Annotated in this window: 56 protein-coding genes, 1 tRNA gene and 1 pseudogene (2 of these 58 running past the window's edge); 43 read left to right on the top strand and 15 right to left on the bottom strand. The window is 37.0% G+C overall.

What is annotated here, in order from left to right; genetic code table 11:
• The 4 genes from AR328_RS03600 to AR328_RS03595 all read left to right on the top strand — a co-directional run.
• Positions 1-1435: the 3' portion of a flotillin family protein gene (locus AR328_RS03600; protein WP_066289887.1), read on the top strand. 101 nt of this gene lie to the left of the window's left edge; only the last 1435 of its 1536 coding nucleotides appear in the window; its start codon lies off the left edge, out of view; its stop codon occupies positions 1433-1435.
• 213 nt (positions 1436-1648) lie between these two features.
• The gene (locus tag AR328_RS22075; RefSeq protein WP_082677108.1) at positions 1649-1759 is read left to right on the top strand and encodes a YjcZ family sporulation protein; all 111 of its coding nucleotides are present in this window, start codon (positions 1649-1651) and stop codon (positions 1757-1759) included.
• A 41-nt stretch (positions 1760-1800) separates the two neighbouring features.
• Complete coding sequence (locus AR328_RS22070; RefSeq protein WP_082677107.1) at positions 1801-1929, top strand: YjcZ family sporulation protein; 129 nt, start codon at positions 1801-1803, stop codon at positions 1927-1929.
• A gap of 257 nt (positions 1930-2186) precedes the next feature.
• Positions 2187-2789 carry a cell wall hydrolase gene (locus AR328_RS03595; protein WP_066289885.1) on the top strand — a complete coding sequence of 201 codons (603 nt, stop codon included), beginning with the start codon at positions 2187-2189 and terminating at the stop codon, positions 2787-2789.
• 37 nt (positions 2790-2826) lie between these two features.
• Here the strand turns inward: AR328_RS03595 and AR328_RS03590 are convergent, their stop codons facing one another.
• A complete protein-coding gene (locus AR328_RS03590) occupies positions 2827-3702 on the bottom strand; it encodes a metal-dependent hydrolase (RefSeq protein ID WP_066290183.1) in 876 nt (291 codons plus the stop codon).
• Between the two features lie 190 nt (positions 3703-3892).
• On the opposite strand from AR328_RS03590, the gene AR328_RS03585 reads away from it, so the two are divergent.
• The 5 genes from AR328_RS03585 (at position 3893) to AR328_RS03565 (ending at position 9639) form a co-directional block, all read left to right on the top strand.
• Positions 3893-5473: a peptide chain release factor 3 gene (locus AR328_RS03585; RefSeq protein WP_066289880.1), complete on the top strand. Its 1581-nt coding sequence runs from the start codon at positions 3893-3895 to the stop codon at positions 5471-5473.
• 204 nt (positions 5474-5677) lie between these two features.
• Positions 5678-6151, top strand: coding sequence for a hypothetical protein (locus tag AR328_RS03580; RefSeq protein ID WP_066289877.1), 474 nt, complete (start codon positions 5678-5680; stop codon positions 6149-6151).
• 159 nt (positions 6152-6310) lie between these two features.
• Positions 6311-7585: a DUF5667 domain-containing protein gene (locus AR328_RS03575; protein WP_066289872.1), complete on the top strand. Its 1275-nt coding sequence runs from the start codon at positions 6311-6313 to the stop codon at positions 7583-7585.
• A gap of 156 nt (positions 7586-7741) precedes the next feature.
• The gene (sigI, locus tag AR328_RS03570; RefSeq protein ID WP_442854422.1) at positions 7742-8470 is read left to right on the top strand and encodes an RNA polymerase sigma factor SigI; all 729 of its coding nucleotides are present in this window, start codon (positions 7742-7744) and stop codon (positions 8468-8470) included.
• Positions 8467-9639: an anti-sigma factor domain-containing protein gene (locus tag AR328_RS03565; protein WP_066289862.1), complete on the top strand. Its 1173-nt coding sequence runs from the start codon at positions 8467-8469 to the stop codon at positions 9637-9639. Before sigI ends, AR328_RS03565 begins: the two co-directional genes overlap by 4 nt.
• A gap of 81 nt (positions 9640-9720) precedes the next feature.
• Here the strand turns inward: AR328_RS03565 and AR328_RS03560 are convergent, their stop codons facing one another.
• A complete protein-coding gene (locus AR328_RS03560) occupies positions 9721-9918 on the bottom strand; it encodes an alpha/beta-type small acid-soluble spore protein (RefSeq protein WP_066289859.1) in 198 nt (65 codons plus the stop codon).
• A 193-nt stretch (positions 9919-10111) separates the two neighbouring features.
• On the opposite strand from AR328_RS03560, the gene AR328_RS03555 reads away from it, so the two are divergent.
• Positions 10112-11476 carry a TrkH family potassium uptake protein gene (locus AR328_RS03555; protein ID WP_066289854.1) on the top strand — a complete coding sequence of 455 codons (1365 nt, stop codon included), beginning with the start codon at positions 10112-10114 and terminating at the stop codon, positions 11474-11476.
• A gap of 45 nt (positions 11477-11521) precedes the next feature.
• Here the strand turns inward: AR328_RS03555 and AR328_RS03550 are convergent, their stop codons facing one another.
• Positions 11522-11872 carry a DUF3905 domain-containing protein gene (locus AR328_RS03550; RefSeq protein ID WP_066289848.1) on the bottom strand — a complete coding sequence of 117 codons (351 nt, stop codon included), beginning with the start codon at positions 11870-11872 and terminating at the stop codon, positions 11522-11524.
• A gap of 173 nt (positions 11873-12045) precedes the next feature.
• Between AR328_RS03550 and AR328_RS22755 the strand changes: the two genes are divergently transcribed.
• Together AR328_RS22755 and AR328_RS22750 are read left to right on the top strand one after the other, a co-directional pair.
• Positions 12046-12207 carry a transcriptional regulator gene (locus tag AR328_RS22755; RefSeq protein ID WP_066289845.1) on the top strand — a complete coding sequence of 54 codons (162 nt, stop codon included), beginning with the start codon at positions 12046-12048 and terminating at the stop codon, positions 12205-12207.
• Positions 12207-12350 carry a hypothetical protein gene (locus tag AR328_RS22750; protein WP_197414398.1) on the top strand — a complete coding sequence of 48 codons (144 nt, stop codon included), beginning with the start codon at positions 12207-12209 and terminating at the stop codon, positions 12348-12350. Before AR328_RS22755 ends, AR328_RS22750 begins: the two co-directional genes overlap by 1 nt.
• Before the next feature lie 42 nt (positions 12351-12392).
• On the opposite strand, the gene AR328_RS03540 is transcribed toward AR328_RS22750, so the two are convergent.
• Positions 12393-14150 (bottom strand): B12-binding domain-containing radical SAM protein, encoded by a 1758-nt coding sequence (locus tag AR328_RS03540; protein ID WP_066289843.1) that lies wholly within the window; start codon positions 14148-14150, stop codon positions 12393-12395.
• Positions 14151-14381: 231 nt separating this feature from the next.
• Here AR328_RS03540 and AR328_RS03535 point away from each other — a divergent pair, with 231 nt between their 5' ends.
• From AR328_RS03535 to AR328_RS23245, 7 genes are all read left to right on the top strand, one after another.
• Positions 14382-15014 carry a helix-turn-helix transcriptional regulator gene (locus AR328_RS03535; RefSeq protein ID WP_156422634.1) on the top strand — a complete coding sequence of 211 codons (633 nt, stop codon included), beginning with the start codon at positions 14382-14384 and terminating at the stop codon, positions 15012-15014.
• A gap of 21 nt (positions 15015-15035) precedes the next feature.
• Positions 15036-15848: a pyruvate, water dikinase regulatory protein gene (locus AR328_RS03530; RefSeq protein WP_066289835.1), complete on the top strand. Its 813-nt coding sequence runs from the start codon at positions 15036-15038 to the stop codon at positions 15846-15848.
• A gap of 5 nt (positions 15849-15853) precedes the next feature.
• The gene (gene ppdK, locus AR328_RS03525; RefSeq protein ID WP_066289833.1) at positions 15854-18523 is read left to right on the top strand and encodes a pyruvate, phosphate dikinase; all 2670 of its coding nucleotides are present in this window, start codon (positions 15854-15856) and stop codon (positions 18521-18523) included.
• 148 nt (positions 18524-18671) lie between these two features.
• Complete coding sequence (locus AR328_RS03520; RefSeq protein ID WP_066289830.1) at positions 18672-19388, top strand: (Fe-S)-binding protein; 717 nt, start codon at positions 18672-18674, stop codon at positions 19386-19388.
• Between the two features lie 13 nt (positions 19389-19401).
• Positions 19402-20829 carry a LutB/LldF family L-lactate oxidation iron-sulfur protein gene (locus AR328_RS03515; RefSeq protein ID WP_066289827.1) on the top strand — a complete coding sequence of 476 codons (1428 nt, stop codon included), beginning with the start codon at positions 19402-19404 and terminating at the stop codon, positions 20827-20829.
• The gene (locus AR328_RS03510) at positions 20829-21548 is read left to right on the top strand and encodes a LutC/YkgG family protein (RefSeq protein WP_066289820.1); all 720 of its coding nucleotides are present in this window, start codon (positions 20829-20831) and stop codon (positions 21546-21548) included. The genes AR328_RS03515 and AR328_RS03510 overlap by 1 nt, the downstream gene beginning before the upstream one ends.
• A 131-nt stretch (positions 21549-21679) precedes the next feature.
• Entirely contained in the window at positions 21680-22507 is an 828-nt protein-coding gene (locus AR328_RS23245) for an N-acetylmuramoyl-L-alanine amidase family protein (RefSeq protein WP_066289818.1), read from the top strand.
• A 52-nt stretch (positions 22508-22559) separates the two neighbouring features.
• Here the strand turns inward: AR328_RS23245 and AR328_RS03500 are convergent.
• A tRNA-Arg gene (locus AR328_RS03500) sits at positions 22560-22633 on the bottom strand.
• 82 nt (positions 22634-22715) lie between these two features.
• Positions 22716-23756, bottom strand: coding sequence for an acyltransferase family protein (locus AR328_RS03495; protein WP_066289816.1), 1041 nt, complete (start codon positions 23754-23756; stop codon positions 22716-22718).
• Between the two features lie 352 nt (positions 23757-24108).
• On the opposite strand from AR328_RS03495, the gene AR328_RS03490 reads away from it, so the two are divergent.
• The 6 genes and pseudogenes from AR328_RS03490 to AR328_RS03470 all read left to right on the top strand — a co-directional run bounded on the left by AR328_RS03490 (position 24109) and on the right by AR328_RS03470 (position 31594).
• Positions 24109-25122: a 2-oxoacid:acceptor oxidoreductase family protein gene (locus AR328_RS03490; protein WP_066289813.1), complete on the top strand. Its 1014-nt coding sequence runs from the start codon at positions 24109-24111 to the stop codon at positions 25120-25122.
• Entirely contained in the window at positions 25123-27417 is a 2295-nt protein-coding gene (locus AR328_RS03485) for a thiamine pyrophosphate-dependent enzyme (protein WP_066289811.1), read from the top strand.
• A gap of 265 nt (positions 27418-27682) precedes the next feature.
• Positions 27683-28549, top strand: a pseudogene (locus AR328_RS23435) (HAMP domain-containing protein); the annotation flags it as partial.
• Positions 28541-29488, top strand: a complete 948-nt coding sequence (locus AR328_RS23430) for a methyl-accepting chemotaxis protein (RefSeq protein ID WP_442854427.1) — start codon at positions 28541-28543, stop codon at positions 29486-29488. The pseudogene AR328_RS23435 and the gene AR328_RS23430, both read left to right, overlap by 9 nt.
• A gap of 167 nt (positions 29489-29655) precedes the next feature.
• The gene (locus AR328_RS03475) at positions 29656-31155 is read left to right on the top strand and encodes a PAS domain-containing sensor histidine kinase (RefSeq protein WP_231734740.1); all 1500 of its coding nucleotides are present in this window, start codon (positions 29656-29658) and stop codon (positions 31153-31155) included.
• 181 nt (positions 31156-31336) lie between these two features.
• Positions 31337-31594: an aspartyl-phosphate phosphatase Spo0E family protein gene (locus AR328_RS03470; RefSeq protein ID WP_231734739.1), complete on the top strand. Its 258-nt coding sequence runs from the start codon at positions 31337-31339 to the stop codon at positions 31592-31594.
• Positions 31595-31634: 40 nt separating this feature from the next.
• Here AR328_RS03470 and AR328_RS03465 read toward each other — a convergent pair whose 3' ends face one another.
• Positions 31635-32369, bottom strand: a complete 735-nt coding sequence (locus AR328_RS03465; RefSeq protein WP_066289801.1) for a ZIP family metal transporter — start codon at positions 32367-32369, stop codon at positions 31635-31637.
• Between the two features lie 349 nt (positions 32370-32718).
• Here AR328_RS03465 and AR328_RS03460 point away from each other — a divergent pair, with 349 nt between their 5' ends.
• From AR328_RS03460 to AR328_RS03445, 4 genes are all read left to right on the top strand, one after another.
• Positions 32719-33534: an electron transfer flavoprotein subunit beta/FixA family protein gene (locus AR328_RS03460; RefSeq protein ID WP_066289791.1), complete on the top strand. Its 816-nt coding sequence runs from the start codon at positions 32719-32721 to the stop codon at positions 33532-33534.
• A 105-nt stretch (positions 33535-33639) separates the two neighbouring features.
• On the top strand, positions 33640-34668 hold the full coding sequence (locus tag AR328_RS03455; RefSeq protein WP_066289781.1) for an electron transfer flavoprotein subunit alpha/FixB family protein: 1029 nt from the start codon (positions 33640-33642) through the stop codon (positions 34666-34668).
• The gene (locus AR328_RS03450; RefSeq protein WP_066289778.1) at positions 34661-35956 is read left to right on the top strand and encodes an FAD-dependent oxidoreductase; all 1296 of its coding nucleotides are present in this window, start codon (positions 34661-34663) and stop codon (positions 35954-35956) included. The genes AR328_RS03455 and AR328_RS03450 overlap by 8 nt, the downstream gene beginning before the upstream one ends.
• Positions 35956-36240, top strand: a complete 285-nt coding sequence (locus AR328_RS03445) for a ferredoxin family protein (RefSeq protein ID WP_066289775.1) — start codon at positions 35956-35958, stop codon at positions 36238-36240. Before AR328_RS03450 ends, AR328_RS03445 begins: the two co-directional genes overlap by 1 nt.
• Before the next feature lie 139 nt (positions 36241-36379).
• On the opposite strand, the gene AR328_RS03440 is transcribed toward AR328_RS03445, so the two are convergent.
• On the bottom strand, positions 36380-37612 hold the full coding sequence (locus AR328_RS03440) for an MFS transporter (protein ID WP_066289772.1): 1233 nt from the start codon (positions 37610-37612) through the stop codon (positions 36380-36382).
• A gap of 193 nt (positions 37613-37805) precedes the next feature.
• Here AR328_RS03440 and AR328_RS03435 point away from each other — a divergent pair, with 193 nt between their 5' ends.
• Positions 37806-38810: a phosphotransferase enzyme family protein gene (locus AR328_RS03435; protein ID WP_066289769.1), complete on the top strand. Its 1005-nt coding sequence runs from the start codon at positions 37806-37808 to the stop codon at positions 38808-38810.
• A gap of 32 nt (positions 38811-38842) precedes the next feature.
• On the opposite strand, the gene AR328_RS03430 is transcribed toward AR328_RS03435, so the two are convergent.
• A complete protein-coding gene (locus tag AR328_RS03430; RefSeq protein WP_066289764.1) occupies positions 38843-40357 on the bottom strand; it encodes an ATP-binding protein in 1515 nt (504 codons plus the stop codon).
• A 205-nt stretch (positions 40358-40562) separates the two neighbouring features.
• On the opposite strand from AR328_RS03430, the gene AR328_RS03425 reads away from it, so the two are divergent.
• Complete coding sequence (locus AR328_RS03425; RefSeq protein WP_066289761.1) at positions 40563-41003, top strand: MarR family winged helix-turn-helix transcriptional regulator; 441 nt, start codon at positions 40563-40565, stop codon at positions 41001-41003.
• Positions 41004-41112: 109 nt separating this feature from the next.
• Positions 41113-42807, top strand: a complete 1695-nt coding sequence (locus tag AR328_RS03420) for a M3 family oligoendopeptidase (RefSeq protein WP_066289756.1) — start codon at positions 41113-41115, stop codon at positions 42805-42807.
• 52 nt (positions 42808-42859) lie between these two features.
• Here the strand turns inward: AR328_RS03420 and AR328_RS03415 are convergent, their stop codons facing one another.
• Positions 42860-45007, bottom strand: coding sequence for an ATP-dependent Clp protease ATP-binding subunit (locus AR328_RS03415; protein ID WP_066289750.1), 2148 nt, complete (start codon positions 45005-45007; stop codon positions 42860-42862).
• Between the two features lie 197 nt (positions 45008-45204).
• On the opposite strand from AR328_RS03415, the gene AR328_RS03410 reads away from it, so the two are divergent.
• The gene (locus tag AR328_RS03410; RefSeq protein ID WP_066289745.1) at positions 45205-46248 is read left to right on the top strand and encodes a YkvI family membrane protein; all 1044 of its coding nucleotides are present in this window, start codon (positions 45205-45207) and stop codon (positions 46246-46248) included.
• Between the two features lie 44 nt (positions 46249-46292).
• On the opposite strand, the gene AR328_RS03405 is transcribed toward AR328_RS03410, so the two are convergent.
• Together AR328_RS03405 and AR328_RS03400 are read right to left on the bottom strand one after the other, a co-directional pair.
• Complete coding sequence (locus AR328_RS03405) at positions 46293-46982, bottom strand: hypothetical protein (protein ID WP_066289742.1); 690 nt, start codon at positions 46980-46982, stop codon at positions 46293-46295.
• Positions 46983-47128: 146 nt separating this feature from the next.
• On the bottom strand, positions 47129-47740 hold the full coding sequence (locus AR328_RS03400; protein WP_066289739.1) for a CPBP family intramembrane glutamic endopeptidase: 612 nt from the start codon (positions 47738-47740) through the stop codon (positions 47129-47131).
• A 139-nt stretch (positions 47741-47879) separates the two neighbouring features.
• On the opposite strand from AR328_RS03400, the gene AR328_RS22955 reads away from it, so the two are divergent.
• Positions 47880-47990 carry a DUF6254 family protein gene (locus AR328_RS22955; protein ID WP_231734738.1) on the top strand — a complete coding sequence of 37 codons (111 nt, stop codon included), beginning with the start codon at positions 47880-47882 and terminating at the stop codon, positions 47988-47990.
• An 83-nt stretch (positions 47991-48073) separates the two neighbouring features.
• On the opposite strand, the gene AR328_RS03395 is transcribed toward AR328_RS22955, so the two are convergent.
• The gene (locus AR328_RS03395) at positions 48074-48262 is read right to left on the bottom strand and encodes a YkvS family protein (protein ID WP_066289736.1); all 189 of its coding nucleotides are present in this window, start codon (positions 48260-48262) and stop codon (positions 48074-48076) included.
• Positions 48263-48517: 255 nt separating this feature from the next.
• Here AR328_RS03395 and AR328_RS03390 point away from each other — a divergent pair, with 255 nt between their 5' ends.
• The 6 genes from AR328_RS03390 (at position 48518) to AR328_RS03370 (ending at position 52498) form a co-directional block, all read left to right on the top strand.
• Complete coding sequence (locus AR328_RS03390; RefSeq protein WP_066289733.1) at positions 48518-48712, top strand: hypothetical protein; 195 nt, start codon at positions 48518-48520, stop codon at positions 48710-48712.
• A 166-nt stretch (positions 48713-48878) separates the two neighbouring features.
• On the top strand, positions 48879-49253 hold the full coding sequence (locus AR328_RS03385; RefSeq protein WP_066289732.1) for a cbb3-type cytochrome c oxidase subunit I: 375 nt from the start codon (positions 48879-48881) through the stop codon (positions 49251-49253).
• A gap of 141 nt (positions 49254-49394) precedes the next feature.
• A complete protein-coding gene (locus AR328_RS03380) occupies positions 49395-49859 on the top strand; it encodes a hypothetical protein (RefSeq protein ID WP_066289729.1) in 465 nt (154 codons plus the stop codon).
• Positions 49860-50128: 269 nt separating this feature from the next.
• Entirely contained in the window at positions 50129-51007 is an 879-nt protein-coding gene (locus AR328_RS03375; protein ID WP_066289724.1) for an NAD(P)-dependent oxidoreductase, read from the top strand.
• 62 nt (positions 51008-51069) lie between these two features.
• Positions 51070-51246 (top strand): hypothetical protein, encoded by a 177-nt coding sequence (locus AR328_RS22745; protein ID WP_197414396.1) that lies wholly within the window; start codon positions 51070-51072, stop codon positions 51244-51246.
• Positions 51247-51592: 346 nt separating this feature from the next.
• Positions 51593-52498 carry a chemotaxis protein gene (locus AR328_RS03370; protein WP_066289719.1) on the top strand — a complete coding sequence of 302 codons (906 nt, stop codon included), beginning with the start codon at positions 51593-51595 and terminating at the stop codon, positions 52496-52498.
• Positions 52499-52546: 48 nt separating this feature from the next.
• Here the strand turns inward: AR328_RS03370 and AR328_RS03365 are convergent, their stop codons facing one another.
• Complete coding sequence (locus tag AR328_RS03365) at positions 52547-53017, bottom strand: YkyB family protein (protein ID WP_066289718.1); 471 nt, start codon at positions 53015-53017, stop codon at positions 52547-52549.
• A 346-nt stretch (positions 53018-53363) separates the two neighbouring features.
• Between AR328_RS03365 and AR328_RS03360 the strand changes: the two genes are divergently transcribed.
• A complete protein-coding gene (locus AR328_RS03360) occupies positions 53364-55472 on the top strand; it encodes an EAL domain-containing protein (protein ID WP_066289716.1) in 2109 nt (702 codons plus the stop codon).
• A gap of 30 nt (positions 55473-55502) precedes the next feature.
• Here the strand turns inward: AR328_RS03360 and AR328_RS03355 are convergent, their stop codons facing one another.
• Positions 55503-56369 (bottom strand): metallophosphoesterase, encoded by an 867-nt coding sequence (locus AR328_RS03355; protein WP_066290176.1) that lies wholly within the window; start codon positions 56367-56369, stop codon positions 55503-55505.
• A 216-nt stretch (positions 56370-56585) separates the two neighbouring features.
• Between AR328_RS03355 and fadH the strand changes: the two genes are divergently transcribed.
• Together fadH and aspA are read left to right on the top strand one after the other, a co-directional pair.
• Positions 56586-57350, top strand: a complete 765-nt coding sequence (gene fadH, locus AR328_RS03350) for a 2,4-dienoyl-CoA reductase (protein WP_066289713.1) — start codon at positions 56586-56588, stop codon at positions 57348-57350.
• A gap of 185 nt (positions 57351-57535) precedes the next feature.
• Positions 57536-57671: the 5' portion of an aspartate ammonia-lyase gene (gene aspA / locus AR328_RS03345; protein ID WP_442854421.1), read on the top strand. The gene runs 1280 nt beyond the window's last position; only the first 136 of its 1416 coding nucleotides appear in the window; it begins with the start codon at positions 57536-57538; the stop codon falls past the right edge of the window.

The raw sequence follows: 57671 nt of genomic DNA, 5'->3' as shown, positions 1-57671 counted from the left end.
TTTGATTGTAACAGGGAGCTATCTCGGCAGCAAAAATGTACATGTTGATGAATCAGGAAATAAAATAAAAATTATTCGAGGCGGCGGTACATTTGTGCTCCCGGTGTTCCAGCAGGCTCAGCCGTTAAGCTTACTATCAAGCAAACTGGAGGTATCGACTCCTGAAGTTTATACAGAACAGGGAGTACCTGTTATGGCAGATGGGACAGCAATCATTAAAATTGGCGGCTCCATTGGCGAAATTGCAACGGCCGCAGAACAATTTCTTGGAAAATCAAAGGAAGATCGGGAAAATGAAGCGAAAGAGGTTCTTGAAGGCCATTTGAGATCGATTCTTGGTTCGATGACTGTTGAAGAAATTTATAAAAATCGGGATAAGTTTTCTCAAGAGGTTCAAAGAGTCGCATCACAGGATCTTGCAAAAATGGGATTAATCATCGTTTCCTTTACAATTAAGGATGTCCGCGATAAGAACGGTTATTTAGACTCTTTAGGAAAGCCTAGAATTGCGCAGGTGAAGCGGGATGCAGATATTGCAACAGCAGAGGCTGAGAAGGAAACGAGGATAAAACGTGCAGAAGCTGATAAGGACGCACAAAAGGCTGAGCTTGAAAGAGCAACAGAAATAGCCGAAGCAGAGAAAGAAAACCAAATGAAAATGGCTGATTACCGCAGAGAGCAGGATGTAGCAAAAGCTCGAGCAGACCAAGCCTATGATTTAGAGACAGCTCGCGCAAAGCAAGAAGTTACAGAGCAGGAAATGCAAATTAAGATTATTGAACGCCAGAAACAAATTGAATTAGAAGAAAAAGAAATACTGAGAAGAGAACGTCAATATGATTCCGAAGTAAAGAAGAAGGCAGATGCAGACCGGTATGCTGTAGAGCAAGCTGCAGAAGCAAATAAGAAGAAGCAAATCGCAGAAGCGGATGCAAACAAATACTTAATTGAAGCCCAGGCACGTGCAGAAGCAGAAAGGGTTCGTGTAGATGGATTGGCAAAAGCTGAATCTCAACGTGCACAAGGGGAAGCAGAAGCAGAAATTATTCGCCTGAAAGGACTTGCAGAAGCAGAAGCAAAACGAAAAATCGCCGAAGCATTTGAGCAATATGGCCAGGCAGCTATTATGGATATGGTATTGGAAATGCTTCCGGAGTATGCGAAGCAAGTGGCGACTCCGCTTTCCAATATTGATAAGATTACAGTTGTTGATACTGGCAGTGATGGGAAAAATGGCGGTGCGAATAAAATAACAGGATATGCAACGAATTTAATGTCCACGATGCAAGAAAGTTTGAAAGCATCATCTGGTATTGATGTAAAAGAGCTGATTGAAAACTTTTCCGGAAAGGGAAATATTCGTCAAAGCATAAATGAGCTATCTAGTGAGTTGGCAGCAAGTAAGAAGGATAGTGAAGCAAAAGCTGAAGAGTAATTAGATTATTATCATTGTGTAAAATTTATATTTTTTAGGAAAGGGAGGTGATCTGTTTAGATTTCCTCCCTTTTTTATTTTTATAAATTAGGCATAAATACAGGATTTATAGTTTGTCCTAATGAAATAACCCAAAAATTGTGCATTCGTCTATCGCACACATTAGCTCATTTGAATAGGATATATAGAATCAAATAAAGGAGGTATATGAAAATGTCAGATGGAATTGCATGTGGTGGAGGCTTCGCTCTCCTTGTTGTATTGTTTATCTTGTTAATCATTATTGGGGCTTCTTGGGGCTTCGGAGGGTATGGGGTTTATTAATTAGAAATGATTTTGTAAATAAATAAGGAGGAGATTAGTTTATGTTTTACGGCGGCGGCTATGGATATGGCGGCTATGGATGTGGTGGATTTGGAGGCGGTTTTGCTTTAATCGTTGTCCTGTTTATTCTGCTTATCATCGTAGGCGCATCATGTTTTAGATTTTGTTAATTAAGGAAGCAAGAGAGCAAACACTCTCTTGCTTTTTTGATTGTTTTTGGGAATTTGGTCCATTAAATCATACATAAACTGGTTATACAGATGGGGAATGTTCCCATTAATAATTTCCTGCTTATTCCTTTCATCCCATGGAAAATATTAAGGTTTGGTGACTAATGCTAAAGTATGTTACGGTAATAGATGTTGGCACGTAACTTGCAAAGGAAATTAATCATACAAATAAGGTTTTTCTAATAGGAGGAGATATAATGAAGAAGCTTGTGGCAGCTATACTAGCGGGATTCATGATGCTCTCATTCCAATTTATTCAATCAATGGATACACATGTAAATGCTGAAACATTAGATCATGTAGGTATATATACTGTTCAAAAAGGCGATTCCCTTTTTAAAATTGGAGTGAAATACGGAGTATCTGAGCTGGAGTTAAAGGAAATAAATTACTTAAAGTCGAATAAGATTCATCCTGGTCAAAAGCTCATTTTACCTAAAACAATTTCAAAGGCTGACAAAGACCTTCTTGCAAGGCTTGTACATGCAGAGGCAAAAGGAGAACCACACGAGGGAAAGGTTGCTGTCGCATTAGTTGTATTGAATCGGGTAGAAGATGACCGATTCCCTGATAAGATTAAAGATGTAATCTATCAAAAAAGACAATTCCAGCCCGTTGATAATGGATCGATTAATGAGCCTTCTGGTGAAGATTCAAAAAAAGCTGTGATGGAAGCTTTAGCTCTTCAAGGACAAGGAAATGAGTCAGTATTTTTCTTTAATCCTGATAAAACAAACAGTAAATGGTTAAGAACAAAAACAGTCACAACCGTTATTGGCAATCACAGATTTGCGAAATAATGGAATGAGTGAAAACAAAGATGAGGGTTTCAAGTCCTCATCTTATTTCGTTTTTCTCAATGTATTCAAATAAAAATGATTGTCCATTACGATAAAATCGTGGGTCATATAAGCCGAGACGCTCCTTATCGTTTACTAGCACAACGAATGGGGACCACTCATAAAGGGTTTTTGCTTCCGGGCGCTCATCAAATAATTTGTCTAAGTCGGCTTCGGGTGCAGATTCAAGAACATATTGAACCTTTTTGTCCTGAAAAAGATTGTCTTGAAAAATAGTCACCTGATTATCATTCATCGTAATAACAGAAAAAGTCCATGGAATAAAACCGGCAGAAAGAGCCACTTGCTCATATTGATCATCATATTGCTTGTAGATAATATACCCTTGAGTCGTTTGAACGATTAAATGTAAGGCAATGAATGCCCAAGCAAGCTTAAAATAATAAGAAGGCTTTTTCTTCCCTTTTCTTGAAAAAATAAAAGCAAGCCCCAAAATTCCCCAAAACACTAAATCAACGATTGGGATCGTCCCAAATGTAATCCTTTTAGAGGAAAACGGCTCTAAATACCCAGTTCCCCAAGCATTAAAAAGATCGCTCGTATTATGTATGAAAACAGCAAGCCATCCAAGCAGGAATAATTTCATATCTTTGATTTTAAAAATGGCCAAACAAATGAGTGAAAATAACAGGGCCCAAATGGGTGTTAAGAAAACAGAGTGAGTAATTCCTCGGTGCCACATTTGGTACAGGCCCTCTGTATCCCAAATCCTTGATATGACATCAATGTCAGGAATTAGACTTGCACCGACCGCAGTTACAAGATAAGCTCTTTTATGATTTTTATCCAAATCCTTTTTATCGACAGTTCCATAAAGGGCAAGCCCGAATAAAGTATGTGTAATCGAATCCAGCAGAATCAACTCCAGATTGAATATTTAAAGTCTAATAGATAATTTAATTATAGTCACTATTTGCCTTCAAAGCTATTTTTATAACCGTTTGCAAAATGTCATGTGTTATGGAATACAGTATTGCAATATGTTTTTTAAAAATGATAAAATTAAAGGTACGATTAAATTTGAAAGTCAGTGAGGAAAATATATGGGCAATAAATTAAAAGAGGAAGTATTATCACGCAGAACCTTTGCAATCATCTCTCACCCGGACGCAGGGAAAACAACCTTAACGGAGAAGCTCCTTTTATTTGGGGGCGCAATCAGGGATGCTGGGACTGTAAAGGGAAAGAAGACGGGAAAATATGCAACAAGTGACTGGATGGAAATTGAGAAGCAGCGGGGAATATCCGTTACGTCCAGTGTGATGCAATTTGACTATAACGGCGCACGTGTAAATATCCTGGATACACCTGGGCATCAGGATTTCAGTGAAGATACGTACCGGACTTTAACTGCTGTTGACAGTGCAGTGATGATAATTGACTCAGCAAAAGGGATAGAAGAGCAGACATTAAAGCTTTTTAAAGTATGCCGAATGAGGGGCATACCTATATTCACATTTATTAATAAACTCGACCGGCAAGGAAGATCTCCATTAGAGCTTCTAGCTGAGCTTGAAGAAGTAATGGGTATCCAATCATATCCGATGAATTGGCCGATTGGAATGGGGAAAGAATTCCTTGGAATTTATGATCGTTTTAATAATCGAATTGAACAATTCCGTGTTGAAGAAAGTGATCGCTTCCTTCCCTTGAATGAAGATGGAGAAATTGATGGTGATCATACAATTAAGAAATCAGGTCTTTATGAGCAAACACTCGAAGAGATTATGCTTTTAAATGAAGCTGGGAACGAGTTTTCTGTAGAAAAAGTAAAAGAGGGAGAACTTACTCCCGTTTTCTTTGGCAGTGCTTTAACGAACTTTGGGGTACAAACATTTCTAGAGTCCTATCTCCAGTTTGCACCGCCGCCGCAAGCGAGGAACTCTACTGCTGGTGAGATTGATCCATTATCTGAAAGCTTTTCAGGTTTTATCTTTAAAATCCAAGCTAATATGAATCCTGCACATCGTGACCGTATTGCTTTCCTTAGAATATGTTCTGGCCGTTTTGAGCGAGGGATGTCTGTGAATATCCCAAGACTAGGTAAACAAATTAAGCTAGCACAGTCAACGCAATTTATGGCAGATGATAGAAGCACTGTTGATGTAGCTGTCAGCGGTGATATTATCGGGATCTATGATACTGGAACATATCAAATTGGTGATACTTTAACATCAGGGAAAGATAATTTCCAATTTGAACGGCTGCCGCAATTTACGCCTGAGCTTTTTGTTCGGGTTTATGCGAAAAACGTGATGAAACAAAAACATTTCCATAAAGGGATTCAGCAGCTAGTTCAAGAAGGTGCAATTCAGCTTTATAAAACAGTTAAAACTGAGGATTTACTTTTGGGAGCGGTTGGACAGCTCCAGTTTGAAGTGTTTGAGCATCGAATGAAAAATGAATATAACACAGAAGTCATTATGGAGAGAATTGGTTCAAAAATTGTTCGCTGGGTTGATGGAGATCATGTGAATGAAAATCTTTCGAGCGCAAGAAGCCTTCTTGTCCATGACCGATTTGATCATAATGTATTCTTATTCGAGAATGATTTCGCTCTTCGCTGGTTCCAGGAAAAGAATCCAGAAATTAAATTGTATAATCCGATGGATGCAGAGCATTAATATATTTTCTAATTTTGTATGGTAAATATAGTCTTTATTATGGAGAAAAAGTGAAAGGACTGCTTATTTTAAGCTGTTCTTTCACTTTTTTTTGCTTATTTGTCGAATGTTGTAGGAATTCAATTGGAAATTATTTGGGATATGGAAAATATTTAACACTGTTCCAGAGCAAAATAATACTATCGAAACTTGGCTGGTGATGAGATGAAAACGTTTACAAAAGTGGAAGCTATATTATGGAGTATTGCTCTGCCTGGATTTAGTCAGTTATTATCGGGACAATTATGGAAGGGCATATTTTTAGTTGTGCTCGAATTTATGATTAATGTGTACAGCAATTTCAATATGGCCATCATGTATAGCTTTATGGGGGAAATTGATAATGCGATCAAAGTGACTGATTTCCAATGGTTAATGTTTTATCCATGTTTATATATGTTTGCGATGTGGGATGCCTATCGCAGTGCCATGACAAAAACCGAAGAGTTTTCCTACCTTCCGTTTGTCTTTAGTGCCTATTTTATTACAGTAGGGCTAATGTATTCAACAAAGCTTACCCTTTTTGGGGTGTTATTTGGGCCAGTGTTTCTGCCTATGCTTTTTTTGATTCCAGGATTAGTCATTGGGTTTCTAGTCAAGTGGTTAATATTAACGGTCAGGAAACAAAGTGTCTTATAAGTTTTTTTAGCTTTAACAACAAATTTTGTTAAGGCTTTTTTTGTGTTTATTAATTTTTTTATCTAATAACCCCCAAAAACCATCTAATCATCTCCGTACAGTTGTAGTGAAAATAGCGGCCGCTAAGAAAGTCAGAAAAAAACTATGAGGTGAAATAAATTGAAATTTTTATCAACTAAGGAATTAAACAAAATAGCAAAAGGAACTTTAGCATTAGTCTTAGCAGGAACATTTACATTTTCTGCCTTACTAACGTCGGCAGCCGAAAATACAGAAAGCCAAGAAGAATATCAAACGGTAGTTTTGGACAATCAAACAAATGAAAATGAAGTCCAAACTGAAAATAAAGAATTAGATGCAGAAACGAATCATAAAGAAGGCACAGAAGATGCGGTGAGTGCTGAAAAGCCATCTCTAGTCCCTGGGAACTTTTTCTACTTTGCAAAAATTGCCTTAGAAAAAATCAAATTAGCCCTTACTTTTGACGATGAAAAGGAAGCTAAATTACTAGCCACATTTGCAGCAGAGCGACTAGCAGAAGCTGAAGCTCTTTTTGCAAAAGAAAAAGAAGAAGAGGCAATGAAAGTAATTGAAGAAGCGTTAAAAAATTTATCAAAAGTAGAAAATAAAGAGCAAGAGGTTACAACGAGCGAAGAGCCAGCAGAGAAGGATACTGAAAAAGCAGAACAGACCGATACAGAAAAGACTAAGGCTGAAGAAGTGTCTGCAAATGATGAAGTGAAGGTAGATGTAGAGAAAGCAGAAAAGCCAGCCGATGAATTGCAAGAATTAATGTCACAGAACATTATTGCTTTAAAAGCAGCAATGGAAAAGGTGAAAAATCCAGTTGCAAAGGCTGCACTGCAAAAAAATATTGATAAAAGCTATGCGAAATTAGCGAAAAAGATTGAGAAACTAAATGAAAAATATGGAATAGATGTTGCATCAGAGGATATCTCCCAAAAAACAAATGTAGAAGTAAGCAAGGATGAGAATACAGCTGCAGAAGCTGATAAAACAGATCAAGAAGTTGTAAACAAGGATCATGATGAAGCTGTAATCCAAGAGAAAACTCCTCAAGCTGAAGGGGAAAATAAGAAGCAAAAGGAAAAAGCAGAGAAAGCTAAGGAGCGTGCTGAGGCGAAAAAAGCACATGAATTAAAGAAACAACAGGAAAAACAAGCCCGTGAATTAGCTAAGGCAGAAGAGAAAAAAGCCCGTGAATTAGTGAAACAAGAAGAAAAACAAAAGCGTGAAGCTGCTAAACAAGAAGCAAAGCAAGCCCGTGAAGAAGCAAAGCAAGCTCGTGAAGAAGTAAAAGAACAACGTAAAGAGGTAAAAATAGCCGAAAAGCAGGCTCAAGCAGCAAAGCATGATCAAAAACATTCACATAAAAAGGACCATGAAAATAAAGGCAATGGAAAAAACGACTAATAATTTGTAAAGATATATAAACATATAAGAAAAAGAGGACTTTTATTAGTTCTCTTTTCCTTATCATGCAGCCCCACCCTTAAAAAACGTCCCTCGCCATCGTATGATATAATGTGTTTTGGATAAGAGGTGAGGCTATTGCTAGGTTTGTTGTTCATGGCAAAAAAGCGAAAAAAAACAATGGAAGAAACAGTTTATTTAATTCAGCAAGGCGATACAATTCTACAAAATGAACTAATACATTCATATAAACCATTTATTGCTAAGACCGTGTCATCCGTTTGTAAAAGATATATACATGACTCGGATGATGAATTCAGTATAGGTCTAATTGCTTTTAATGAAGCGATCCAAAAATATTCTCCTGAAAAAGGGAGTTCATTAATAAGTTTTTCTGAAGTCTTAATTAAAAGAAGGGTTATTGATTACATTCGGACTCAATCAAAGCACCAAGTTTTGAAGCTTGATTACTCGGCAAATGAAAGAGAAGAAGATCAGACTGGAAATACGATTGAAAATGAGCTTTCATTAAATGATTACAAAAGGAAAACAGATGAAGAATTAAGAAGGGAAGAAATCCTTCAATTTAATGAAGTTCTTAATCAATTCGAGCTTTCATTCAATGATTTACTTCAGCAATCACCAAAGCATGCGGATGCAAGAAAAAATGCAATGATGGTAGCACAATTGATTGCGGAACATAGCGAGCTGAAACAAATGTTGCTTGAAAAGAAAAGATTGCCCATTAAACAGCTCGAAAACTATGTTTCTATTAGTAGAAAGACAATTGAAAGAAATAGAAAATACATAATTGCTATGTCACTCATATTAATTGGTGATTATGTGTATTTAAGGGATTATATTAAAGGGGTGTTGGAAACGTGAAAACAGGAATAATAATGGAAATAAATGAACGTTTTTTAACACTATTAACCCCAGAAGGTGAATTTCTGCGTGCTGCAAAACTTAATAGACAATACGAAATTGGTCAGGAAATCGAATTTTACCCATTAAGTACCGATTCGACCAATCATCGGTCACTATTTTCCATTTTTTCAAGCTTTAAAGCTAAAGCAGTCATAGCAGCAGCTTTAATGATTATGCTTGTATCCTCGACTGTTTTTACTTTCAATGGAAATAATGAGGTTTATGCCTATATGTCTATTGATATTAATCCTAGTATTGAATTGGCGATTAATGAAAAGTTTCAAGTAATTGACATTCTGCCTTACAATGAAGAAGGGGAACAAATAGTTAAACACATTCATGATTGGAAGAAAAAAAATATTCAAGTGATCACGGGTCAGATTATAGAGGAAATAAAAAATCAAGGATATGCTAGAGAGAATTATGAGATTGTTATTGCCACTGTAAATACAAAGAAAGAAAATAAAGAGCTTGAAGCGAAGTGGGACGAAGAAATTACTGAAATTAAAGAGAATATTCAAAAGGAAAAGCTTGATGTAAAGGTTATGGATGCATCCACTAATGATAGGAAAGAAGCGAAGGAAAAAGGATTATCCATTGGGTCATATAAAGAAACGCAATTGAAAAAGAAAACAGAAAACAATTTAGAGTCTAATAAACAGAAAGAACAAGAAAATAAGAAGCCGGATCAAACTCAACAGACTAACAATATAGAAAACAAAAATATTAAGAATGATAAACCTTCTGCAATCCCGCCAGGTCAGCTTAAAAAAGAACAAAATTCTAAACCAAGTCATACATCTGACCACTCAAACAAAGGTCAATTTGAAAAATCAATCCCTCCTGGTCAAGAAAAAAAGGAGGAACGTAACAAGAATAACAACGGCAACAAACAGGAAAATGTAAAAAAAAATAATAATGAAAAAAATAAGCAGAATAATAAAGAAGGAAATCCTTCCAATCAAAGAGGAAATGGAAAAGAATCTCAATCAAAATCGAATGGCCAAGAGCATAATAAAGGAAAATCTAATTCCAATCACGGCAACGGAAAAAACAATGGCAAGAGTGATCATGACAAGGATTGGAAGCATCAAAACGAGAATAAGAAGGATAAAGATAGGGATTAAAGTAAATCGAAATGAAAAGTCCGGTGCATTTACCCGGACTTTTTTTGAATCCATCATGTATTCAGTTAAATTCACTTCTGGCTAAATATTATTTCCAGACATCTGAGCCTGTGCTTGCTTCACTAATCTCTTCGTAATCTCCCCGCCTACTGAACCATTTGCGCGAGATACGGTATCTGAACCTAGGTGTACGCCAAATTCTTGTGCGATTTCATATTTAACTTGATCTAAATATTGTTCAATTCCGGGAACTAATAATTTATTGCTACTATTTGCCATTTCTTCACAACTCCTATTTAATGGTATGACAGAGGATGATATTTTCCCTGTAATTGTAGTATGATTAAAAACAGTCTTATCATAAGTGGTAATATTTTTCGATAAGGAAAAAACCAAGCAGGAATTACTTTCATAATATAGAGTTATTCTTTATGATAGAGGGTATGAGAAGAATTGAAGGGAAATGTGATTTATGTGGAGAAAGGTACGAATCTGGCTGGAAAAGCTATCACCTGCCAAGGTTATTTCAGGCTATTATTTATTGGCAATAACTGTATCAATTCTATTATTTAGTATCCCGGCAGTTCACAAACCTGGGGTCGAAGTAGCTTTTATTGATACAGTCTTCACAGCTGTCAGTGTGGTAAGTGACACAGGTTTGACTGTTTTTAATGTTTCAGAAACATATAGTGTTTTTGGGTATTTTATCATTATGATCGTCTTGCAATTCGGGGGTATTGGCATAATGGCCATCAGCACATTTTTCTGGATGATTTTGGGCCGAAAAATTGGATTGCGCGAACGCCAACTAATAATGGTTGATAATAATCAATTTTCATTATCAGGGCTTGTAATATTAATTAGAGAAATAATCAAGATTATTCTCTTTATTGAGCTTTTAGGAGCACTTATTTTTGGATTTCATTTTTTGAAATATTATCCTACTTGGCAGGAAGCATTTATACATGGTTTGTTTGCATCGGTAAGTGCGACAACAAACGCGGGGATGGATATTACAGGAGAATCCCTTGCACCTTACGCGGGCGATTATTTTGTGCAACTAATAACGATTATACAAATTATTCTTGGAGCCATTGGGTTCCCTGTATTAATTGAAGTAAAGGATTATTTATTTAGGAAAAAAATGGAGTCCGAACATCCTTTCCGTTTTTCATTATTTACAAGATTGACGACAGTAACATATGGAATTCTTCTCGTAATTGGGACAATCCTAATTTTGTTATTTGAATTTCAACATTTTTTTAAAGATATGACATGGCATAAAAGCTTTTTCTATTCCTTTTTCCAGGCAGCCACGACGAGAAGCGCCGGAGTTACAACAATGGATATTAACGAATTCACGACGCCAACGCTGTTGCTTATGAGTCTGCTTATGTTTATTGGAGGATCCCCTAATTCTGTTGGCGGGGGAATTCGGACGACAACATTTGCTTTAAATATGTTATTCATTTATCACTTTGCAAAAGGGAATCGTGACATCAAGATCTTTAATCGTGAACTTCATGAAGATGATATTATGAAATCATTTGCTATTACATTCTTAGCCATTGTCATGTGCTTTATTTCGGTTGTGGCTTTAAGTATTTCTGATAGCCAGCATCAGCTTATTGAGATATTTTTTGAAGTTTGCTCTGCGTTTGGTACGGTAGGCATGTCTTTGGGGATTACTTCAGATCTTAGCGTTTTTGGAAAATGTGTTCTAATGGTTTTGATGTTCATTGGAAGAATCGGGTTAACTTCCTTTTTGTTTATTATTGGAGGCAATAAAAAGAAAGCTAATTATCATTACCCGAAAGAAAGAGTTATTATAGGTTAATCGAAAAATCCAGGGTGGGACCCCGGATTTTTTGTTTTTGTTCATTTAATCTGTTCCCTTACTCACATCATGAGTAGGGTGCATAAAAGGAACTCCCTGGGGCCGCTTTTTTCTTTCCAGCAGATCTTTGTTTTCTGACGTATTCCAGCCTATATCATTTGTCGGATGAACCCATTCATCACCAGCCATTATGGATGGATCCGTTTCCTCGCTCCAATTTTCTAAAGGGGAATTTTCTGAAGAATAGAAGCTATCACCAATGACAACGCCATGTGAATTTTCAAAGGGTGCTTCCATATTAATTCCTGTTCCCTTGAAACTAGGCGCTTCAATTTGATGAGGCAAAGTCTCATCAATGCCAATATTCTTGCCAACATCCTTCTTCTTATTATCCATTCAAATCATCCCTTTTCCTTTGTATAGAAAACAGTTAGCCTTCTTCTAGGTTTTGTTGAATCAGCTGATTTATAAGTTATTTCAAAATGAAATTTAAGGGAATTATTTTTTGAATGAAAAATAATTCTAAGAAAACAATAAGAATGTATCATTCCCAATAGGAGGCTTCAGTAATGGCAAAAAGAAAAGCACAATTTGATGCTGCTTTAAAACATACGAAAACCCCAAAGAAAAATATAGAAGAAACAGAATTCTCTGCGGAGTTTAGTCAAGGCGAAAACCCGATGAAAGGGGCAAACCGTAATTCTAAGCAAGGGCGAAAGGGCAGATCGTAATGAATAAAAACAAAGAAAAACAAAAAAACGCCAATGTTGAATTTGGTAACGAATTTGGCGATATTAATGCGAGTAAGCTTTATGAGCTTCCCTTTATGAATGAAGATCAGGAAAAGAAAAGCAATAGAAAAAAGAAAAGATAATAAATCAGCCCGCTGCTAATTGCAGGGGGCTGATTAGTATTACTAATTTTTAGAAGAAGAAAAAATGAAAGATTTTTCATTTCTTGAATCAAAATATGTCAGGATAGAAGTCGGCTTTTTGTTGATTTCCCCGGTAGTTAAATATTTATCGAGATCAAACGTAAGCTTTTCGATAAGTGTGTGCTTATAAATATCCTTTTCGTTCAGACCGATTTCAACAAATTCGGAGCCTAAAATGGATGGATTTTTGATAATGTCCTGGTAAATGACAGACCTTTCCGCTTTATCATAGCTAGCGGATGCATCAGGGCCCCACCACGGCTTTCTCGGTTTATATTTTTGTCTGATTAAATAATCATACTTCATTAAACCTTCTATAATATCTAAGTCGGCGATTTTCTTATATTGAAGAAATTCATAAAGTCTTCTAAATAAATCCTCTAGCTGATGGCCAATTCTTGACCAGCCACTTTCCTCCCAATAGCTGCCAAACTCTTGAAAGAAGTCAAATGGGGATGAGAATGATTTCGTTACTAAATATTCAACAGTGAAATCCATTCTATGGTCATTCCAATATTTCTCTAATACATCTTCAACTTGTTTAATTCGGATAATGTCGTCAAAGGATAATACATTATTTCCGAGCATTTCATACGGTGAATGATCCATATAAACATACTTATGCTGAGCAGCTCTCAAGCGCAGGCCGGTCCCCCTTAATAATTTTAAGAAACCAAGCTGCAATTCTTCTGGCCTCATCGCGAAAACATCATTAAATGTTTTTCGGAAGGAGTGATAATCTTCCTCTGGAAGCCCGGCAATTAAATCTAAATGCTGGTCTATTTTTCCGCCGTCTTTCACCATTGTCACTGTCCGTGAAAGCTTCTCGAAGTTCTGCTTTCTCATAACAAGCTCATTTGTATAGTCATTCGTTGATTGGACGCCTATTTCAAAACGGAATAAGCCTGCTGGCGCCTCTTTATTTAGAAATTCAATGACTTCTGGCCTCATAATATCTGCTGTAATTTCAAACTGAAAAACAGTTCCTGGCAAATGCTCATCTATTAAAAATTGAAACATTTCCATCGCATAGCTTCTGCTAATATTAAACGTCCGATCGACAAACTTAATTGTTTTAGCGCCGTTTTTCATTAAATAGCGAATATCGTCTTTAATCTTTTCACGGTCGAAATACCGAACCCCAACCTCTATCGATGAGAGGCAGAATTGACAGCTAAAAGGGCAGCCGCGACTTGTCTCAATATACGTAACACGCTTGGCAAGGTGAGGGATATCTTCTGCAAATCTGAAGGGAGATGGTAATTCCCTGAGATCCAGCTTATTTCGCTGAGGATTGATTTTGATCTCTCCATCCTTACGATAAGCAACTCCATGTATTTGCTCAATTTCCAATTCTCCTTGGATTCCTGAAAGTAATTGCTTAAATGTTTCTTCCCCTTCGCCAATGACAATGTAGTCAAAATCCTTAACCTCTTTCATCCAGTCGAGAACATCATAGGAAACCTCAGGACCGCCAACGACAATTTGAATAGCTGGGTTAATCTTTTTGATCATATTAACTACTTTAATCGTTTCTTCGATATTCCAAATATAACAGCTAAATCCGATTACATCCGGCTTCTTTCGAATTAAATCGGTCACGATATTCATAATGGGGTCTTTGATTGTATATTCAGCAATTTCTATATGAAATTCAGGGCTTGCATAAGCCTTTAAATAACGTATGGCAATATTCGTGTGAATATATTTTGCATTTAATGTAGAACAAATTATCTTCATGAAAGAAACTCCTTTAAGAGTATTAAATAACAACATATTATTATAACTTATTGTAGACAAAATAGGAAGATGAGAAACGTATCATCCATTGAGGCAATCATTTAATGAGTGATAATTTAACAATTTTGAAAAAGTATGAAAAATAAATATGATATACTATATACAAATAAGTATGTCATAATTATAATAGTAATATAAAATAATACATACTATCTTTGTTAGGGGGTGGTGATGATTAAATTATCCAATCGCCAGGATGAGATTCTTCAAATAGTAAAACGTAACGGCCCAATAACAGGTAATGAAATCGCTAAAATGCTCTCCCTTTCAAGGGCTGCCTTACGCCCAGACCTTGCTATACTCACAAGAACTGGAAATATAGATGCCAGGCCCCGAGTAGGCTATTTCTATAATGAGGAATATCAAGTCATGCGCCAGGCAGAAAAGTTTATCAATCAAAAGGTAAAGGATTTTAAAGCACATCCAATCGTAGTTGAAAGCTCGACCTCTGTTTATGATGCAATTGTCCAGTTGTTTTTAGAAGATGTTGGTACGCTTTATGCAGTTGATTCTGAGGGACATTTAGCAGGTGTTGTTTCAAGAAAAGATTTACTAAGGGCATCACTTGGGAACAAAAATCTTCAAGAACTGCCAGTAAGTGTAATCATGACGAGAATGCCAAATATTAAAACGATTGATCCCGAAGAAACATTGCTTGAGGCTGCCAAAAAAATGATTGCTTTTCATATTGATTCTTTACCAGTCGTAAAAGAAGTTGAGGAGAAAAGCAATACGTATTTACTGTTAGGAAGAATAACAAAAACGACATTAACTCGCGCATATATCGAAATGGTAGAAAAATAAGCTCAAGGGGGTTGCTAAAGGTTGAATCGAAAGGAAATAGTTTATGTCGTGTCAGACTCCGTTGGGGAAACCGCAGAGTTTGTCGTAAAGGCGGTAGCGACTCAGTTTAATGGCAGTCGAATTGATATTCGCAGAAATTCATATGTAGATGATATAGAGGATATTGAAGATATTATTAATCTAGCAAGTAAAGACCATTCGATCATTGCTTATACGATTGTTGTTCCAGCCCTAAAGGAGCATTTAGATAAAAGAGCTAAGGAAGAAGGAATTATAGCCGTTGATTTATTAAACCCACTAATGAATGCATTTCAAACACAGTTTAACAAAGAGCCGCATCATAGTCCTGGGTTAATGAGGATGCTGGATGAAGAATATTTTAGAAAGATTGAAGCAATTGAATTTGCCGTTAAATATGACGATGGGCGTGATCCGCGGGGGATAACTAAGGCAGACATTGTCTTGATTGGTGTTTCGAGAACGTCTAAAACCCCATTATCGATGTACTTGGCACATAAACGGTTTAAGGTTGCAAATGTTCCACTAGTTCCAGAGGTTCCGCCTCCAGACGAGCTATTCGAAATTCCACGAAAGAATTGTATTGGGTTAATTATTTCACCAGATAAATTAAATGAAATTCGCAAGGAGCGGCTTAAGGCGCTGGGACTTGCCTCTCAAGCAAACTATGCCAGCTTCGAACGGATCCTTGATGAATTGGATTATGCCGAGAAAATTATGAAGCGTGTGGGATGTCCAATTATTAATGTATCGAATAAGGCAGTGGAAGAAACAGCAGGGTTAATTCTAGAAGTGTTAAAAAAGGAGAGGAGCTAATAATCATGGGGAAATTCGTTTATTTATTTCAAGAAGGCAATGGGAATATGAAAGATTTACTCGGTGGTAAAGGAGCAAATCTAGCAGAAATGACAAATATCGGCTTGCCGGTGCCATCAGGTTTTACGATTACAACTGAAGCATGCAATGCATATTATGAATCTAGCAAAACGATTCCTTCTTCAGTTGAACTGCAAACTTTAGAAGCTCTATCCCGACTAGAAGAGAAAATGGGAAAAAAGTTGGGAGACGCTGATAATCCTTTACTTGTTTCCGTGCGCTCAGGTTCCGTTTTTTCTATGCCTGGAATGATGGATACGATCTTAAACCTTGGAATGAATGACGAAACGGTTATTGGTTTGGCGAATTTAACAAATAATCCCCGTTTTGCGTATGATTCCTACCGCAGATTTATTCAAATGTTCAGCAATGTTGTCCTTGAAATTGACACGTATTTTTTTGAGCAATTATTAGAAGAAACGCGTGAACAAAAAGGATACACGGCTGACCCTGAATTGACAACTGAAGATTGGCAAGAAGTGATTGCCGGTTATAAAGAAATTGTGAAGAAACATACGAGAAATGCATTTCCAGAGGATCCAAAGGAGCAGCTATTCCTTGCTATCCATGCCGTATTCAACTCTTGGAATAATCAGCGTGCAATCGTTTACCGCCGCCTGAACAAAATCCCTGACCATCTTGGAACAGCTGTAAATATTCAAAGTATGGTATTTGGCAATATGGGGAATGACTCGGGGACGGGTGTTGCATTTACAAGGAATCCGTCAACGGGAGAACCGGTGCTTTATGGTGAGTATTTAATTAATGCTCAAGGAGAGGACGTTGTTGCAGGAATCCGAACTCCACAGCCAATTCGAACGTTAAAGGAAGAAATGCCGGAAGTGTTTGAGCAATTTATTCGAACCTCTCAGCAGCTCGAGCAGCATTATCAAGAAATGCAGGATATTGAGTTTACGGTTGAAAAGGGTAAGCTATTTATTCTTCAAACCCGAAACGGCAAGAGAACAGCTCAAGCTGCCATTCGAATTGCTGTAGAAATGGTAGATGAAGGGATTATTGATAAAGAAACGGCACTTCTTCGTGTGGATCCTGATCAGTTAAATCAGCTTCTTCACCGCAGGATTGATGACTCAGCAGTAAAGACTATTCTAGCAAAAGGTCTTCCGGCTTCTCCTGGTGCTGCAACAGGTCAAGTAGTTTTTGATGCTGATGAAGCAGAACAATTGGCAAATGAAGGCAAGAAGGTAATTCTTGTTCGACCTGAAACCACCCCTGATGACATCCATGGGATTGTCGCTGCACAAGCCATTTTGACAAGCAGAGGAGGTATGACTAGTCATGCTGCCGTTGTTGCCAGAGGAATGGGGAAGGCTTGTATATGCGGATGTGAAGCGTTAAAAATCGATGTAAAAGGGAAGCGATTTGTCGCTTTCGAAAAAGTGATTGAGTATGGTGATGTCATAACCATTGATGGTTCAACTGGCGAAATCATTCTCGGTGAAGTCCCGATGATTGATCCAGAGCTGTCGGAAGAATTTCAGCGATTGCTTGGCTGGGCAGATGAAAAGCGTAATATTACCGTTCGGGCTAATGCTGATAATCCAGAGGATACGAAAAAAGCCTTCGAATTTGGCGCGGAAGGTATTGGTTTATGCAGGACGGAACATATGTTTATGGATAGTAAGCGGGTGCCAATTGTTCAAAAAATGATATTAGCGGAAAACTTCAAAGAGAGAATGGAAGCACTTGAACAGCTTTTACCGATGCAGCAAGGGGATTTTGAAGGGATTTTTGAAGCGATGCAAGGATATCCGGTAAATGTCCGTTTACTTGACCCTCCGCTTCATGAGTTCTTGCCTCATAAAGAGGAGCTTCTCGTTGAAGTGACAAGGCTTCAAATATTAGATCCGGAATCGAAGGAATTAAAGCAAAAAGAGCAATTGCTTAAGAAGGTACGGCAATTAGATGAGTATAATCCGATGCTTGGACTTCGCGGCTGCCGTCTAGGAATGATGTATCCAGAAATCTATGAAATGCAGGCAAAGGCGATTTTCTATGCTGCAGCTAAGCTAGCTGAAAGATCAATAGATGTTCAGCCAGAAATCATGATCCCGCTAGTTGGTCATGTGAATGAACTGAAGCAAATGCGTCAAGTAGTGATCGACGCCGCAAATTATGTTCAAGCAGAAACAGGCAAGGAGATTAAATATACAATCGGTACAATGATAGAAATTCCACGTGCTGCTTTGACGGCTGACGAAATTGCGATGGAAGCCGATTTCTTCTCCTTTGGAACTAATGATTTAACGCAAACAACATTTGGATACAGCCGTGACGATGCAGAGGGGAAATTCCTTCAAGCTTATATTGAGAATAAAGTTCTTCCGGAAAACCCATTTGCAGCCCTTGACCAAAATGGCGTTGGAAAGCTTGTAGAAACAGCCGTTCAACTTGGAAGAGAAACAAAACCAAAGCTAAAAACAGGTATTTGCGGGGAACATGGGGGAGAGAAAAGCTCGATTGAGTTCTTCTATAAGACAGGGCTTGATTATGTCAGCTGTTCGCCTTATCGTGTGCCATTAGCACGATTAGCAGCTGCTCAGGCAACGATTCGCCATGAAAATAATAAAGCTAAAGCTTATACGAACGCTTAATTCAATGAAGGACAGTATCATTTCGCTACTGTCCTATTTTCTATGTAAAAAATTTTCAAAAAATATAATGTCATACCCTTTCTTTCATTAAATAATATAGATAGAATAATACTATAGTAAGAAAATATGATTAGAAAGAAGGTTGGCTATGAGAGTAAGCCTATTTGCTACATGTTTAGTAGATATGTTTCAAAGTAATGTTGGAAAGGCTACAGTTGAAGTTCTAGAGCGGCTTGGCTGTACAATTGACTTTCCAAAAGACCAGGTTTGCTGCGGACAGCCTGCCTATAACAGCGGTTATGTGAAAGAATCAAAAGAAGCGATGAAAAGAATGATCGAGGCATTCGAGGAATCAGAGTATGTTGTCTCTCCCTCGGGATCATGCGCTTATATGTTTCATGAATATCCAGCTATTTTCAGAGGAGATCCAGTTTGGGAGCCAAGAGCAAAGAAACTGGCTGAAAAAACGTATGAATTAACTCAATTTATAGTAGACGTATTAAAGGTTGAGGATGTAGGGGCCAAATTGGAGGGAAAGGCAACTTACCATACTTCTTGCCATATGACGAGACTGCTGTGTGTAAAGGAAGCACCTCTTAAACTATTAAGTCATGTCAAGGGACTTGAATATACGGAGCTTCCGAACAAACATAATTGTTGCGGTTTCGGAGGTACATTCTCTGTGAAAATGGCGCAAATATCAGAGCAAATGGTTGATGAGAAGGTTCATCATATTGAGGAAACGAAGGCCGAATATTTAATCGGTGCAGATGGCGGCTGCTTAATGAATATTGGCGGCCGAGTCGATCGGAAAGGAAAACCGATCAAGGTCATGCACATTGCTGAAGTATTAAATAGCCGTTAAAGGGGGGAATAAAATGGCAATGAAAATTGGCACCGAGAATTTTGGCGAGAGAGTCAATGCAGGCATTAACAACTCTTTTATGAGAGGAGCCGTTTCCAGTGCTCAGGAAAGACTTCATACAAGAAGATTGGCAGCTGCAGAAGAACTAGGAAACTGGGAAGAATGGCGCTCGCTTGGAGAAGAGATCCGCCAGCATGTACTTGAAAATTTAGATTATTATTTATATGAATTGAGTGAAAATGTTGCTAAAAGAGGCGGTCATGTATTCTTTGCCGAAACTGCTGAAGACGCAACATCATATATTCAAGATGTTATTGATAAGAAAAACGCAAAAAAGGTAGTAAAGTCGAAATCTATGGTGACGGAGGAAATTCACTTAAATGCTTGCCTTGAAAAGGCTGGCTGCGAAGTGATTGAAACAGATTTAGGTGAATATATTTTACAGGTCGATGATCATGATCCACCTTCACATATCGTAGCTCCGGCATTACACAAAAATAAAGAGCAAATTCGAGATGTTTTTGCTAAGAAATTAAACTATGAGAATAGTGAAGACCCTGCAGAATTATGTGCACATTCACGAAAAATGCTGAGAAATGAATTTTTAACAGCTGATGTAGGGATTACTGGATGTAACTTTGCCATTGCAGAAACAGGATCCATTACATTAGTAACAAACGAGGGAAATGCTGATCTTGTTACGGCATTGCCAAAAACACAAATTACCGTCATGGGAATGGAAAGACTTGTTCCAACATTTGAAGAAATGGAGGTTCTTGTTAGTTTATTAACAAGAAGTGCGGTTGGGCAAAAACTGCCAAGCTATGTAACCGTCCTTTCTGGCCCTCGAGAAGAAGAGGATGCGGATGGACCGGAGGAATTTCACTTAGTCATTGTTGATAATGGACGTTCTGATATTTTAGGGGGAGAGTTTCAATCCATTTTACAATGTATTCGCTGTGCAGCATGTGTAAATGTTTGCCCGGTATATCGCCATGTGGGCGGACATTCGTACGGCTCGATATACTCCGGACCGATTGGAGCAGTCCTGTCCCCATTATTAGGAGGGTATGACGACTATAAGGAACTCCCTTATGCATCAACATTATGCGGGGCTTGTACAGATGCTTGCCCAGTAAAGATTCCGCTGCATGAACTTCTCCATAAACATCGTCAAGTCATTGTTGAAAAAGAAGGCAAAGCGCCAATTTCAGAAAAAATGGCAATGAAGGCATTTGGACTTGGAGCGGCTTCCCCTGCATTATATAAAATAGGTTCGAAAGTAGCGCCTGCTGCCATGAATCCATTTACGATTGGAGACAAAATTTCAAAAGGGCCGGGTCCGCTTAAGGCTTGGACAGAAATTCGTGATTTCCCTGCACCGAATAAAGAACGCTTCCGTGATTGGTTTGCAAATCGTCAAAGTGGAGGTGATAAATAATGGCTGGGAACATCCAGAATAGAGAGGTATTTTTAACAAAGATTGCTAAGCGGTTAGGGAGAGATCACCTAGAAACCACGATTGAAAGACCTGAGTGGAGCTTTCAACCACAGGATGTGGTATTAAAGGATGCTAATCAGGACGAATTGCTTCAAGTCCTTGAGGAACAATGCAAAAGCATTCACACCGACTTTATTACAACAAATCTTTCCGGACTCGCCGAAACATTAAAGAATATAATTACGAAATATGGCGGGGGGCCAATTATCAAATGGGCTGACCCTCGATTCGATGAATTCGGGCTTTCTCCCTTATTCAATAAGATTCTGCCGAGTGAGGATATTAAAGTGGATGTTTGGGATTCGAGCATTGGCGAAGAAAACATTAAGCTAGCAGAAAAAGCAAATGTCGGGATCACGATAAGTGAAATCACCTTAGCAGAATCCGGTACAGCAGTCCTTTTTAGCAGTAAAGACAGAGGCAGGAGTATTAGCTTCTTGCCAGACACTTCAGTCATTATTATTCCGAAAAGCTCCATCGTCCCACGTATGACACAAGCAGCAAGATTGATTAGGGAAAAAGTAAAGATTGGAGAACAAGTTCCTTCATGTGTAAACTTTATAACCGGTCCGAGCAATTCAGCGGATATTGAAATGAACTTAGTTGTTGGAGTGCACGGACCAACAAAGGCCGCTTATATTGTGGTAGAGGATATATAAAGTTAAACTAATGATCAAGCTCTTTTAAGGTGTTGGAATAAATTACCGGCTATAATCGATCATTAAACAGTAAAGCTGCCTACATGGCAGCTTATTTATTTGCATACTTTATGGAAAGGAGTTGATTTGGAATGGTCAAAGTTTTCATTGACCCTGGACATGGCGGAACAGATCCAGGTGCCACTCAGAATGGGTTATTTGAGAAAAATCTAACCTTGCAAATTTCAAAACGTATTCAGACCATGCTGACAGCTTATGATAATATTCAGGTGAATTTAAGCCGCGAAAGTGATATAACCGTATCCCTTAACGAACGTACGAATATGGCAAACGCATGGGGAGCAGACTTTCTTTTGTCTGTCCATATAAATTCTGGCGGGGGTACTGGATTTGAAGATTATATCCATCCAAGCAAAAGACAAAATTCAGCCTCTTACCAAGAGATCATTCATGAAGAGATTGTTAAGCAAATCGATTTAATCGACCGTGGAAAAAAACAAGAAAACTTTCATATGCTTCGGGAATCCAATATGCCAGCAATGCTAACGGAAAATGGCTTTATTGATAATCCAAAAGATGCCTCAAAACTAAGTCAGTCTTCGTATATAGATAGGATAGCACGCGGCCATGTAAACGGATTGGTTAAGGCATTTAAGCTGAAGGAAAAATCAGAAAAGCCTACGACTTGGGACGGGTTATTATTTAAAAAGGGGCAAATTGGGAGAATCAAAATATTAAAAAGGATCAATCTTTGGAGAAGAAAGGAAAATAATAAATTGGTCCTTTCTAGAATATTAAATCCTGGAGAAGTATATCGAGTTTATGGATATGATCCTTTATATGGCGGTCAATACGATGTTGGAGACAACCATTGGATTACAAATATAGATGGATATATTAAATATGAGACCCCTTCGAAGGCATTCTTAGCAAAAGCTGAGAGGGTGTATAAAAAGTAAAATAAACCGCCAATCCCTCTTGCGCAAGGAATTGGCGGTTTTCGATTTTTTACGTCCCAGAGAGGATTCGAACCTCCGACCTACAGTTTAGGAAACTGTTGCTCTATCCTACTGAGCTACTGAGACATTAGATTATTTATTATAAACTCCAGTTCCAATTCAGTCAATAATATAAACTGAAAACGGACGCGTAAGGGCGTCCATTTTCTTAGTTTAAAAGCTTTTTCCGATAGTATTGCATAATGGTCGAACCCTTAGCTTGCAAGTTTTTCAGTTTCGTTGTTTTTAATTCTATAAGAGGCTGAGCGAAGGGGACGGTTATTTTACTGGATAATAGAAGAGTAAGCAGCAGAGACACAACTGCTAAGAGCAAAAAGTTTTTTGGTTCAGTAAAAAAGTTTTGTACCGAGCTCTCCCTAAAAATGCGGATAAAAAATCCGTGCAAAAGATAAACATATAGCGTGTTTCTTCCTAATCTTGTAAACGGATAATGCCGTTTTGGAACTAATGAGAAAAAACTGAACACCATAATCAGGCTTAATATATAAAACCCCAAACGTGTAAACATAGCACCAATGGAAGCGGCCCCCATATCGATATATGGCTTAGATCCAAGCAGCCATTCATGATTCAAATTTGGGAAAAAATAAAAGCCAATAAACACAATCACCAATACGCTTAAGGATGCCATCTTAGTTTTTGCAGATTGAAGCTGAGTAAAATGCTCTCTTTTTAAATAATAGCCAATTAAAAAAAGCGGGAAGAACACAAACGTTCTTGATAAGCTTAAATAATTTGTAATCCAGTCAGCATATCCGACTAATAGCCCAATGATAAACGCAGCTGTAAGTGAAATTAAACCTTTATATTTAGTGAATGCCGTAAGCATAATATTCCAAGAAAACAAACTGATTAAAAACCATAACGACCAATGCGGCTTAAGCGGATCAACCTGAAATGACGATTCTTTATAGAGAAAGAAATAAAAGACAGAATAGATCAGTTGAAAAATGATATAGGGAAGGATTAATTTCCTAGTAATTTTAGAAATATATTCTTTTTTATTAAAGCCTTTAGCAAAATAACCTGAGATAAGAATAAACGCAGGCATATGGAAGGTATAAATCACCTTATATAAAGTATAAATTGCCTCGCTGTCACCGATAAAAGACTGAAGAAAATGCCCAAATACGACCAAGAAAATTAAAATAAATTTTGCATTGTCAAAGTAATACTCCCGATTCTTCATATATCCTCCTCTTTTTAGACCCCCTAAAAAGATTCAAAATATATATACCCACACTATCATGTTTTAAAACATGAATTGCTAGTAAATGAGAGGAGTATTTTCCAAATAAAGGTATAAAGAGAAAGAAACAAGCTGTTATAATACATAAAAACCACTGTTATATAATTATGGTTTCGCTTTCAATGCTGATAATAATGATTTTTTACAAGAAAAAACAAACTGTTTTAGTCAATTTTGCTAGAATGTTTGACTTTTGTCACAGCGGTCCTTTAAACATTCTAATACAATATCAAAAGGGGATCTTTCAAGTTTGAATAAACAAACGAAAAGGATGAATTTCGGGAGGGAAAATATGTCAATATTACCAAAGAAAAATGGACTTGGTTTTTTTGAAATTCGATTAGAGTCAATTGGAGGTCTAGGGGCTAATCTAGCCGGAAAAATGCTAGCTGAAGCTGGAGTTTTAGGATTAGGTTTAAACGGTTCGAACTTTTCATCATATGGCTCTGAAAAGAAAGGATCACCAGTGAAAAGTTTTATACGTTATTGTGATCCTGACGTTGAAATTCGAGCGCATAGTCCGATTGAACAGCCTCATGTTGTTGGTGTTTTTCATGAAGCATTATATAAAACGGTCGATGTCGTCAGCGGTTTGGAGCCTGATGGGATTCTATTAGTTAATTCTATTAGGGACTTTGATTCGATTAAGGCAGACTTGAAATTAGAAACAGGTACGCTGGCCATCGTTGATGCATTACAAATTTCTGTTGAAGAAAAGACAAAGGTTAATACAGCGATGTTAGGAGCATTATTCCGTATTTGCGATTTCCTAGATCCGGAGTCAATGAAGGATGTCATTCGAAAAACCTTCGAAAAAAAATACCCGCATCTAGTAGAGCCAAATATTCGTACATTTGAACGAGGTTACAACGAGGTTCAATTCAAAACATATGAAACACCTGAGGATGCAAAGGGAAAGGCATTTTCTCGTCCGTTGCCATTACTAGGATATGAAACGCAAGAAATTGGCGGGATTATTACAGCTCAAGGAAATAGTATATTAAAAGACTTGAGCGGATCCAGACAAGGGTTCCTTCCAAAATTTGATCAAGAAACATGTATTCACTGTGCTGCATGTGATACCGTCTGTCCGGATTATTGCTTTGTATGGGAAGAAGGAGAAGATAAGCGTGGCCGAAAGCAAATGTTTCTTAAAGGGATTGACTATCAATATTGCAAAGGCTGTCTAAAGTGTGTTGAGGCTTGCCCAACAACAGCATTAAGTGATTTGCGCGAAACAATTGGCTATGCTGAAGCAAACTGGGTAAAACATAAATTTCCATACATAGCTGGAGGTGTTTTCTAGATGGCAATGGTAGTGGAACAACCTATTAAAAAAAATACTGCAGAACAATTGGTCACCTTTGAGAGCGGAAATGAAATGGCGGCAATGGCTGCCGCCCAAATAAACTATCATATTATGGGGTATTTTCCGATTACACCTTCGACTGAGGTCGCTCAATATTTAGACCAAATGAAGGCAAGGGGCGAGCATAATATTAAGCTGATCCCAGCCGATGGAGAGCATGGTTCAGCAGGGATTTGTTACGGAGCTGCGGCAACAGGAGCAAGGGTTTTTAACGCGACAAGTGCAAATGGGCTTATGTATATGCTTGAGCAGCTTCCTGTTCAATCCGGAACCCGATTCCCAATGGTATTGAATTTAGTAACCCGATCCGTAAGCGGCCCTTTAGATATTAGAGGAGATCATTCAGATTTATATTTTGCCCTTAATACAGGGTGGGTAATATTAACGGCAAGAACACCGCAGGCAGTATATGATATGAACATTATGGCTCTCAAAATTGCTGAGCATTCAAAGGTTCGTCTGCCAGTCATTGTTGCATATGACGGTTTCTTTACATCTCATCAAAAGAGAAAAGTCAATTATTTTAAAGATCGCCAAGTAGTTCAGCAATTCGTTGGTGAATGCCCGACAGATTATCATTTTGCCCGAGATCCGAAAAGACCGGTAACGATTGGTGCCCATATGAATGGCGAAGATTTAATGAATAACCATTTTCAACAATCTGAAGCGATGTATGCTGCAGGTGAGATATTCAAGGAAGTTGCAGCAGATTATGCTGCTATTTCCGGCCGTGAATACCCAGTATTAGATTTATACAAGATGGAAGATGCAGAGGTTGCTCTATTCTTATTGAACTCTGCTGCTGAAACAGCAAAGGATACAGTGGACAGACTAAGAGAAAAAGGAATTAAAGCGGGTGTCATCAGCCCTAATATCATTCGTCCATTCCCGGCAAAAGAAATTCGTGAAGCTTTGAAAAATATTAAAGCCCTGCTGATCGGTGAAAGAGCAGATTCCTATGGCGGCAATGGCCCAAATTTAACTCACGAAGTAAAGTCTGCACTTCAGGATGATAAAGATAATAAAACGATTGTTTTAAGCCGTGTATTTGGACTTGGCGGAAAAGATTTTTATGAGGATGATGCAGAGCATTTCTTTAACGAAGCAATCGAGGCAATGAATAATGGCTATGCCAACAAAACCTTCGATTATTTCGGTCATGTTCCTGGAAACAAAGATAAGGGTCTTAAGCCTGTAATCACCCCGCAGCATGGAGATGTTTACAAATCAGGCTTAATTCATGTTGAAAAAGATCCGCAAACAAATAAATTAAAGGTGAAAATTCCTCCGTTACGCTCATTAACATCGAAGCCGAAGAGAATTGCATCAGGACACGGGGCATGTCCAGGCTGTGGAATATTTACCGGACTAGAGTTGTTTTTTAAAGGGATTGAAGGAGATGTTGTAGTCCTATTCCAAACAGGCTGTGCTTATGTCACAACAACTGCATATCCATATTCATCACATAAACAAACGATGATTCACAACCTATTCCAAAATGGGGCAGCTACATTATCAGGAACAGTAGAAGCCTTCTTAGAATTGAAGGAGCGGGGAGAAATCGAAATTTCAGATGATGCAACCTTTGTCATGATTACTGGCGATGGCGGAATGGACATTGGAATGGGCTCCGCAATAGGAACGGCACTGAGAAATCATAACCTTATTATGCTTGAGTATGATAATGAAGGCTATATGAATACAGGCTCTCAAATGTCTTATTCTACGCCAAAAGGTCATATGACAAGTACAAGTAATGTCGGACGAACACAAAAGGGTAAAGCCTTCCATCATAAGGATACAGCCCAAATTATGGCTTCTACTAATATTCCTTACGTCTTTACTGGTGCAGAGGCATTCCAGCAGGATCTAATTAAGAAAGCTGCGAAAGCCCAATGGTATGCACAAAATGTTGGTACGGTATATGGGAAAATTCTCATTACTTGTCCATTGAACTGGAAATCAGATGATCGCTATGGTGAAAAAATAATCGAAGCGGCTGTTAATACATGCTTCTTCCCTCTGTACGAAGTAGAAGAAGGAGTAACAACCATTACTTATAATCCTGAAGAGAAGAAGAAAAGGGCTGGATTACCAGAATGGCTCAATTATATGGGCAAAACGAAGCATCTATTAAAAGAAGAAAATCATGAGATGTTAATGGAATTAGAAGAAGAAATCGAAAAACGCTGGCAGCGTCTTCTTGCTAAACATGAAAATCCTTTACTATAATTAATTCTGTCATACACAAAGAATGGAAGCGTCTCTCTAGTCGAATTTGCGTCTATGAGACGCTTTTTTGTATTTAATAGTTGAAATTACTAGAATGGAGCAAACTGGGGAATTTCCTTTATTTATCCTAAATTGCCAACTTCCTCTTGAATGCCTTTGCTTTTATACTATAATAAAATAGTACTAGTCATATTCTAATATTTTTTACATAGCTTTTGGTACAATACTTTGACAACGACGTCTAGACAAGGGAGGATTACCTATAATGAAAGGGGTAAAAAAGACTCGATTTAAAAAAGTAAGAAAATCTGAAAATCATAAAAAGGATAAAGAATATAAGTTAAATAGAGTCATTGCCATGCTGTCAAACATTCCAATATGGAAAAAATTAAAGCTCGGACAAAAATATGGAGTCGCTTTATTTGTAACAATCGGTTTATTTACAATTTCTACTATTATCACATTCGGGTTCTTGTCGATTGCGAATTCCAAAATGGAAATGGTTGAAGAATCGGGCGAAAAAGCCATATTATTTAATGAAACTACGGCCATTTTTCATCAAAAAGGCAGTGCGATTGGAAATTATATTATTGATTCAAATCCGAAGCATTTGACTTCCTTTGATGAGCTATCAAAGGAATTTGATACATTGAAGAACGTATTACAGCCAGCCTTAACAACAAAAGAGGCAAAAGATTTGTTTACTGAAATCGTTGAAAATGACAAACAAATAACAACGATATTTCATGATACGATTCAACCGAAAGTAAAGCTTCAGCATGTAAGAGAATATCGTCTTGGGAAACTGCAGGCAGATAAGATGATTACTGAAACAGTCGTTAATTTGGATATATTAAGTGAAATGTTGAAATTAGAGCAAAAGAAAGCAGTAAACTCTGCAAAGTCCGCATTAATTTTAACTTTAATCATACTTGGGATTTCCATCGTTATTTCTGCTGCCCTTGGTATCGTAAGTATCCTAGTTATAGGGAAAATTATATCTAGAAAGCTTGGTCAAATCGTTCATCTTTCAAATGAAGTGGCAAGCGGAAATCTTAATGTAGAAGCGATCGATTATGATGGCAGTGATGAAATAGCTGAGTTAGGAAAAGCTACAAATTCAATGAAAGAAAAGCTTCAAGCGATGATACAAGAAATATCTGCTGTTTCAACCTATGTTACTGAAAAGAGCGGAGAACTGAACATTGCAGCAACTGAAGTAAAGGCCGCAAGCCAGCAAGGTGCTTCAACTATGCAGGAGCTATCAGCTGGAGCAGAAGAACAAGCAAAATCGGCTAGTGGATTAGCCAGTATGATGGAAAGCTATATGGCAGAGGTTGAAAAAGCTGCTCAAAGCGGAACAGAGATCCAGAAGGCATCAAATGAAGTATTGCACTTGACAAAAACTGGTGATACCTTAATGGGGGATTCACAAAAGCAGATGTCGATGATTAATGAGATTATGAAAACATCTGTTGAACGGGTAAATGGATTAGATGATCAGACCCAGCAAATTACTAAGCTTATTCAGGTTATACATGATATTGCTAATCAAACAAATTTGCTTGCGTTAAATGCCGCTATTGAAGCCGCGCGTGCGGGTGAACATGGCAGGGGATTTGCCGTTGTTGCAGATGAAGTTCGAAAATTAGCAGAACAAGTTTCCTTATCTGTTGCAGATATTACAAAGATCGTAAAAGGAATTCAAACGGAATCAAGTAACGTAGTAGAATCCTTACAGACTGGATATTCTCAAGTTGAAAAAGGAACGGATCAAATCAGACTAACTGGAGAAACGTTCGAAAAAATCTATCAAGCGGTCAATATGATGTCTACCAATGTGATTGAAATATCTATGAATCTTGAAAAAGTATCTGGTGCTACAGCGAATATGAATCATTCCATTGAAAATATTGCTGATGTTTCCGTTCAATCAGCAGCAGGTATTGAACAAACGAGTGCTGTTATTACGCAAACCAATTATTCGATGGAAGAAATTTCAGAAAATGCTCAAAGTTTATCAGAGCTTGCCGATCAATTAAATGTGATGATTTCAAAATTTAAACTATAAATTAATTTGATGGGATTCCTTGCTTATTAGGGATCCCTTTTTCTTTTCTTTGTTCGAGCTGCATCATTAACTTTTGTTTTTCCAATTTTCAAATTAGTAAGAGGAACTTTTGCTAATTTTGTAGAACTATGTATATAATGTAAATCCCAATGGGAGGGAAGGAAGTAGTGAATTTGAACAGAAACAGCAACGAAGTAAATACGGATTTAAAGGAAGTTCAACTTTCAAAGAATGAAATAAGGCAATTAGAACTCAAGTTAATAAAAAATGCAGATATTTATATAAATATATACGAAGAAGCTGTTGAAGGGATTATTTTTTGGACGGGTAAGGGTCAGATCATAAAAGCAAATGAGGCTGCCTGCCGAATTTTTGAATGCAGCAAAGCTGAGCTTGTTACAAAAAGGATTCAGGACTTTATTTATGCCAGTAAAGAAAAAATCTATCAAGTGTACAATAATTTTCAACAAAAAGGGGCTATACGGGATGAACTTGTTTTTCTTATGCCCAATGGTCAATTAAAAACTTTGGAATTCACTAGTAAATTGCATGCAGTGGACGAATTTCATATGACTATTTTTCGAAATGTCAGCGAAACAAGAAGAATGGAAGAAGAGCTTAGGGAAAGTGAATTAAAATTCAGAAAAGTCTTTGAGGGAGCACTAGAAGGAATAATTTTATGGAAGAATGATTTTAACGTTGTTGATATTAATCCAGCTGTGGAAAACATGCTGTCTGTTTCAAAGGATGAAATAATTGGACATTCATTTATTGACCTGCTCACAAAACTTCATCTTTCAAATGAAGAAATTAACTATTATTATCATAATCTAGTTAACAGTGGTCAAACGACAGGCACTCTTGAAATTACGGTAGAATCGGGGGAAATTAAATATATTGAATTTTCAGCTAGGTATAATATTCTTTCCGAATTAAGTCTAGTAACGTTTAAAGATATAACAGAAAAACTGCAGCTTGATGCACAGCTCCGAAAATCGGATACATTAAATGTGATCGGGGAGCTAGCCGCAGGGATTGCTCATGAAATTCGCAATCCAATGACAGCATTAAAAGGATTTATTCAATTATTGGAAGACTCGGTTAAAGAGGATCATTCCATGTATTTCAATATTATTTCTTCAGAGCTGAAGAGGATTGACACGATCATAAATGAGTTTTTACTTTTGGCAAAACCGCAAGCAGTTAAGTTTGTCGAAGTAGATCTTGTACAAATCATGAAGGAAACAGTAGATTTCTTAAGCGCCCAAGCCGTATTACATAATATTCAGCTTCGAACAAAATACGAAGAAGGTCTGACGCCAATATTTTGCGAACCTAATCAAATGAAAAAGGTCTTTATTAATATCATTAAGAATGCAATTGAAGTGATGCCGAATGGCGGCTATATTGATGTAGTCATGAATTCAACGAAGGATGGCAGAATACATATATCAATCGAGGATGAGGGAAGCGGAATCCCAAAGGATAAGGTAGAAAAGCTTGGACAGCCTTTTTACACAACGAAAGAAAAAGGCACGGGTCTTGGCCTTATGGTAACTTATAAAATTATTGAAGAGCATAAGGGAAACATAGAGGTTGAAAGTGAAGTAGGAGTTGGTACTGTATTTAATATATTTCTGCCTATGAAAAAATTTACTGCAAAGTGATCTTAACTTGTCGAAATCCTTCATAAAAAACATACGTAAAATGTCGAGAAATTTATTTATTGGAGAAAACTGTCTAATTCTGCGAATCTATTTACTTTTATGTATTTTCTTGCCATAATGCTAAAGGTAACTACTAAATTGAACGAATTTACATAGAAAGGGATAGGATGGAGGAAGAAGGTTGTCAGAAAATTGTAAGGAAATATTGCTTCAGATTCAAGAGAAAAGGGAAAAAATGATAGAATCTGCAATGAAACATGGGTATACGAGTAAGGATACCATTAAATGCAGTCAAGAGCTTGATCAATTAATTTATAAATATCAATTGACCATACATCATTTAGAAAAGATGGAGGAAGAAGTTCGATTTCCCTTTCGGAAATTGATTCATGTTTTGCCAAATACGTTAATAGAAACTGAATTTGAAATGATTACTTAAAAAAATCCCTATGGCGCAAAATTACGCTATAGGGTTTTTTTTATGAAAAGATGTCAATTAGCAATACCATAAATAAAAGTCCAATGATAAAGGAATACGTCGATGTACGTTCGTTTCCATCCCCATGACTCTCAGGTATTAACTCTTTATAAATAATAAATAACATGGCGCCTGCAGCAAAGGCGAGTCCATATGGAACGAGGAAATCTACATAGGATGTTAAATAGAAGCCTAATAACCCCATGACAATTTCGATAGCCCCAGTCATTGTTGCAATAACAAATGCTTTAAATTTATTTATGTTTTGGTTGACGAGGAATAAAGCTACAAGAAGTCCTTCAGGCGCATTTTGCAAACCGATGGCAAAGGCAATTAGGTTTCCGGTATCTTGTACATGGGATGCATAGCTTACACCGACTGACAGACCTTCAGGAATGTTGTGAAGGGTAATAGCCGCAATAATAAGCATCGCTTTTTCATCAAATTCTATCCCTTTTTTAGAATGTTTAAGATCAATATGCGGAATGTTTTTTTCCATAAACGTAAGAGTTAACACGCCAAGGAATATTCCGATAGCTACTGAAAGAAATCCCCCGGCCTTTAAAGCCTCAGGTATTAGACCTAAAGTGGAAGCGGCCATCATAATACCGGCAGTGAATGCAAGTAAAATATCGCGCCATCTATGGGTAACAGCACTTGACATAAAAAGAATTATTAAAGCGCCAACACCTGTTGATAAGGCTGAGAGTACGCTTCCGATAATTACTTCACTCATTCTCTTTCCCTCATTTCTATTTGTAACTATTATAAGAGTGAACTTATGGGGCTGACAAATATTAAATTCAAATTTAATAAATAAAAATGATTTTTTTCTGAATAGGCATCAGTAGAAACAATATATATTTTATACATGAAGCACAAAATGTGTTCAAAAAAATAACTGTTTTTCTAAATCAGCTATAGCAGATAAAGCTGATTATTCCATTTGAAAAAGGAGCAGTCAGCGTAAGCATTTTCATTAATTGTTAGTACTATGCTTGTGCCAAGAGTCATATATCGTTAATACATATCTTTTTTTTACGATGATTAGGAAATCGTTTTCAATGTTAAGGAGGGGGTAGTTTATGCATATTGTCGTCTGTGTAAAACAAGTGCCAGACACGAAAATAATAAAAATTAATCCAAAGACAAACACACTTGATCGAAGAAGTGCGCCTGCAATCTTGAACCCATATGATGCACACGCCGTTCAAGAGGCAGTAAGGATTAAGGAAATGATCGGAGAGGGGACAATTTCCGTTCTTTCCATGGGTCCTCCCCAGGCAACTGCCGTTATCAAGAAAAGCATTGAAATTGGTGCTGATAAAGGTTATTTAATTTCAGACAGGGCTTTTGCGGGAGCGGACACATTAGCAACGAGCTATGCGTTATCAAAGGCATTGGAGAGAATGACGAAAGAGGAGCCAATTGATTTAATTATTTGCGGACTGCATGCAATTGACGGGGATACCGGCCAAGTTGGTCCAGGAATAGCGAGGAGAATGGATATACCCCCTATAACAAATGTAATAGAAGTATCAAGCTTTAATACTTCAGATAAAAAGGTAAGATTGAAAAGAAAAATTGCGAATGGGCATCAATTAATTGAATCTCAATATCCATGCCTTTTAACAGTAGCGAAAGAGATTAATGACATTGAATATTCGCCAATGACTAATATGATTAAAGCTGCAAGGTATGAGCCGATTATTTGGACTGTAAATGATCTGGAGAATGTTGACAGACCACAGCTTGGGCTAAAAGGATCTCCGACAATTGTAGGGAAAATGTTCACTCCTCCTAAACCAGAAGGTGGTAAAAGACTAGAAGGAAATGCTGACGAACAGGTGAAGCAGCTAATTTCTTTATTAGAAGATAAAAAGGAATTACTTCTTGGATAGATGGCAGGCTAGTCTTTTAAACGTTGTTTCCAGTCTAATTTGATTTTAGTGAGCAATCTTTTTTAAGCTGCTATTATTCACTTTTTATACAAAGGAGAGGTCCCGATGTTTGAAGATTACCGTGGTGTTTGGGTCTTTATTGAGGTTAATGAAGGGGCAATCGAAGGGGTTTCATTAGAACTTTTGGGTGCGGGAAAAAGGCTTGCGGATAAATTAGAGGTTCCATTGTCGGGGGTATTGTTAGGTCATCAAATTAAGAACCTATGCCCGGAAGTCATTTCCTATGGTGCAGACCAAGTATATGTGATTGACCACCCCGTTCTAAAGGATTATCGAACAGAATCCTATATGAAAGGCGTTATGCTTCTAGCAGAAAAATACAAGCCCGAAATTTTTCTTTACGGTGCTACTTCGAATGGAAAAGATCTTGCAAGCGCAGTTGCAACAGATTTAAGCACAGGCTTAACAGCAGATACAACGATGCTGGATGTCGATTTGGAAAAACGATTGCTGGAGGCAAGCCGCCCAGCATTTGGCGGAAATATTATGGCGACAATTTTATGTAAAAAACATCGCCCGCAAATGGCTACTGTAAGACCTAAAGTCATGAAGGCGCTTGATAAAGACAGCAGCAGAGAGGGGAAAGTCATTGAGGAAGAAATTTCTTTAAATGAAGAAGAAATGAGAACAAAGGTGCTAGAAATTGTGAAAGATGTCACAAAAAAGGTTCGATTAGCCGATGCACATGTTGTAGTGGCTGGGGGAAAAGGGATGGGAGACCCTAAAGGATTTCAGCTTATTCATGAATTGGCTGCAACAATAGGAGCAAGTGTAGGAGGAACTAGAGATGTTGTAGAGGCAGGCTGGCTTCCTCATGAACAGCAAGTAGGGCAAACAGGGGAAACGATTACACCGAAAATTTACTTTGCCATTGGAATCTCAGGTGCGATCCAGCATATTGTAGGAATGAAAAATTCAGAGTTTATCATTGCCATTAATAAAGATCCAAATGCACCGATATTTGATGTCGCCACATATGGAATTGTTGGGGATGCATTGGAAATTGTTCCAAAATTGATTGAGGAATTTAAGGAACTTCGAAAAGAGAAGGGCGGTGAAGTGAGCTATGTCTGAAAAATTTGATGTCATTGTAGTTGGAGCTGGCCCGGCCGGAACATCCTGTGCCTACACTTGTGCAAAAAACGGATTAAAGGTTTTACAGATTGAAAGAGGAGAATATCCGGGAAGCAAAAATGTCATGGGAGGCGTATTGTACAGAAAGCAGATGGAAGAAATCATTCCTGAATTCTGGAAGGAGGCTCCATTAGAAAGACCTGTCATTGAACAGCGGTTTTGGATGATGGATAAAGAATCAGCTGTCACCTTTGGCTATAAAGGACTTGAATGGGGAGTCGAGCCGTACAATAACTTCACCGTATTAAGGGCCCAGTTTGACCAATGGTTTGCTAAGAAGGGGGTCGAGCAAGGGGTTTTACTTATTAATGAGACAGTTGCGCTTGAGTGTATTGTGGAAAATGGGAAAGTAATCGGGGTGAGAACGGACCGTCCGGATGGAGAGGTTTATGCCGATGTTGTCGTTTTAGCTGATGGAGTGAATTCACTGCTTGGCAAGCAGCTTGGATTTCATAAGGAATTTAGACCGGATGAAGTTGCTTTAACTGTCATGGAAGTAGTGAACCTATCAAAGGAAAAAATCAATGACCGTTTTAATTTAGAGGATAACCAGGGCTGTACAATCGAAATATTCGGCGATTCCACGAAAGGAAATCTTGGAACTGCGTTTATTTATACGAATAAAGAGAGCATCAATATCGGGGTTGGAACAACGCTATCCAGTATGATCAAGGCAAAACTTAAACCTTATGATCTATTAGATTATTTAAAAACACATCCTATGGTTAGACCTTTAATGGAAGGGGGAGAGTCTGCAGAATACTTAGCGCATCTTATTCCAGAAGGAGGATTTCATTCTGTTCCAAAGGTAGCCGGCAATGGGGTGCTTGTAGTTGGAGATGCTGCCCAGCTTGTCAATGCAATCCACAGGGAAGGGTCTAATATGGCTATGAAGTCAGGACAAATGGCGGCAGAGGCTATTATTGAAGCGAAAAAGCGCAATGATTTCAGTGAATCAAGTTTAAATCTTTATAGAGAAGCTTTACATGAAAGCTTTATCATGAAGGACTTGGAAAAATACAAAGACGCCACTCATGTTTTTGAACATCACCCGCAATACTTTAAAGAGTATGTTCCATTAATGAACAGGGCAGCAAGTAAATTCTTTACCGTTGACGGCACGTCTAAAAAGGATAAGCAAAAACAAATTATGAAAAGCTTTACTGGAGAAAGGGGCACTATCAAGGTTATTAAAGACATGTATCGCGCATGGAAGGCGGTGAAATAATGTCAACGAAGAATATTGAGGAAAAACAGTATCTCATTCGTTTTAAAGCTGATACGAAGTCCCATTTAACGGTAATGGACCATGATATTTGTATGACTCAATGCCCTGATAAAATTTGTACGATTTTTTGCCCTGCTGAAGTTTATAAATGGGAAGGATTAAGAATGCAGGTTGGCTACGAAGGCTGCCACGAATGCGGAAGCTGCCGCATTGGCTGTCCTTACCAAAATATTAAATGGGAATATCCGAAAGGCGGCCATGGGATCGTATTTAGGCTGGCATAAAGTATTGACTACTATAATGGAAAATAACTGGCCTGATAGATAGGGACCAGGTTCCAATAAGACGGTGCTTAAATGATAGCAGCGTCTTTATTTTTTTGAAAAAAAATGGAGGTATAGCCTCCACAAAAAGTAATCTAAATTATGAATTCCATTCATTAATCTTTTGATCAGAAGGCAGGAGCAGTGTTATCAATCCAAGCAATGGCAAGAAGCCTGTAAGAATCATCGTTTGAGTAATGCCGATTAAATCGGCAAAATATCCGATAACCATCGAACCAATTGCTCCCATGCCGAAAGCTAATCCAACTGTGAGTCCAGCCATTGTGCCAATTTTCCCCGGAACTAATTCTTGAGCATATACGACCGTTACAGAAAAGCTCGACATTAGGATAAAACCTGATAGGGCAAGCAAGCAAATAGCAATCACAGGTGGAACAAATGGAATTAATATCGTTAAAGGAGCTGAAAGAGTCAAAGATAAAAAGATAATCACCTTTTTGCCAAATCGATCTGCAAGTGGTCCACCGAAGAAAGTCCCAAGTGCTCCCGAAACGAGAAAGACAAATAGAAAGATTTGCGCTTGCCTAATAGAGAAAGAGTAATTTTCTATTGTGTAAAAGGCATAATAATTTGTCATTCCCGAAACATACCATGAACGTGCAAAAATTGAAAATAGGACAATAACGAGTGCAATTTTTACTGCTTTTGACAAACCCTTTTGCTCATGTTTGGCCAATTTGTTTTGTTTCTTTATCAAGGTTCTCTCTATACGAAGTTTACTAGCATACCAAAATGCTATATAAGTCAGCAGTCCTACTGCAACCGCTGCAACAGCAGTGAACCATGCTGCTCCGATTTGCCCGAGCGGAACGAGAATTAAGGCAGTAATTAAAGGTGCCATTGCCTGCCCGCTATTTCCGCCAACCTGAAAAATAGATTGGGCAAGACCGCGCCTAGAACCTGCAGCCATAAACGCAACCCTAGAACCTTCAGGATGAAAAACGGCTGAACCGAGGCCAATAAAAATGACAGAAATAACGATAAACTCAAAGCTTTGCGCCAGTGCAAGCCCTAACACGCCAAACATGCTTGACGTTAATCCGATTGGCAAAGCATAGGGCATTGGCTTCTTATCTGTAACCAATCCTACTGCAGGCTGCAAAATAGAAGCGACAATATTTAAGGCAAAACCAATGATCCCTAACTGGGTAAAGGTAAGCCCCATCGACTTTTCTAGAATTGGAAACATTGCAGGAATAATGGCTTGCAGTGAATCATTTAGTAAATGGCAGAGGCCTAAGATAATTAAAATTTTGTACGATGTTGCATTGCTATTTTGGAGGGTCTTGGTCACCGCTGCAGTATTGCCCATACTCAGGTCCCCTTTCTGAAAAAATAATTTAGTAATCCTAAGTAATAATAATACATGATTATTATAGTTTACGAAATATATTTTATAATTTTCATAATATAGTACAATGTTAATAGGAATATTCTTATAATTATAATAGGATTTTACAAATTTTCATGAGATAGGAAATATTAGCTTGTTGGGGAGGGAATACGTGGAAAAGTCTGTAGAGGTTTTACACACAAAGGAAATCTTGATTCACTTTTTGAAATCTTTTTCATTAGAAGATGAGTATAAGCTTTTAGGCGACTTTGAAAACTTCGTTTATGAGGTGTACAAGGAAGGGAAACCATATATTTTAAGAATTACACACAGCTCGCATAGAGAGTTGGAAAATTTATATGCGGAAATTGAATGGGTTAATTATTTGTATAAACAAGGAATAAGTGTTTCTACTGCATTCGAATCGATCAATGGTAAATTTGTTGAATTTATTTCAGCTGTAGACCAATCTGTTTTTTATGGAAGTCTATTTTCAAAAGCATCAGGGGAACAAGTGAAAGCGTTTCCAGTAAATAATGACCTTTTTTCTGCTTGGGGGAAACAAATTGGTAAAATTCATGCGGCTACGAAGAAGTATGAATCTTCCCCGCTCATTAAGCAAAGACCGCACTGGTATGAAGACGAACTTCTAAATGTAGAAAAATATTTTCCTGAAACGGAAACAGTGGCAAGACAAAATGCGATCGAATTAGTAGAGAAAATAAAGTCTCTCCCTATAGACAAAGACAATTACGGACTCATACATTCGGATATTCATGCGGGGAACATTTTCTATGATGGCAGGAGTATTCATGTATTTGATTTTGATGATTGCTGTTATCACTGGCTAGTGTCTGATATTGCCATACCGCTTTATTATTCATGCCTGTCTAGCTTTACTGCAAATGAAATAAATAAGCGTGAGGAGTTTGGGCGTTTATTTATGGACGCATTTTTGGCAGGATATAAAAAAGAAAATAACCTTCCAAATGGCTGGGAGGAGCAGTTGCCGTTGTTTCTTATGCTCCGTGATATTACACTGTATTCAGTTTTTAATAAAAAAATCGCACCAGAGGATCGCAATGAGCGTGTTATTAGATTGATGGATGAAATCAAAACAAGAATTATACAGAAGATAAGCATTGTAAATGTTATTGCTGCTAATAAAGAGATGTAAAGAAAAAAGAGCCAGCTGGCTCTTTTCTTAATTTAAAGACTTCCGTCATCTTCATTTTGAATAGGTAATATGACATCAACGACAGTTCCTTTATTTATAGTGCTAGAAATTTTAATTTCTCCGCCAAATGAATGTAGGATTCTTTTGCAAACGACAAGTCCAAGACCTGTGCCGAAATCCTTTGATGTATAGAAGGGCTGAAAGATTTTTTCAATGTCTTCTTCACGTATTCCTATTCCTGTATCAGCAATTTGAATATGGCATTTATCTTGGTCCTTGAATAGGATAATTTTTAGATGACCGCCATTAGCCATTGATTCTAAGGCGTTTTTGCTAATATTCAGCAGCACTTGCTTTAGTTGGTCCCTTGTGCAATCAACAAGCAAAGGTGTTATTGGGAGATTCAGCTCGTATTTAACATTATTTAAATTAGCCTCTGATAAAAGAAGTGGTTCCAGTTCCTTTAGGATGTTTCTTATATCGATAATTTCTGTTTTTTGCGCAGTCGGCTTGCCAAGAATAAGAAATTCACTAACAATCTCATTTATCCGGTTAATTTCATCATTGATAACGATAAAATAAAATTGATCTTGGGAATCCGTATATTTTTCACTTAATAATTGGACAAGTCCTTTAATTCCAGTAAGCGGGTTTCTGATTTCATGTGCGGTGCTTGCCGCAAGCATTCCTACGAGCTCCAGCTTTTGAAGTTCGTTTTGTTTTTTCTCTCGTGCTGTCTGTCTTTTTAACATTAAATACTTTATAAATAAAAACAAAATATGAAAAATAAATATAAATTTAAGTAAATCAATAGAAACGGTCTTAATAATATTTACTTTTTCTCTTTCTGGTATTTCAACTTGAATGCCCCATGGCAGTCTGTCAATAGGGAGAGTAATCGAGTTTTTTGCTGTAAATTTAGTTGAGCTGTCCGTATTAATGTCCATAATGATTGCACCAGATGAATTAATTACAGAGAGCGTCGTATCAGGAGTTAAGAGCCTCATAATATTTTGCAAATAATCCACTCTTAAATGGGCGATTATTATATAATCAATTTTTCCTTCTTCATTTAATACAGGTCTACCGAGTCCGATCACTTTCTTCCCGTTTTTCAATACTTCATACTGATTAGAAATAATGATGTCTTTAGTCTCGAGAATTTCTTGCACATAATCATGATCGGATAGATTCATATTTGCAAGCAATGAATTGGAGCCTGTAATTACTGTTCCACGTTCATTAAGTAAATAAATACCTCCATATCTCGGTTCTTTGCTGTGCATTTTTTTCAATATTGATTCCAGCTTCAGAGGGGTTTCAATTGCCATCTCAGCGGTGAAAGATAAAATTTCAAGTGATGTGACTGTTTCAGCAATGAATTGATCCCAGCTTCTTTGATGAATGGTGCCTGACCAGATTGCTTGTTCCCTTCGTTCCGCATAATCACGATTTATCGTATCAAATAAATTATAAAGGACACCAATGAGAATGGGGCAGATGACAATGAATACATATAATAATAAATTGCCTTTACGATTTTTCATCAAATTAGTACTCCGTCAATATAGTAATGGTTTACTTATATAGTATACCATTATTTTGCAGAAGAGTTTTTTTAATCTCGAAAGACGTGTGAGAATGGGAATTAAATATAATTCCATTAAATAGAATAGACGAAAATTGACATAATCCAATTGTTTTTTTATAATTTACTTAGATTTCAAGATAATTATAAAGGATTGGATTAAAGTGAGTAATGAACAAAGTGCAAAATCGTTAAAGTTATTTATCGTACTTTCAAGGGCCTATCGCTCAATCAGTGAAAATGCAAATAAACTCATTCAAACATACGGTTTAAATCCAACAGAATTTGCCGTCCTTGAGCTTCTATATCATAAAGGAGATCAGCCTCTGCAGCAAATAGGCGGAAAGATTCTTTTAGCAAGTGGAAGTATTACGTATGTTGTGGATAAGCTTGAGCAAAAGGGGTATATAAGAAGAGCCGCATGTGCGAAAGACAGACGAGTAACGTATGGGCAAATTACGGAGCAGGGCAAGGCCTTCATTGAGGGAATTTTTCCGGACCATGAAAAGCATATACATGCTTTAATGTCCGAACTTTCAGAGGAAGAAAAGGATACAGCTATCAGTTTGCTGAAGAGGCTCGGACTTTCAATCGGTAAATTGTAAAACGGTCCAAGAGGATCGTTTTTTTCTTTTCTAAATAGAGGGATTCATTCATATATGTAGAATTAGTAATATTGGTTTCGATAACAGTGGAAATAAGGGGGCAGTTGAATTGAGTTTTGAAAATTATACATATACCCGTCCAAATTTAACGGAATTGAGCAAGAAATTTGATGAAGCATTAGTAATCTTTAACGATGCTAAATCGGCTAAGGAACAAATTTCGGCTATGAAGGAAATTAATGATTTACGAAATGACATTGGAACGATGTTTAACCTTTGTTATATTCGCCATTCTGTCGATACAAATGATGAGTTTTATAAAGCGGAGCAGGATTATATGGACGAAATACAACCTGAAGTGGAGGGTTTTGTAACTAAATACTACGAAGCTCTAGTCAAATCTGATTTCCGAAATGAATTAGAAGAGAAGTTTGGGTCTCAGCTTTTCGCATTAGCTGAAGCTCAATTAAAAGTATTTTCTCCAGAAATTGTCCCATTGCTGCAAAAGGAAAATAAACTGTCTTCCGACTACACAAAATTAATCGCTTCAGCCAAGATTGATTATGACGGAGAAGAGCGCACTCTTGCACAAATGGAACCATTTACACAATCGATTGACCGCAATGTCCGAAAAACAGCAAGTGAAGCTCGCTTCGGTTTTTTAGCAGAAAATGAGGAAGAACTTGATCGTATTTTTGATGAGTTAGTTAAGGTAAGAACAGACATTGCCCAAAAGCTTGGATATAATACTTTTGTAGAGTTAGCTTATTTACGAATGCAAAGAACGGATTATAATGCTGAGATGGTTGCTAAGTTTCGCAATCAAGTGAAGGAATTCATCGTTCCAATTGCAACTAAATTAAAGGAACGCCAAAAAGATAGAATTGGTGTTGATCAATTGAAGTATTATGATGAGGGCTTTAATTTTAAATCAGGTAATGCAGCACCAAAAGGTAGCCCAGAATGGATTATCGAAAATGGCCAGGCGATGTATGACGAGCTTTCAAAAGAAACAGGGGAGTTTTTCTCCTATATGAGAAAAGAGAACTTAATGGATCTTGTTGCGAAGAAAGGAAAAGCAGGTGGCGGCTATTGTACATTTATTGAGAATTACAAGGCTCCATTTATTTTCTCGAATTTCAATGGGACTTCAGGCGATATTGATGTACTAACACATGAAGCAGGTCATGCTTTCCAAGTTTATTCGAGCGGAAAATATGAAATTCCGGAATATTATTGGCCGACATACGAAGCATGTGAAATTCATTCCATGAGTATGGAATTCTTTACTTGGCCATGGATGGATAAATTCTTTAAAGAGGATACCGAGAAATATAAATTTGCCCACTTGAGCGGTGCTTTATTATTTCTTCCTTACGGTGTGGCTGTTGATGAATTTCAGCATTGGGTATACGAAAATAATACGGCAACTCCAAAAGAGCGTAACCAAGCTTGGAGAGAAATTGAGAAGAAATATATGCCTCATAAAGATTACGATGGCAATGATTATTTAGAAAATGGCGGCTTTTGGCAACGCCAGGCTCATATTTATAATTCACCGTTCTACTATATCGACTATACACTTGCACAAATTTGTGCATTCCAGTTCTGGAAACGATCAAGGGAAAACCATGAAGGGGCTTGGAAGGATTATTTACATCTGTGTAGTCTTGGAGGCAGCCAAGCCTTTACGAGTTTAGTATCAGAGGCAAATCTCACTTCACCATTTGAAGATGGCTGTGTGGAATCTGTTGTTGGAGAAATTGAAAGCTGGTTAAATTCAATTGATGATAAGAGCTTATAAAGTTTCTGGAGAATGACAAAAAGGCCGGGAAATTACCGGCCTTTTGCTATAACTATTCCTTTATTTTAATGATTATTTCATCATTCTCTAAGATTGTCTGTAATTGGTGTTCTCCAGGCTGATCAATGATGAAATCAGCTAGCTTATCTTCAAGTTGATCCTGAATGACTCTTCGCAATGGACGAGCTCCGAAAGCTGGATTATAGCCAAGCTCGGCAAGCTTTGATTTCGCATCATCGGAAACTGTTAGCTGAATGTTTTGTTCGCTTAAATTATGATTTAAATCTTTGAGCATGATTTCAACAATGTCTAGCAAATGCTCTTTTTCAAGTGCCTTAAACTCAATAATATTATCAAAACGATTGAGGAATTCTGGTTTAAAGAACTGGCCAAGAGTATCCAAAATACTTGCTTCCTTCATTGCTTCATTCGTTCCAAACCCAACGTGAATCTCCCTGTGCTGTACACCAGCATTACTTGTCATAATAATGACTGAATCCTTAAAGCTCACCATGCGTCCCTGACTATCAGTTAAACGTCCATCCTCTAAGATCTGGAGGAATATATGCTGAACATCTGGATGAGCCTTTTCAATTTCATCAAGCAGGATAATGCTGTACGGATTTCGGCGGACTTTTTCTGTTAATTGTCCAGCCTCTTCATGGCCGATATACCCTGGAGGAGACCCGATAATTTTCGAAATACTATGTTTCTCCATATATTCACTCATATCAAGACGAATCATGGCCTCTTTAGAACCAAAAAGCTCTTCAGCAAGTGTTTTCGTTAATTCAGTCTTCCCGACACCTGTTGGCCCAACAAATAAGAAGGAGCCAATTGGACGGTTTTTGGCTTTTAGACCAGCCCTGCTTCTGCGGATTGCCTTTGCTACTTTTTGAACAGCCTCCACTTGGCCGATTACTTTTTTTGAAAGGTTTGATTCCAAGTTTTTCATCAATACTTGTTCATCTTCCATTAACTTTCCGACTGGTATACCTGTTTTCTTCTCAATGATTTCTTGAATATGTTGGATTTCAACAATAGGGCGCGATTCATGGTTATTTGTGTTTAATGTTTTTTCCAGCATCGCTTCTTCGTCTCGAAGCTTTGCAGCCGCCTCATAATTCTCTTCCTGTAAAGCCTTTTCCTTTTGTTCACCAATTTCCTTTAGCCGTTCTTCGATTTGCTCGGATGGAGTAAAGTTTGAATTTAAATTGATTTTCGACCCGGCTTCATCCATTAAATCAATTGCTTTATCTGGCAGAAAGCGGTCTTGAATATATCGGCTAGATAATGTGACACAAGCTTTCAAAGCTTCTTCTGAATATGAAACTTCATGGTAATCTTCATACTTTGATTTAAGTCCATTAAGAATTTCTATAGCTTCTTCAGCTGTTGGCTCTAGCACAAATACTGGTTGAAAACGACGCTCAAGAGCAGGATCCTTTTCGATCTGACGGTATTCCTTTAATGTGGTTGCACCGACTAATTGCAATTCGCCCCTAGCAAGTGCCGGTTTTAGAATATTTCCCGCATCCATGGAGCCCTCAGCTGAACCGGCGCCGACTAGTAAATGAATTTCATCAATAAAGAGGATTACATTTTTCCTTTCCTGCAATTCATTTATAATCTGTTTCATTCTTTCTTCGAATTGTCCCCTAATGCCAGTATTAGCAACAAGGGAAGCAACATCCAGCAAGTAAACTTCCTTATTTAGAAGTTTTTTTGGAACCTTTCCTTCGGATATCATTGTAGCCAAGCCTTCAGCAATGGCTGTTTTCCCCACCCCAGGTTCACCAATTAAAACGGGGTTATTTTTATTTCTTCTATTTAAAATTTCAATCACGCGGTTAACTTCTTCATCTCTTCCAATCACCGGATCAATTAGTCCCGCTTTTGATATCTGCGTTAAGTTTCTGCCGAATTGATCAATAAAACCGCTGCGACTTGAGCCTTTTACATCTTTTTGTGAAGAAGGTTTTTTTTGATTTTGAGCTGAATTTATATTTTTGAATAGCTCATCAAACGGCAGCTGTTGAGAACTTAAAAATCCGCTAAGAGATGGGCCGAAGGAGGAACCAATCTTTGCTTTTTCATCCTGGTAGCAGCTATGGCAAAGAATAAGGTTTGTTTCACTTCCGTTAAGATTTACTTTAAATTGTACATTTGCATCTTTCTCATGACATTTTTGACAAAGCATATGGAATACCTCCTGATTTAGTGTTTGACTTTGACTATATTTGACCTTTAACTTTATTATACTTTGACCTTCTTTGACTTTCAAGTAGGTCAACTCAAATTTGACTTAGTAATTTAATGGAAACTCGAATAATATACTTAGAATGCTCGTCTTAGTTTGTCCACTGGCTCATATATTGAAAAGAAGGAGGAGATCTTGTGAAGACGAACTGGAGTGCGGCGTTTCAAATAGCTGCCGTGTATGTAGGGACTGTTGTTGGAGCAGGCTTTGCAACAGGGAGAGAAATTGTTGAGTTCTTTTCCCGTTTTGGTTTTATTGGATTAGTTTCAATTTTAATGAGCGGTTACATATTTATATTTCTAGGATCAAAATTAATGAGGATCGCAGCACGTATTCAAGCGACTTCCTATCAAGAATTGAACGAATATTTATTTGGTAAATTCTTTGGATCGGCCATTAATATATTGATGCTTTTTATGTTGCTTGGGGTATGTGCAGTCATGTTATCTGGGGCTGGGGCAGTTTTTGAGGAACAAATGGGCTTGTCAAAGTATACAGGGATATTCATAACGATTGGTCTTTCCATTGCAGTTATGATATTAGGGACGAAAGGTATATTTGCTGTTAATTCATTTGTCGTTCCGATGATGATAGCTTTTAGTTTTTTGTTATTGTTTGTTTCCATGAGACTTCCTAATTTTACGGAGCAAATTTTGTACATTCCTTTTGCAGAAGATGGGTGGAAATCAGTAGTAGCTCCATTTTCATATGCTGCATTGAATTTAGGTTTGGCACAGGCTGTTTTAGTTCCAATTGCGACTGAAATTAAGCATGACAAAACCATTAAATGGGGTGGAATACTTGGCGGTGGGGCATTGACTATTATCCTCATTTCGAGTCATTTGACCTTAGTTACGCTGCCTCAGCTTGAATCATACGATATTCCAATGGCAGTAATCATGAAAACTATTGCCTCTTCATTTTTTTGGATTTATGTACTGATTATTTATGGGGAAATTTTCACCTCTGTCATAGGGAATGTATTTGGCATTGAGCGTCAGCTGAGGAAGTACGTAGGCATTCCGAGTATCGTTACGGTTTGTATTATTTTTACTATTTGTTATTTTATCAGTTTAATAAACTATGGCACTTTATTATCATATGTATATCCGATATTCGGATATATAAGTATAATTTTTATCGTGTTATTATGGATGAAGCCTTTTGATGAAGCAAAATAAAGAAAAGACCCGTTAAATTTCTGGGTCTTTTCAAGTCAAAATGATTATTTGGTTATTAAAATTGTTTTACCCATTTGTACGAATGCATCTTTATAATCTAAATCCTTCTTCGTAAATAGAGTCAATTTAAGAGGCTGATTGGAGTTTTTAATTAAATAAGAAGTAACGACATCGTCACCATTTGTTGATTCCATTGCAATTGCATCTTTAAAAAACTCATCACCACTCGGGACTTCAATCGATTGAACTGTTTCGTCCACAGCTTGGAGCTGGGCTTTCGTATTTTCTTCCACCATATCCCATTGTACATCAGGAGGAAGAAGTTCTATTCTCATAAAGACATGATCATTTTCTGTTAAGTAGAGAACATCCTTTTGAGGCTCTTCAGCTGTTAATTCAAATTCAGGCAGGACATACATAGAATAAGGCTGATTGTCACTTGATTTAAGAAAAGCTGTTTCTTCCTTAGCTTCTCCATTAACACTATATTGGAGGTTTTGTTCAAGAATACGAACAACTCCATCATCCTCTTTCGTTTGTTCATCATTCTTCGGTTCTACAGCATCTTGTCCATCTTCCGTATTTTGATTTTCCTGTTTTTCCTTATTTATCTCTTCATTTTGAGTTTGATCGGAACCATTCGCTTGCTTGTCATTATTGTCAGTTGTCCCACATCCTGAAAGAATAAGTCCTAATAATCCAAAAACAAACATCCACTTCTTTAAATTCTTCACTGTAATTCCCCCCTGTAATTGCTTAAAAGCTGCTGTAATTATTTAGACGTAAAGTAGAAATAGGAGTTACATAATTACTCCTACAATATCATTTTCTCATTTAAAGATACAAATAATTTTGGGAAAATGAGTAGAATTTCACATGTTTATTTCAAGGGAAGTATTACAAATAGGAATAAATCAAAAATTAAATGTGAGACAATTAATAAAGGCATACTTTTTTTACATGTGTAGAGCCATCCCCAGAAAAGTCCGGCTATTAAAGCAGCAAAGGCTAATATCCAGTGTGTTGCGTATAAATGAACGGATGCATAGAAAATCGACGATATAACGATTGCCGCGGGGATACTTGTGAATTTTAACATTCTTGTCTGAACGAAACCACGCCAAAAAATTTCTTCCCCAGGAATAATAATTAACATGAGAACAATATAATGCCAAAGCATCGATGGCGAATATCTTCCATACAGCTTTGAAATGTCCTTTATTAAAGGAAGATTTAATAAATCAATCAAATGAAAACCAGCCCAAAAAACTCCAAAAAGTAAGAGGCCAGACCCTATTCCATACGAGAGATATTGCCAAAATGGGGCTTCATCCCGCAATTCTTCGTTTAATATCGAATAGCTGATTAAAAACAAGAGAGAAGCTGAAAAGATATACCAGAAAACAGCTTTATCTTGAAAGGTGAAATACATGAGTAAATGGGCAATAAGAAGCCCGATTATTAGACGGTAATCTGCAGTTATTTTTTTCAAACGTCCAAACTCCTTTCTGCAAACAAGTCTATTTTAGCAAAAAGAACTCAATAATTGTATTTAAATGATTTCTTTTGCATTAATGAAAATATTATAGTGAAAAATGCTTAACCTAAAGATGAAGGAAAGGAGGGATAACATGACAAAATCAAAACGAGAAAAAGAGCGGGCTTGGACTGTCAGAAAGCAAGATCAGAATCCGCATGGGAAAGTAAAGTCACTTAAAGAGATCGCCCAAGAGAAGGAATAAATAATGATTGAATGACAAAAAAAATAAATAAAAAGCAGTTGCAACTGCTTTTTATTTATTCCTTCTACCTTGATTAAGCGTTTTCAAAAAACAGTTTCTTTCACAATTTTATAATTTTTATGATTAACTACAGTCCTTTGTTCTAGATCAAGGTCTCGATAATTTCCCATGTAAGAAAGATCGACGATTACTGAGTTTTCGTTTACCTTTTCAACAATTCCCTGCAATCCATCACGGAATTCAATTACATTTCCAACTTCTGCTTTTTTCAAAAGCCTCGCCCCTTTTTTTGCAAGATTTGAATTAAGAGATTAATAACAGTTTGCACTATATTTTATTATTCGTAAAGTAATATGTTATTATTTCGTGAAATTTCCTAATTTTCCCTCGTGTAATTGAGTGCGCTTTCATTGTAATAGCTGCTTGCCCCATAAATTTTGACGACATGAAAGGTTTGAGGACCTAATGGAAAACAAAACAATATTCATATAATATAAGATGTAATAATAGGATGAGGTGCTGAAAATATGAACGAGGAACATATTCAAGAAATACTCGAGAAGTTAAAGAATGGGGATTTATCGGAATACAATGTAACAAAGGAAGAATTTCTTCATGTGCGTAATGTACTGGTCAAAAGGGAGGATTTTAAGCATTTTAGGGGGATTGCAAAACGTAGCGGGGCAGTGGTTTATCGTTATATAGAAACAGCTAGAAGTTAAAGGAATTGCCCGAATAAGGATGCTTGAGCCCCAGTCAAGTGTCCTTTTTTATGTTGTTTTCCTTATTATAAAAAAGTTGAGAATTATTTTAGTCCCATAGTCTAAAGAAGGATTTATGCACATATTCTTTAACATTACATGACATTTGATGGAAGGGGGTATTAAAGTGGGAATTAGGCTAATTAAAATTTCAGCCATTTACTTTGCAGTGGGTATTTTAATCGGATATTATATGTCAAGCTCTCATTCGTATGTCCTAACACCGGTTCATGTACACATTAATCTGCTTGGTTGGACTGCGCTAACGTTAGCTGGCATACTTTATTATTTATTTCCGAAGCTCGCAGCATCTAAGCTAGCAAAATGGCATTTTTGGCTGCATAATATCGGCTTGCCTATTATGATGATTTCCCTTGCGATTTTAATCACAACCCAAAACGAAGCACTTACTCCAGGAACAGCCATTGGTGCTACCATCACAGTCATCGGTATATTGCTATTTGTTTTAAATATTTTGATAAACTTAAAAGAAAATAAATAATAGAATTTTAATAAATGGTTTTTAAACGAAGAGGCTTAATTCAACGATAAATAGTTGAATTAAGCCTCTTTATTTAATTTTATTTTTTTATGTTTATCATTGACCGTTAAAGGCTATGGTAGGAAAAAGGAGGAAAACTTGATGCAATTTAAAGTTTATAACCTATTTCTGCTTATTCTTTTTTCACTTGTACTTACAAGCTGTGAGCATTCTGGATCTGGCCAATCGATCGTAAACAGCCATGCAGAGGCTTTGTTGACAAAAAACAATGAACTGCAATTTCGGTTTAAAATTAATGATAAAATTTTAAGCGGAGAGAAGCTTTATAAAGTAAAAGTATCTATACATAATGCAAAACTTGCTTCGGCTTTAGGAACCAATGAAATTATCTACGGATCAGATGTTAAATTTACAGGCGAGTATATTGAAGTTAATAATCAAAACGATAACTTTATTTTTATGAATCCCATTCCGTTACTTAAAGATCTACATGTATTTGAAATTGAAAAGATGATCATGAAAGAGGATGCGGTTTCGGTAGAAGTCTTTAATGATAAACAAGTCATAGCTAAAGCTTTTTTAACAAACTTTTCATCGCAGCTATAAAAATCCTTTCTTTGATTAGTATGGAGCCGTATTGGGAATAATGTTAAAGCGCATGAAACTTGGAGGGGGCTAGACTGTATGGTCTAGTCTTTTTCTATTTCCAACCTTTATAAATAAAGGGCAGCATCTTCATAATAAATAAAATAGAATAATAGGAAAAACGCTAACTTTTATATGGGAATTATACTTTTTGTCTTAAACTTGAAGTAGAATAGAAATAGCAGTCGAATTGGTAATAAATACATAAAATGATGGGGAGGAGTTTTAAGATGGGGTTGCGTGATAATACGGTCATCGGCTTTATTGGAACAGGTGTTATGGGGAAAAGTATGGCAGGGCATTTACTGCATGCAGGATATCCATTAATTGTTTATTCTCGGACAAAAATGAAAGCTGAAGCTTTAATTGCTAAAGGTGCAGAATGGACAAACTCTCCGAAAGATGTTGCAGAAAAGGCAAATGTCATTATAACTATGGTTGGCTATCCTTCAGATGTAGAAGAGGTATATTTAGGGGAGAATGGAATTATTACAAACGGACAAGAAAATTCGTATGTCATCGATATGACAACTTCCACGCCAACCCTTGCTAAACGAATTTATGAAGAAGCAAGTAAAAAAGGTATTTTCGCTCTTGATGCACCAGTATCCGGAGGGGATATTGGGGCAAAGGAAGCAAAGCTTTCTATCATGGTTGGCGGAGATAAGGAATCCTTTATGGAAATGGAACCAATATTTCGCTTAATGGGAATAAATATAGTCTATCAAGGAAAGGCTGGCTCTGGGCAGCATACAAAAATGTGTAATCAAATAGCTATTGCCTCAAACATGATTGGCGTATGTGAAGCGATTGTTTATGCAGAAAAAGCTGGTCTTGATCCAAATACTGTATTGAAAAGTATATCGACAGGTGCAGCAGGCAGCTGGTCTCTTTCAAATTTAGCACCAAGAATGATAAACGGAAATTTTGATCCTGGATTTTATATTAAGCATTTCATTAAGGATATGAACATTGCTTTACAAGAAGCTGAGGCAATGGGAATGGATACACCTGGCTTAGCATTGGCGAAGGAAATGTATGCTCGTCTTGCTGATGCCGGGGAGGAAAACAGCGGTACTCAAGCACTTTATAAATATTGGGATCGATAATGAATAATGAATTCCTCTTTATATAATAATAATCTTGATTGTTATTAAAAGGGGGTTCTCTTATGGCGAAAAAGACGAAAAAAAATGATCCTCAGCAAAAAAATAAAAAAGGCTTCGATTCAGCTGTATTAGATACGGAATTTGCACATGAAATGGGAAGTACCGACACAAATAAAATCCATAAGGATAAAGCAAAAAAGGAAAAAGCACCGAAGAATAACGGGAAATATAAGGGATAATAAAAATGGTGAGCTTAAAATGGCTCACCATTTTATGGATCCGGGCGGCGGACTCTCGATCCGTTATTTACGAAAAAAACCCTATTTTTTGCATTTATCGGCCACACATTCCTTTAATTGAAGAAAAACCGTCAATATCTCCTTCTTTCCATCAAATAGAGGTTCCTCTGACCTCTTAACTCCTCTTTCTCAAGAGTTTAGGCAAAATAGAGGATTCTCTGTCCTCATAAAATCTACGAGAAAATTATTCAATAAATCTATTAAATTATTTTAAGAAAAATTTTCTATTCGTGATATAGTAATAGGTATAATTGTTCATTTTATTTATAGGAAGGGCGAAGTTTGCGTGGAACATAAAAAAGGAATATTGTTGGAAAGCGGAACAAATGAACTGGAAATTGTTGAGTTTGGTATAGGGAAAAATAAATTTGGAATCAATGTAATAAAGGTAAAAGAAATCATTAACCCTGTTCCTGTTATACAAGTTCCTCATGCTCATAACAATGTTGAGGGCATTATTGAATTGCGAGGAGAAGTGCTTCCAGTCGTCAATGTAGCTACCGCATTAGGTTTCCCCCCATCTGAGCATCCTCAGCAGGACAAATTTATTGTCGCAGAATTTAATAAGCAAAAAATTGTTTTCCATGTACATAGTGTGACACAAATTCATCGGATTTCTTGGGATCAAATAGAAAAGCCGTCTGAAATGTATCAAGGTCCGGACAGCCAGATTATTGGAGTCATCAAGCTTAATGGAGAAATGATCTTACTGCTAGACTTTGAAAAAATTGTTGTGGAAATTAATCCAGAAACGGGGATCAACGTTCAGCAAGTTCAAAAGCTTGGAAAGAGGGAACGTTCGAATAAGCGGCTAGTAGTGGCAGAGGATTCACCATTATTACGCAAGCTCCTTCATGATACGTTAAAGGAAGCTGGGTTCCAATATATTGAGTTTTTTGAAAATGGCAGTGATGCGCTAAATTATTTAGAAAACATCGTTCAAAGCGGAAAGAATATTGTTGATGAGGTTCAGCTTGTAATTACAGATATTGAAATGCCTCAGATGGATGGGCATCATTTAACGAAACGTATTAAAAATAATCATGAATTAACAAAAGTACCTGTCGTTATTTTTTCTTCATTAATTACAGATGATCTTCGCCATAAAGGGCAAATGGTTGGGGCAGATGCACAAGTAAGTAAGCCTGAGATAGCTGAGCTTGTGCTGCTCATTGATAAGATCTCTTTATAGGACGACAAAAAAGCTAGGATCCCGTTTATAAGGACCTAGCTTTTTATCTTAAAAATAACTTTCTCCCAGCTTTTTAAATACTGGTTTATTATAAGTTCGTTTTTTATGTGATGGGGTGTTAGTTACTTCCTTAAGTCCTGTATAAGACATTAGAAGTTTCTTCGCTTGGTTTAAAGAGAGTGTGGATCTTGGATTTCGTATTTGATCATTTAATTTTCCTAAATGCGGAAGTTCGGCAAAGTCAGCTTTTGATGGCGGCAAATGAAAGGAATAATCTCCACATTCCACAAGGACATCTGATTGCTGCTGGCTATATTTAGGATTTCCTGAGAAATGAAGCCCCACCTTTTTTGCTTTGCCTTCTCGAATAAGCTTCTGTAATGTTTCCTGTTTCAGCTTATATAAGAATTTAGGGTTCGTTGCTGTTTTTGCATGGCGGTTAACGGTGAAGATTGCTTGTGAGAGGTTTTCAACCGTTGGGTGTAAATGATGAGGGTTGTCGTTCTTTTCCGAGTTCAATAGTATGACTCCTTTCAAATATTTAGGGGTATATTTCTATTATACCCCTTTTTTCAAAAAAATGAAAATAAAATAGATAATATATTCCAGATTAACGGAAATACCCAATTGTAGTAGAGTCTATTACAAATATATCAAGTTATTTTCTGCAAATCTTCTGTTTCAGGATTAACTAAGAAGAAATGAAGCCTGTCTTTTTTGTGATTTTGTATTATAATGAAAAAATAATAGGTGATATTTGTCAACAATATGTACATTTTGTTAAAATTTGATTTTTTATGAAATCATAAACGGCATCTCTTGATCTGCCTGTCTTTAAGGACGGAATAAGTATAAGGATGATTAGATGGAAAAGATAAATGAAATATTAACTACACAATTAAATAGCATGAATATGACAAGTAAGGTTGAAGGCATTATCTTAGATATTATTTTTCGACATATTAAAGATATGGTTTTTATCATGAAGGTAGAGCCTGGTCCTATTTTCACCTATCTTTTCGCTAATAAACCTGGTCTAGAGCATGCTAATTTGCCGCTTGACTATATAGGGAAAACATTGGATGAAGTTCTCCCTTTTAAAACTGCTTACATATTACAGCAAGAATACTTAAGAATACTTAGGACGAAGAAATCTATTGGATTTTCAGATGAAGTGAACCTTCCAGATGGAAGCAAGATGAATGGGGAGTCTTTTTTAACTCCTGTGTTTAATGAAAATAACGAGGTATGCTATGTCGTTTCCGTCACGAGAGATATAACATCGGCATTAATAGAGAAGCAGCGATTAATTGAAAGTGAACAGAAATACCGGTCCATCGTTGACCATAATTTAGATGGGATTCTGACAGTTAATCTAAATGGCATGATCCAGGAGGTTAATCCAGCTGGAAGCAAATTAACCGGTTTGTCAGAAAAGCAGCTCACCAATCGGTCTATATTTGATTTAATTCCCGAACAGGAAATAGAAGATATAAAAATGCTATTTCACAAATCGATGAATGGTTATCCAATTGAAACACTTGATTGCCGATTTGTTCATGGAAAAGGACATTATTTAACGGTTCACATTAAGACTGCACCTGTTGTTGTAAACAATGAAATTGTAGGAATATATTTTATTATACGAGATATTTCTGAGCATGCAAAAAATGCGGAAACTATTAAATATATGGCCTTTCATGACCAGTTGACAGGATTATATAATAGAAGAGCATTATTAGGCGATCTGGAGGAGCAAATTACTTTTGCAAAAAAGACAGGAAATGAATTTGCTCTTCTGACTATTGATTTGGATCGGTTTAAATATTTAAATGATACACTTGGACATATTTTAGGAGACGAAATATTAAAGAAAGTTGCAAACAGACTTTCTGAATTAAAAGATTGCACCGTTTATAGGCAGGGCGGGGACGAATTTATTATTCTTCTTCCACACACTGATAGAAGTAAGGCAAGCAAATTTGCACAGAAGATTTTATCTAGGTTTTCTAAATCCTTTTATTTAAGCTCGCAAGAATACTATATTTCACCAAGCATTGGAATTAGTATGTACCCGAATGATGGGAAGAACGCTGAGACACTTATCAAAAATGCAGATGAAGCATTATTTAGGGTAAAAGAAAAGGGGAAAGCTCATTTTCAATTCTATCGGACAGAAATGAGTTCAATCCATAGAAATGTTGTTGAGATGGAAACACTCTTGCGGAAGGCGATTGAACGGGACGAGTTGTTTTTACATTATCAGCCTCAGGTTGACTTAAAGACAATGAAAGTATCTAGTTTTGAAGCACTATTACGCTGGAATAATCACGCACTTGGACCGATTTCTCCAGGAGAATTTATTCCTCTTGCAGAGGATACGGGATTAATTATTCCGATTGGAAACTGGGTCATTGATACTGCCTGTAAACAAATTCGCGATTGGTCAGATAAATATCATCACGATTTTAGAATTGCAATTAATATTTCTCCAAAACAATTCCAGCAGCATAATTTGCTTAAGATCATTCAAAAGTCGATTGAAAAATATCGGATCAATCCAAGGGCATTAGAGATTGAAATTACAGAAGGCGCTATGCAAGATACGAGGGATACAGCACCTATTCTATCAAGATTAAAGGAACTTGGAGTATCAATCTCTGTTGATGATTTTGGAACAGGCTATTCATCCTTAAATTATTTAAAGCAATTTCCAATCGATGTATTAAAGATTGATCAGTCTTTTGTCAGGGATGTATTATTAAACGATAAAGATGCAGCTATTACAACGACTATCATCCATTTAGGGAGAAGCCTAGGGTTGGAGGTAATCGCTGAAGGAGTAGAAAGCTCGGATCAGGCAGCATTTTTATTAAATGCCAACTGTCACAAAGCACAAGGATTTTTGTACTCAAGACCACTTCCTGCTGATGAGATTGAAACTAACTTTCTTATCGAATATTGCAATAAATAGAAAAAGGAAAAGCAAATGCTTTTCCTTTTTCTATTCACTTACAAGTGTAAATACAGTCAATTCAGGTTTTGATAGAAATCGGAATGGCAGCCTAGTAGTTCCTATTCCGCGATTGACATAGAGTGTTAATGGCGTTCCGCCAATTTCATAAAAGCCTTCATGATATTTTTCTGCAAATGGAGGCTTTACAAGGGCGCCAATGAAAGGAATCTGGATTTGCCCCCCATGGCTATGACCGCTTAGCTGAAGCTGGATATTTAACTCTGAAGCCTCATCTGCTAAATCGGGAGCATGGGATAAGAGGATTTTGTATGAATCTTCAGGAACTCCTGCTAAAGCTTTACTGATGTCAGGATTTCCTAGCATGGCATCATCAATACCAATGATATACAAGCTGCTGCCATCAAGTAATTTTACTTGTTTATGACTGTTTAGCAGTAAATTAAAATCACCTTGCTCAATGATGGATTTATAAATATCTGATCCGTACCCTCCATGATCATGATTACCGTATATAGCAAATTTACCAAATGGGGCATGCAGTTTTTTTAGAAGAGGAATGATTTTATCGCCTTCTAAGTATTGATTTGGAGCGTCCAACAAATCTCCTGTGAAAAAGATGAGATCTGGTTTAAGCTTATTAATTTGATCGACAAGAGTCATGAATTGCTTTCTATCATATTGAAAGCCCAAATGAGTATCACTGAACTGAACAATTTTGAAATGATTGAAGCTTTTTGGAATTGATTTATGACGAATCGGAAAATTATTTATATCTAAAAGCTTTGGCTCAATATGACCTGCATAATAATATCCTCCAGCACCTAGACCAGAAATGGTAAGTAAAGAGCCGAATACTTTTTTCAAAAACGACCTTCTCGTAACTTTTTTCGGCATGAATATGACCAACCAATCTAATTCATTTTCACTAAAAACATAGATACCTTCTAATACTATCAAACTCTTATCATAAAAAGAAGGGAGAAAAATGGATTTAACATAATTTATGAGTTTTGCAATAATGATAAAACCCATAAAATTTATTAGAAAATTCAAACTGCTAATGGTAAAATATAGAATGAATGATCATTCATTTTTTGAGGAGGGGAAAGGATGAAGGAAAAGGTCGTAATTGTTACAGGTGGTTCAAGTGGTATGGGTAAATATATGGCGAAGCGTTTTGCTGAGGCGAGTGCTTTTGTTGTTATAACCGGAAGGACAAAGGAGCGCTTAAACGAAGCAAAATTGGAAATAGAAACATTTCCAGGGCAAGTGTTGACGGTTCAAATGGATGTTCGTGAAATAGACCATGTGAAAAATATGGTAGACCAAACACTTAATACCTTTGGAAGAATCGATTATCTTATCAATAATGCAGCTGGAAACTTTATTTGTCCCGCTGAAAAACTTAGCGCAAATGGCTGGAATTCAGTCATCAATATTGTCCTTAATGGAACATTTTATTGTTCTAGCGAAATAGGCAAGTACTGGATCGAAAAGGGGATTAAAGGCAGTATCATCAATATGGTCGCTACATATGCCTGGGATGCAGGTGCTGGCGTCATTCATTCAGCTGCGGCGAAAGCAGGCGTACTATCGATGACAAGAACATTGGCAGTAGAATGGGGAAGGAAATATGGGATAAGAGTAAATGCAATCGCCCCCGGACCGATTGAACGGACAGGTGGAGCCGAGCGGCTATGGGAGTCGGATGCAGCTGCAGAAAGAACGATTAATAGTGTGCCATTAGGAAGACTTGGAAAACCTGAGGAAATTGCTGAATTAGCTTATTTTCTTTTTTCTGAGCATGCGGCTTATATGAATGGTGAATGTATTACTATGGACGGCGGACAATGGTTAAATCAGTATCCGTTCTAGATCATAACCAGCAGGGAGAATTAACTCCATGCTGGTTATTTTTTTTGAAATATTATTCTAATATTTGAAAAATTACCCTTTATAAAAAACTAACGGAAAAACTTAATGAATAGTAGTATACTAAACCTAAGGGGAGTGGACAACTTCTCTTTCATCAATAATTGGTTGACTAGGAGATGTTATTTGTGAGTACATATCGTGTTGAAAAGGATTTCTTGGGAGAAAAGCATGTTCCGATAGAAGCATATTATGGAATACAAACATTAAGAGCTGTTGAGAATTTTCCCATTACAGGATATAAAATAAACAAAGATTTAATTA

Origin of the sequence: Bacillus sp. FJAT-29937, from assembly GCF_001509555.1 — a bacterium.
In the GTDB taxonomy this organism is placed as follows: Bacteria; Bacillota; Bacilli; order Bacillales; family Cytobacillaceae; genus Cytobacillus.
Note: the sequence above shows the minus strand (reverse complement) of the source record. Positions and strands in the feature narration are given on the sequence as shown.

Coding starts and splice junctions, on each gene's coding strand:
- AR328_RS22075 (WP_082677108.1), top strand. CDS start 1,649: ATGTCAGATGGAATTGCATGTGGTGGAGGCTTCGCTCTCCTTGTTGTA.
- AR328_RS22070 (WP_082677107.1), top strand. CDS start 1,801: ATGTTTTACGGCGGCGGCTATGGATATGGCGGCTATGGATGTGGTGGA.
- AR328_RS03595 (WP_066289885.1), top strand. CDS start 2,187: ATGAAGAAGCTTGTGGCAGCTATACTAGCGGGATTCATGATGCTCTCA.
- AR328_RS03585 (WP_066289880.1), top strand. CDS start 3,893: ATGGGCAATAAATTAAAAGAGGAAGTATTATCACGCAGAACCTTTGCA.
- AR328_RS03580 (WP_066289877.1), top strand. CDS start 5,678: ATGAAAACGTTTACAAAAGTGGAAGCTATATTATGGAGTATTGCTCTG.
- sigI (WP_442854422.1), top strand. CDS start 7,742: ATGGCAAAAAAGCGAAAAAAAACAATGGAAGAAACAGTTTATTTAATT.
- AR328_RS03560 (WP_066289859.1), bottom strand. CDS start 9,918: ATGGCAAATAGTAGCAATAAATTATTAGTTCCCGGAATTGAACAATAT.
- AR328_RS03555 (WP_066289854.1), top strand. CDS start 10,112: ATGTGGAGAAAGGTACGAATCTGGCTGGAAAAGCTATCACCTGCCAAG.
- AR328_RS03550 (WP_066289848.1), bottom strand. CDS start 11,872: ATGGATAATAAGAAGAAGGATGTTGGCAAGAATATTGGCATTGATGAG.
- AR328_RS22755 (WP_066289845.1), top strand. CDS start 12,046: ATGGCAAAAAGAAAAGCACAATTTGATGCTGCTTTAAAACATACGAAA.
- AR328_RS22750 (WP_197414398.1), top strand. CDS start 12,207: ATGAATAAAAACAAAGAAAAACAAAAAAACGCCAATGTTGAATTTGGT.
- AR328_RS03540 (WP_066289843.1), bottom strand. CDS start 14,150: ATGAAGATAATTTGTTCTACATTAAATGCAAAATATATTCACACGAAT.
- AR328_RS03535 (WP_156422634.1), top strand. CDS start 14,382: ATGATTAAATTATCCAATCGCCAGGATGAGATTCTTCAAATAGTAAAA.
- ppdK (WP_066289833.1), top strand. CDS start 15,854: ATGGGGAAATTCGTTTATTTATTTCAAGAAGGCAATGGGAATATGAAA.
- AR328_RS03520 (WP_066289830.1), top strand. CDS start 18,672: ATGAGAGTAAGCCTATTTGCTACATGTTTAGTAGATATGTTTCAAAGT.
- AR328_RS03515 (WP_066289827.1), top strand. CDS start 19,402: ATGGCAATGAAAATTGGCACCGAGAATTTTGGCGAGAGAGTCAATGCA.
- AR328_RS03510 (WP_066289820.1), top strand. CDS start 20,829: ATGGCTGGGAACATCCAGAATAGAGAGGTATTTTTAACAAAGATTGCT.
- AR328_RS23245 (WP_066289818.1), top strand. CDS start 21,680: ATGGTCAAAGTTTTCATTGACCCTGGACATGGCGGAACAGATCCAGGT.
- AR328_RS03495 (WP_066289816.1), bottom strand. CDS start 23,756: ATGAAGAATCGGGAGTATTACTTTGACAATGCAAAATTTATTTTAATT.
- AR328_RS03490 (WP_066289813.1), top strand. CDS start 24,109: ATGTCAATATTACCAAAGAAAAATGGACTTGGTTTTTTTGAAATTCGA.
- AR328_RS03485 (WP_066289811.1), top strand. CDS start 25,123: ATGGCAATGGTAGTGGAACAACCTATTAAAAAAAATACTGCAGAACAA.
- AR328_RS23430 (WP_442854427.1), top strand. CDS start 28,541: ATGAAAGAAAAGCTTCAAGCGATGATACAAGAAATATCTGCTGTTTCA.
- AR328_RS03465 (WP_066289801.1), bottom strand. CDS start 32,369: ATGAGTGAAGTAATTATCGGAAGCGTACTCTCAGCCTTATCAACAGGT.
- AR328_RS03460 (WP_066289791.1), top strand. CDS start 32,719: ATGCATATTGTCGTCTGTGTAAAACAAGTGCCAGACACGAAAATAATA.
- AR328_RS03455 (WP_066289781.1), top strand. CDS start 33,640: ATGTTTGAAGATTACCGTGGTGTTTGGGTCTTTATTGAGGTTAATGAA.
- AR328_RS03450 (WP_066289778.1), top strand. CDS start 34,661: ATGTCTGAAAAATTTGATGTCATTGTAGTTGGAGCTGGCCCGGCCGGA.
- AR328_RS03445 (WP_066289775.1), top strand. CDS start 35,956: ATGTCAACGAAGAATATTGAGGAAAAACAGTATCTCATTCGTTTTAAA.
- AR328_RS03440 (WP_066289772.1), bottom strand. CDS start 37,612: ATGGGCAATACTGCAGCGGTGACCAAGACCCTCCAAAATAGCAATGCA.
- AR328_RS03430 (WP_066289764.1), bottom strand. CDS start 40,357: ATGAAAAATCGTAAAGGCAATTTATTATTATATGTATTCATTGTCATC.
- AR328_RS03415 (WP_066289750.1), bottom strand. CDS start 45,007: ATGCTTTGTCAAAAATGTCATGAGAAAGATGCAAATGTACAATTTAAA.
- AR328_RS22955 (WP_231734738.1), top strand. CDS start 47,880: ATGACAAAATCAAAACGAGAAAAAGAGCGGGCTTGGACTGTCAGAAAG.
- AR328_RS03390 (WP_066289733.1), top strand. CDS start 48,518: ATGAACGAGGAACATATTCAAGAAATACTCGAGAAGTTAAAGAATGGG.
- AR328_RS03380 (WP_066289729.1), top strand. CDS start 49,395: ATGCAATTTAAAGTTTATAACCTATTTCTGCTTATTCTTTTTTCACTT.
- AR328_RS03375 (WP_066289724.1), top strand. CDS start 50,129: ATGGGGTTGCGTGATAATACGGTCATCGGCTTTATTGGAACAGGTGTT.
- AR328_RS22745 (WP_197414396.1), top strand. CDS start 51,070: ATGGCGAAAAAGACGAAAAAAAATGATCCTCAGCAAAAAAATAAAAAA.
- AR328_RS03360 (WP_066289716.1), top strand. CDS start 53,364: ATGGAAAAGATAAATGAAATATTAACTACACAATTAAATAGCATGAAT.
- AR328_RS03355 (WP_066290176.1), bottom strand. CDS start 56,369: ATGCCGAAAAAAGTTACGAGAAGGTCGTTTTTGAAAAAAGTATTCGGC.
- fadH (WP_066289713.1), top strand. CDS start 56,586: ATGAAGGAAAAGGTCGTAATTGTTACAGGTGGTTCAAGTGGTATGGGT.